The following is a 56220-nucleotide window of genomic DNA, read 5'->3' on the forward strand; positions in this document are numbered from 1 at the left end:
CCTTATGGGCGTCCGACGCCCATAAGGTGGCCTTGACGGCATTTCGGGACTAGTGGGCGGAGCCGCCGTTCGCCTCTTCCTTGGCGAGGCGGTCGCGCTCGCGGCCGAGGGAGCGCTCGATCTCGGCTTCGGCCTCGGAACGGCCGACCCAGGACGAGCCCTCGACACTCTTGCCGGGCTCCAGGTCCTTGTACACCTCGAAGAAGTGCTGGATCTCCAGCTTGTGGAACTCGTTGAGGTGGTGGATGTCGCGCAGGTGCTCCAGGCGCGGGTCGTTGGTCGGGACCGCGAGGACCTTGTCGTCCGGGCCCTTCTCGTCGGTCATCCGGAACATGCCGATCGCGCGGCAGCGGATCAGGCAGCCGGGGAAGGTCGGCTCCTGCACCAGGACGAGCACGTCCAGCGGGTCACCGTCCTGGCCGAGCGTGTCGTCGATGAAGCCGTAGTCGGCCGGGTACTGGGTCGCCGTGAACAGGGTCCGGTCCAGCTTGATGCGGCCGGTCTTGTGGTCGACCTCGTACTTGTTGCGCTCCCCCTTGGGGATCTCGATCGTGACGTCGAACTCCACGCCGGTCCTCGCTGTTTCCGCTCTCGGCCACCCACGCGTCGGGCGGCCACCGTGCTGACACTTTTGACCTCACTAGTGTGGACTACGCCCGCCAGGGGCGGCCGCACGGATGTCGGCCGCGCGGTCCGGGGTGCTCGACCCGGCCGGGGCAGTCGCGTGAGGAGTGTGTGCGTGCCGCAAAACGACGAGCCGAAGTGGCCTTCCGCTGATGAGGACGGGTCTTCCGGCGACGGTGGCGCGACCGCTCGGTTGCCGCTCCCGAAACCCGATTCCGCCGTCACGGACGCACTTCCCGTGCCCAACGTCACACCGCGGCAGACGAATGTCACACCGGACGACGGGCCCGGTTCGTGGTTCCGGCCCGTGGTGCCGCCGGAACCGCTGGACGTGCCTGCCGCGCAACCGCCGGCCGCGCCTCGCCGTCCGCAGGGGCTCGCCGATCGGCTGGGTCCCGCGTCCGAAGCCGAGCCGCAGTCAAGGCAGGAGTCCGGGCAGCGGAAGCCGGAGGAGAGCACGCAGCAGCTTCCGGTGCGGCCCGCCGCGGCGCCATGGGTCCCGATCGAGCGTGCGGAGCAGCAGCGCGCCGAAAAGCCTGAGCAGCCACAGCAACCGTCGTCGCCGCGAGAGGTGGCGGCGTCCGAGGCGGACACGGTCTGGGCGCAGCGCATCGACGTGCGGAAGCCGCCCGCCGACAACGAGGCCACCGAGTACTTCCGTGGCCTGCCGCCGGAACCGCCCCGTGGTGCCGCGCCACCGCCCGCGTCGTCCGGTGCGCTGGCGCGTCCGATGCGGATCGAGCCCGGCAGGGACCAGTACCCGGCGGAGGCGACGTCCAGGGCCGAGGCACCGCAGGAGCAGCCCGCTCCGACGCCGCCGGAACCGCCTCGCGAGGAGCCTCCGGCCGAGCCCGAGCCGCCGCGTAAACGCCGCCGTGGGCTGCTGATCGGCGCGCTGGTGGTGGTCGTGCTGCTGGTGGCGGCCGGGGTCACGGCGACCCGGCCGAGCATCGCGAACAAGCTCGGCCTGCCGTGGGCGCCGAACGCGCCGAAGGGACAGATGCCCGACCCGGCGGTCGCGAAGGCCGCGTTGCGCGGGCCGGACACCTCGGGCGCGGCGCCGACACCGGAAGGCGTCAAGTCCGCGCTCGCCGGTCCGTCGGGCAACGCGGCGCTGGGCAAGCTGACCGGCAGCGTGATCGACCCGGTGACCGGCACTGTCCTGTGGGACCGCAACTCGGATCAGCTGCTGACCCCGGCCTCGACGACGAAGGTGCTCACCGTGTCGGCGGCGCTGCTGGCGCTGGACCACGAGAAGCAGCTGAGCACGAAGATCGTGCAGGGCGCCGATCCGGGGACGGTGATCCTGGTCGCGGGTGGGGACGTGACACTGACGACGTTGCCGCTCGGCACCGACTCGCCGTTGTACCCCGGCGCGGCGCATGTGGACGATCTCGTCGCGCAGGTCAAGAAGGTCGCGGGCAACAACGTCAAGAAGGTGCAGGTCGACCTGAACGCGTACAAGGGTCCGGCGACCGCGCCCGGCTGGGACCCGTCGGACGCGCCGTCCACCTTCGCCGCTCAGGTCGCGCCGGTGATGGCCGACGGCGGGCGCACGGACCCCAAGAGCGACTCCGCGATGCGCGCGGCGAATCCGGCCACCGCGCTGACCCAGCTCATCGCCCAGAAGCTGAGCGCGAACGCCGGCGGGCCCGCGACCGCGCCCGCCGGGGCGAAGGTGCTCGGCGAGGTCAAGTCGGCGCCGCTGACCGACCTCACCTACGACCTGCTCCAGCTGTCCGACAACGTCCTCGCGGACGCTGTCGCGCGTCAGGTGGCCATCGCGAAGGGGGCCGAGCCATCCTTCGCGGGTGCGGCGGAGGCGACGCTGAAGGTGTTGCAGGAGCACGGTTTCGACACCACGGGCGTGCAACTTTCGGACAACAGCGGGCTTTCCGTGCAGAACAAGATCCCGGCCAGGCTGCTCGCCCAGATCCTCACCCGCGCGGCCGAGCCGGACGGGAAGAACCCGGACACCGCGAAACTGCGGCCCCTGCTGGCCGGCCTGCCCGTCGCCGGCGGCTCCGGCACGCTGGCCGAGCGGTACGGGAAGCCGGATTCGTCGGCGGGCAAGGGCTGGATCCGGGCGAAGACCGGCACGCTCTCCGGGGTCAACACGCTCGCGGGTTACGTCCTCGACGCCGACGGCCGGGTGCTGGTTTTCGCGTTGATGTCCCAGGGCTCGGACGAAAAGCCCGGCCGCGCCGCCCTCGACGTCCTCGCCGCCACCCTCCGCAACTGCGGCTGCCGCTGACCCCGGCCTTACCGGCGAAGAGCATCCCCCACCCTGTACCGCAAAGAGCATCCCCCACCCTCCCGGGGGCACCCCTGCAACCAGCGTATCGCCTCTGGGGGCTCGGAAACGGGTGCTCGGCGAATCTGTGGATGGGCGGCGCCATTGTGGACAACTCGGGTGCCGGGGCGCGAACGGAGCGCCCGGTGTCGCCCGGATGCGGTAGGAGGTTAAGTGGGGGGCGGGGATGTCGCGAACGCGTCGTTCGCGACGTTGAACGTCCCGAACGACGCGTACGAGACGTTCAGCGTCCGCAACGCGTCGTTCGCGACGCCGCGAGCATCCCGGCTTCGCGCCGCATGCCCTGGTCGCCCCGGAAGCGATAGCAAAGGTCCCTTGCTCCATCCCGCCCGGAACGCCCACCCCGACCGCACCACCCACACAAGCACCACCCACACGAGCACCACCCACACGAGCACCGGCACCGGCGCCGGAGGTGACCGGATCGGCAGGAGATCGGTACGGAAGTCGTGGCGGAAAAGCCGCCGCGGACGGGTAGCGTCGAAAGGGTGAGTCAGGAAACCGAGACCCGCCGTCGCCCGATCGTCGACTGGTCCCTCGCCGCCTCGACCGCCGCGTTCCTGGTGCGTGGCGGCCCGCAGGTGCCGCGCGAGGAGGCCGAGGCGGCCGTCACCGACCTTCGCGAGCTGACCGCGGAAGCCGAGGGGCACGTCCGCGAGCTGACCGGGCTCGGGCTCGACCTGCCGCTGCTGCCCGGCGAGGTCGTCGACCGGCCGGGCTGGGTCCGCTCCGCCGCGTCCGGGCTCGACGCGCTCACCGGCCGCGCGCTGCCCGCGGCGCAGGGTGGTCCGCTCGGCCCGATCCTGGCGTCCGGCGCCGGAGTGCAGACCGGGGTGGTGCTCGCTTTCCTCGCCTCCAGGGTCCTCGGCCAGTACGACCCCTTCGGCGGTCCCGAAAAAACGGGGCAGCTCCTGCTCGTCGCCCCCAACGTCGTCGCCGCGCAGCGCGCCATGGACGTGGCCGCGCACGACTTCCGGCTCTGGGTCTGCCTGCACGAGTGCACCCACCGCCTGCAGTTCACCGCCGTTCCCTGGCTGCGCGACTACTTCGCCGACGAGGTCGAGCGGCTCGTCGCGGGCCTGGCGGGCCGGGACGCCGACGGTCTGTCCGATCTGGTCGGCAAGCTGCCCGACGTGATCAAGCAGGCCGGGCGCGGCCGGTTCGGTGGCGGGCTCGTCGATCTCCTGCAGTCCCCGGCCGAACGCGCCGTGCTCGACCGGCTGCTCGCGTTGTCGACGTTGCTCGAAGGCCACGCGGACTACGTGATGGACGCCGTCGGGCCGCGGGTCGTGCCGTCCGTCGACACGATCCGCTCGCGGTTCAGCGCGCGGCGCAAGGGCGGCGGCCCGTTCGACCGGCTGCTGCGCGCACTGCTGGGCATCGACGCGAAGATCCGCCAGTACGAGGAGGGCGCGAAGTTCACCCGGTACGTCGTCGACGAGGTCGGGATGGCCGGGTTCAACGCCGTCTGGACGTCCCCCAACACGCTGCCCACCCGCGCCGAGATCACCGACCCCGCGGCCTGGGTCCGGCGCCTGCACGGGTGAACGGCCCCGGGCAGGCGGTGGCGGAGGTCCGGCTGGCCGTCCGCGATTTCCTCGCCGCCACGCCACTTCCGGCACGGGTCGACGTCGCGGTGTCCGGCGGTGCCGACTCGCTCGCGCTGCTCGAAGCGACCACGCACGCCGCGCATCGGACGGGACAGCGGGTCCGCGCCCTCGTGGTCGATCACGGTCTGCAGGAGAACTCGGCGAAGATCGCCGAGGACGCCGTCACGGTCGCCCGCGAACTGGGCGCCGACGAGGCCGAGATCCTCACCGCGACCGTCAGCGGCCCCGGTGGTCCGGAGGCGGCCGCGCGCCGGGCCCGGTACGACGCGCTGCGGCGCGCGATTCCCGCCGACGCGCTCGTCCTGCTCGGCCACACCCTCGACGACCAGGCGGAGACGGTGCTGCTGGGCCTCGGCCGCGGTTCGGGGCCGAGGTCCGTCGCCGGGATGCGCCCGCACGATCCGCCGTGGGGACGGCCGCTGCTCGGCGTCACCCGGGCGACCACGGCGCGGGCCTGTGCCGAGCTCGGCGTCGAACCCTGGCACGACCCGCACAACGCCGACCCGCGGTTCACCCGCGTCCGGCTGCGCACCGAAGCCCTGCCGTTGCTGGAGGACGTCCTCAACGGCGGGGTCGCCGCCGCGCTCGCCCGCACCGCGGCGCAACTGCGCGAAGACACCGAGGCGTTGGACACACTCGCCGACGCGCTGCTGTCCCGTTCGGACACCGGTGACGGCCTCGACGTCACCGTTCTCGCCCCGGAGCCGCCCGCGCTCCGGCGGCGGGTCCTGCGCAGGTGGCTGCTGATCGGCGGGGTCCGCGAACTCACCGACGCGCATCTGCGGGCCGTCGACGCGCTGATCGGCCGCTGGCGCGGACAGGGCGGCGTTTGGCTACCCGGCGACTTGGAGGCACGCCGGGCACATGGCAGGCTCTGCCTGAAACCTCAATCCACCACACGAGGGGAATGACCCGTGTACGAAGGCGAGATCGCCTCCGTGCTCGTCACCGAGCAGCAGATCAAGGACAAGATCGCGGAACTGTCGGCCAAGATCGCCGCCGACTACCCGGCCAACGGAAGCGGGGAACTCCTGCTGGTCGGGGTGCTCAAGGGCGCCGTGATGTTCATGACCGACTTCGCGCGGGCGCTGCCGCTGCCGACGCAGCTGGAGTTCATGGCCGTCTCGTCGTACGGCTCGTCGACCTCCTCCTCGGGGGTGGTTCGCATCCTCAAGGACCTCGACCGCGACATCGCGGGCCGCGACGTCCTGATCGTCGAGGACATCGTCGACTCGGGCCTGACACTGTCGTGGCTGCTGAAGAACCTGGCGAGCCGCAACCCGGCGTCGCTCGAGGTCGTCTCGCTGCTGCGCAAGCCGGAGGCGGTCAAGGTCGACGTCCCGGTCAAGTACATCGGCTTCGACATCCCGAACGAGTTCGTCGTCGGCTACGGCCTCGACTATGCGGAGCGTTACCGCGACCTTCCTTACATCGGGACGCTGGATCCACACGTCTACACGTCCTGACCTCGTCGTGTGAACGAGGACTTGCCCCTTCTTCGCGGAACTGCTTGCGGTCACGGGCGGTGATGCGGAACCCTGAGCATCGCCATTGCGTCATAGGTGCCGATCTGGTCGGTTAACCTAAGCAAAGAGTCCAGGCCACAGGGCCGACGGTGTCGATGGCGGCCTGCCAGGGGGAACGGAGAGAGGGCAGATGGGCAACAGCAGCTTGGCTGACGCGAACGCGTTCAAGGCAGCGGCGGTGGCTGGTCAGGTGGGGATCGATCCCGACGCGGCCCAGACGGTGCTGAAGAAGATCCGCACCGGCAAGGACGCGGTCGAGGCACTGCTCGCGGGCGCCGGCAGGCTCGCCGAAAAGCCGAAGCTCGGCGCCAACCCGGTCGGCCAGGCGATGGCGGCCAAGTTCGAGCAGCGCGCCGAGGGCGGCAACGACTCCTACGCTGCCGCCCTGCGGAATCTGCTGAGCCAGTACGAGGCCGCCGAGCAGGGCATCGTGCTGGCGATGGCCAAGTACCACGAGATCGACCAGGCCGCCGCCGATCCGTTCCGTCACGCCTGACACCTGAGGGGGAATCCGTAGTCATGGCACCCAAGCACAGCAGTGAAGGCCTGGGCGGCGACTCGTCCTCGCCCGTTCCCACTTCGTCGTCCACCGGGTCTTCCACGTCGAAGGTCCCGCTCGGCGACAACTCGGCGTCGCAGGACATCGTCAACGCCGCCCGCGGCCGTTCGGACGGCTTCGAGATCGGCGGTGACCGCGCGATCGGGAGTCCGCCGAACTGGGCGAGCCAGGACAGCGAGAAGCTCCACAGCATGGCGGTCGACGACAACGAGCCCGGTACGGCCGTGGCGATCGGGCACGCCTGGAGCCATCACGGTCGTGAGCTGAGCCAGGCGTCGAACGATCTGTACGCCGCGATCTCCGAACTGGGCGCGGTGTGGGTCGGCGAGGGCGCCGCGTCCGCACAGGGCGCGCTGGTCGCCATCGCGAACTCGGGCTCGCAGGCGTCGGAAGCCGCGCACACGATGGCGGACAGGCTGGCCAAGCAGGCCTCCGCGGCCGAAAAAGTGAAGAACATGCCCAAGGGCCAGAAGCACGACCCGGCGCAGGGTGTGGCCGGTGCGCTCGCCGGTGGCCCCGCCGCGCTGGTCGTCGACCAGAAGGGCCCCGCGGACGCCGCCGGCGACGTCAAGGCCGTCCAGGTCCGGTTCTTCAACGAGTACACCAAGGCGATGAGCGAGGTGGACAGCTCGACCCCGAGCTTCGGCCCCGAATCGCTCGGCATGAAGCCGACCGCGACGCACAACTCGGTCGGCGGCTTCGGCAACGTCGGCGGGATCAACGCCACCACGGTCGGGCACGGCATCAGCGGTAGCGGCACGTCCTTCGGCAGCCACGCCGCCGGCGGTTCCGGCGGGCAGGGCGGGCCTGCTGGGCACGTGCCGGACTCCGGGACGTTCGCGACTTCCGGCTACACCGGCGGCAACGCGCTGGCCAGTGGCGCCGGGGTCGGGGTGGGTGGTGCTCCGGCAGCGCCCGCGACGCCCGCGGTGCCGACAGGCGGCAGCACGGGCAGCGGCGTCGGCCAGGCTCTGGGACTCGGCGCGCTCGGCGGCGGTCTCGGCCTCGCCGGTGGCCGGGCGCTGAGCCAGGGCAGCAAGTCCGGCGCGAAGTCCGAATCGGACACTTCCGCCGCGGCGGCCGAAAACCAGGGTGCCGGGCAGAGCGCGGCCTCGGCCGGCGCTCCGCAGCAGGGCGTCGTCTCGTCGGCGGGCACCATCGGCGGGCAGGCCACGCCGCCGGGGATGAACCCGATGGGCGGTATGGGGGGCATGGGCGGCGCGCACGGTGCGCACGCCGAGCAGGACGAGGAGCACACGCACGCCTCGTTCCTCATCGAGCCCGACCCCGACGACACCTTCGGTGCCAACGAAGCGACCCCGCCGCCGGTCATCGGCGCGTGGTCGGACGAAGACGACCGCTGAGGCCGAGCGGGCGCGCGGGAAACCGCGCGCCCGCCCCGAATCCTGGGAGGGGCTGGTCGATGCCGGCCGCGGAGCTGCTCACGCCGCTCGAACTGGACTTCCTGTGGGAGTCCGCCGCCGTGGGCGAGCTGCCCTACCCGTTGCGCGCGCGTTCCCACGGGGCGACCCTCGACGAACGTGCCGCGCTGCGGCGTCAGACGCTGGACGCACTCGCCCGGCGTGGGCTCGCCGATCACCGCGGTCGCCCGGAGCCCCACCTCGAGGACTACTTCGGCGTACTCGCCTCGCCGGACCTGAGCCTCGACATCGTCCAGCTGCTCGACCCGAACGGCGAACCACTGCTCGCGGTCGCCGGCATGCTCGGCGGACAGGGCCTGCTCGCCGTGCAGGACGGCCGCGGCCTGCACCTGCAGCCGATCCCGGCAGACGGCCTGGCCAGCGCGATCATCTCGTTGCTGCCGGGCGCGCAGCGCGGCAGCGAGAAGTCGATCACCGTGCCGCTGGAGCAGCTCATCGGCAACTCCGGGGCGGATTTCCTGCAGCGGCGCGGAAACCACGTCGACGCCGACGGCCGCGCGAGCGTCGACGAGGATCGCAAGGCGCTCGCCAGGCTGCACGCCCAGCCCCGGCTGCGCGGCGGCCAGATCGGCGCCAACGCGCGCGGCCGCCTCGGCGGCCGGACCAGGACTCCGGTGCTGAGCTGGTTCGACACCGAGACCGGCCGGTACTTCACGCAGGCTTCTCGCGGTCGTGACGGCCGCGACTGGATCACCATCGCCCCCGCCGACCCCGCGACGCTGCGGCGCCGGCTCGGCGAGATGCTGAGTTCGGCCGCGAACGCCACCGCCGCCTCGCTCTGACGCCCGGCGGCCACCGGGTGGAAGGCGTTTCTGGCTGTGCGGTGGCGGCGCTACGCTGTGCGTGAGATCGATAGTGGAGAGTGACGTTGGGGTTCCAGGAGTTCTTTTCGGCGCTGACCTTCGACTTCCTGTGGGAGTCGGCCGAGCTCGGTGAGCTGCCGTATCCGCTGCGCGTCCCGTCCCACGGCACGACCGAAGACGAGCGTGTCTCGCTGCGTCACCGCGTCGACAACGAGCTGAAGGCCCGCGGTCTCCGTGATTCGCGAGGCAGGCTCGACCCGGACGTCGAGGACGCGCTGCACCTGCTCGCCCGCGCACCGATGACGATCGATGCCCTGCACATCCCGCGGTTCCAGGCGCCGACCGTCGGGCTGCTCGCCGCGGGCGACGGCCGCAAGGGCGTCGTGGCCATCCAGGACGCCGACGGCATCTGGCTGCGGGACGCCCCGGCCGACGGGCTCGTGTCGACCATCGTCGAGCTGCTGCCCGCGGGCAGGCGCGGCTCCGAAGCCTCGATCACGCTGCCGCTGGACGAGGCGCTGCGCACCGCGCCGATGCGGGTCCCGGTCAGCGCCGCCCCGGCGGAAGAGGCGGAAAAGGGCAAGCGGAGGGAACGCGCGCAGGCACCGAGACGGACATCACTGAGCGAGCGCGTCACAGCCGATCCACGCGAGGCCTACGCCAAGCTGGCGGGCCAGCCCCGGCTGTGCGGCGGTCAGCTCGCAGCGAACAGCCGCTCGCACGTCGGCGCGCGCCAGCGGTCGAGGGTGCTGGCCTGGTTCGACACCGCTACCGGGCGTTATCTGAGCCTGTCACGGGCCGGTACCGACGGGCGGGAGTGGGTGACCGTCGCTCCGGCGGACCCGAAAACACTGCGGACTCGCCTCGGTGAGATGGTCTCCAGCGTGGCGGTCGACACACGCTAGCCTGCCCGCCAGGGAACCCGGGTGCGGCGTGGACCGTTGACCTGGAGGCTCACAGGGGTCGTTCGCCCGGGCGGACGGTACCCTGATGGGACGGGTGTCCAGGCACCACGGCTGTCAAGATCGCATGGCGGGTATCACAGGAGCCGCCCAACCAGGGAGGGTCGAGGCCAGCAGGGCCGAGTCGTATGAACCGGAAGAGCGTGCTCAGGAACCCATTGCTGTGGATCGTCGCAGGGTTGCTGGCGTTGTTCGCATACAACACGATCTTCGACAGCGATCGTGGGTACACCCAGGTGCCCATCTCGGTGGCGAACCAGCAGATCACCCAGAACCACATCAAGGAAGCGAATCTCGAGGACAAGGAGCAGCAGGTCAAGCTGCTGCTGACGCAGAAGATCGACTACGACGGTCAGCAGACCGACCAGATCATCGCGCAGTACCCCTCGGACGCGACCTACGACATCTACAGCAAACTGCTCGCCGCGAAGAACGGTGACGCGCCGATCAAGTTCACCACCAAGGTGACCCAGCAGGGCTTCCTGACCCAGCTGCTGATCTTCGCCATCCCGCTCGCGCTCGTGCTCGGGCTGCTGATGTGGATGATGAACAACGCCCAGGGCGGCGGGAACCGCGTCCTCAACTTCGGCAAGTCGAAGGCCAAGCAGCTCAACAAGGACATGCCGAAGACCACCTTCGGCGACGTCGCGGGCGCGGACGAGGCCGTCGAAGAGCTGTACGAGATCAAGGACTTCCTGCAGAACCCGGCGCGTTACCAGGCACTCGGCGCGAAGATCCCGAAGGGCGTGCTGCTCTACGGGCCGCCCGGTACCGGTAAGACGCTGCTCGCGCGCGCCGTCGCCGGCGAGGCGGGTGTGCCGTTCTACACGATCTCCGGTTCGGACTTCGTCGAGATGTTCGTCGGTGTCGGTGCCTCGCGTGTCCGCGACCTGTTCGAGCAGGCCAAGCAGAACGCGCCGTGCATCATCTTCGTCGACGAGATCGACGCCGTCGGCCGCCAGCGTGGCGCCGGCCTCGGCGGTGGGCACGACGAGCGCGAGCAGACCCTGAACCAGCTGCTCGTCGAGATGGACGGCTTCGACGCCCGCGGCGGCATCATCCTGATCGCGGCCACCAACCGGCCCGACATCCTCGACCCGGCGCTGCTGCGTCCCGGCCGGTTCGACCGGCAGATCCCGGTGTCCGCGCCGGACCTGCGCGGCCGCCGCGCGATCCTCTCCGTGCACTCGAAGGGCAAGCCGATCGCCCAGGGCACCGACCTCGACGCGCTGGCCAAGCGCACGGTCGGCATGTCCGGCGCCGACCTGGCCAACGTGATCAACGAGGCCGCGCTGCTCACCGCCCGGCAGAACGGGCACGTGATCACCGACGCCGCGCTGGAGGAGTCGGTCGACCGCGTCGTCGGCGGCCCCGCGCGCAAGAGCCGGATCATCTCCGAGAAGGAGAAGAAGATCACCGCCTACCACGAGGGCGGGCACGCGCTCGCCGCGTGGGCGATGCCGGACATCGAACCGGTGTACAAGCTGACGATCCTGCCGCGCGGCCGCACCGGCGGGCACGCCCTGCTCGTCCCCGAGGACGACAAGGAGCTGATGACCCGCTCCGAGATGATCGGACGGCTGGTCTTCGCGATGGGTGGCCGCACCGCCGAGGAGCTCGTGTTCCACGAGCCCACCACCGGCGCCTCGTCCGACATCGAGCAGGCGACCAAGATCGCCCGCGCGATGGTCACCGAGTACGGCATGAGCGCCCGCCTCGGCGCGGTCAAGTACGGCCAGGAGCAGGGCGACCCGTTCCTCGGCCGGTCGGCGGGGCGGCAGGCGGACTACTCGCTCGAGGTCGCGCACGAGATCGACGAGGAGGTGCGCAAGCTCATCGAGACCGCGCACACCGAGGCGTGGCACGTGCTCAACACCTACCGCGACGTGCTCGACGACCTCGTCATCGAGCTGCTCGAGAAGGAAACCTTGCAGCGCAAGGATCTCGAGCGGATCTTCGCCACCGTCGAGAAGCGCCCGCACATCACCGTGTTCAACGAGTTCGGTGAGCGGACCCCGTCGGACAAGCCGCCGATCAAGACCCCCGGCGAGCTGGCGATGGAGCGCGGCGAGCCGTGGCCGCCGCCGGAGAAGGAGCCCAAGCCCGCGCCGCAGCCGGAGCCGACCCCGGTCGGCGGTGGTTCCGGTGCCGTCGGCGAGCTGCCCGCGCCGCCGCCGTACCCGGTCACGCCGGACCCGAACGCGAACCCGTACGCCCCGCCGCCGCCCGGTGGCTACGCGAACGGCGGTCGCCCGAATGCCGGACCGAACGGCACCGGTTCCTGGCCCCAGGCATATGGTGGTCAGCAGCCGGGCGGTCCGGCGGGAGGCGGTTACCACCCCGGTGGCCAGGCCGGTGCGCCGGGCGGCCCACCGAACTACGGGGCTCCTCCGGGCTGGACACCGGCGACCTCGCCGGGCGGCCAGCCCGCCCAGCCCTGGCGCCCTGCCGCCGACGACCGCGCGCGCGAGCACGGCTGGTTCGCCGACCCGGCCGGTGGTCAGCAGCAGGACGAGGGGCAGCACCGTCGTGACGCGGATGGACGAGACGACAAGAAGCAGTGACGCCGGCCGCCCGGTCTTCGATCAGGACCGGGCGGAGAAGGCGGTTCGCGAGCTGCTGCTCGCCTGCGGTGAGGACCCGGACCGGGACGGTCTGCTCGACACGCCCGCCCGGGTCGCCCGCGCCTATCACGAGATGTTCGCCGGTCTCTACGCCGATCCCGACTCGGTCCTCGACCGGACCTTCGACGAGGCGCACGAGGAACTCGTCCTCGTCACCGACATCCCGATGTTTTCGACCTGTGAACATCATCTTCTGTCATTCCATGGTGTAGCGCATATCGGTTATATTCCGAATGCTCATGGGAAAGTGACCGGACTGTCCAAATTGGCCAGGCTGGTCGATCTCTACGCCAAACGCCCGCAGGTGCAGGAGCGGCTGACCTCGCAGGTCGCCGACGCGCTGGTGCGCAAGCTGGAGCCGCGCGGGGTGATCGTGGTGATGGAGGCCGAGCACCTGTGCATGGCGATGCGCGGGATCCGCAAGCCCGGTGCCCGCACGACGACGTCGGCGGTGCGAGGGTTGCTGCAGACGTCGGCGACCTCGCGGGCCGAGGCACTCGAACTGATCAAGGGCCGCCGGTGAACACGCTGCCTTCGCCCGGCCGTTGTGCCGTGATGGGCGTTCTCAATGTCACGCCGGATTCGTTCTCCGACGGTGGTCGTTATCTCGACGTCGGGCAGGCGCTCGACCATGCGCGCGAGATGTGGGCGCGCGGGGCCGATCTGATCGACGTCGGCGGCGAGTCGACCCGGCCGGGTGCGTCCCGTGTGGACGCCGAAACCGAGCTTTCCCGGATTCTCCCGGTGATCCGCACGCTCGCGGGTGAAGGCCTCGTGCTGTCCGTGGACACCACGCGTGCGGCGGTGGCCGCGGCGGCGCTCGAAGCGGGGGCGCGGGTGATCAACGACGTGTCGGGCGGGCTCGCCGATCCGGACATGGCGCGGGTCGCGGCCGAGACCGGGGTGCCGTGGGTGCTGATGCACTGGCGCGGGCACAGCAAGGACATGCAGCAGCTCGCGTCCTATCAGGACGTGGTGGCCGAGGTGCGTGCCGAGTTATTGTCCAGAGTGGACGAAGCACTCGCGTCCGGAGTGGACGAAAGCGCGCTCGTGCTCGACCCCGGGCTCGGGTTCGCGAAGGACGCGGAGCACGACTGGGCTTTGTTGCACGGGCTGGACTCGTTGCTGTCACTGGGATTCCCGGTGCTCGTCGGCGCTTCGCGAAAACGTTTTCTCGGACGGCTGCTGTCCGACAAGGACGGTAAGCCGCGCCCGCCGGACGGCCGTGAGGACGCCACCGCGGCGGTGACGGTACTGGCCGCGGCGGCCGGGGCGTGGGGGGTGCGGGTGCACGAGGTCGGCGCGTCACTGGACGCGGTCGCCGTCGCGGCGGCTTGGCAGAGGGGAACGGCGAATGCCTGACCGGATCACGTTGACCGGGTTGCGGGTGTTCGGGCACCACGGGGTGTTCGAGCACGAGAAGCGCGACGGCCAGGAGTTCGTCGTCGACGTCACGGTGTGGCTGGACCTCGGCCCGGCGGCGTCGTCCGACGATCTCACCAAGACGCTGCACTACGGGGAGTTGGCCGAGCTCGCCGCGGGGATCGTCGCGGGCGAGCCGTACGACCTGATCGAGAGCGTCGCGGGCCGGATCGCCGACGAGGTGATCCGCGACGAGCGGCTGGACGCGGTCGAGGTCACCGTGCACAAGCCGTCCGCGCCGATTCCGCTGACGTTCGACGACGTCGCCGTCACCGTCCGGCGGGACCGATGAGCCGCGCGGTCCTCTCGCTCGGTTCGAACCTCGGCGACCGGCTCGGCTTCCTGCGGATGGCGCTCGACGCCGTGCGCCCGGCTCTCGTCGCGGTGTCGGGTGTGTACGAGACGAAACCCTGGGGTGTGGAGGATCAGCCGGACTTCCTCAACGCCGTCTGCCTCGTCGACGACCCCGCGCGGGACCACTGGGACTGGCTGCGCGCCGGGCAGGCGGCCGAACGGGCCGCGGAGCGGGTGCGGGAGCAGCGGTGGGGGCCGCGGACGCTCGATGTCGACATAGTGACCGTCGACGACGTGCGCTCGGAGGATCCCGAACTGCTGCTGCCGCACCCCGGTACGCCGGACCGCGCGAGTGTGCTCATCCCGTGGCTGGAGATCGAGCCGGAGGCGGAACTTCCCGGCCGCGGCCCGGTCGCGGAGCTGCTCGCGGCGCTGCCCGAGGCCGACCGCGCCGGTGTCCGGCTCCGCCCCGACCTCGCCCTGGCCTGACAACCTGCTGAAGGACGCTTTCAGTGCGTTGGCCGTGCTGAAGGACGCCTTCAGCACATCGAGTGCACCGAAGGCGTCCTTCAGCACATCGCCGCTGCTGCCATGGGGAACCTCAGGGCATTCCCCCACCCTCCCGGGGGCACCCCTGCAACCAGCGTATCGCGGTTGACCTGGGAAAACCGGGTCCTCGGTGAATCTGTGGACAACGAGGGTGGTTGTGGACAACCTGGTGGGACGCTCAAAGGAGACAGCGGTCAGGCGTGGGCGTTGAGCGCCGCGACCAGCCATTGCGCCGGAGCCGCCTGGCTCGGGAACGGCGGCCAGCCGTTGATGATCCCGAGTAGCGTCCAGTAGCGCTCGGCTCGCGGGTCGGCGCCCCCGGCGATCGTTTCGGCGAGCTTGAGCCGGTACGCCGGATCGGCCGTGTCGCGGCCTGCGGGCGCCGACGCCGCGAAGATTTCCTCCGCCAGCTCACGACCCTCCGCGGACTCCGGCGCGATCCCACCGTCCAAGCACTCCTGGGCCCGTGTGCTCCAGGAAAACCAGTGCTCCTGCTGGGCTTCGCCGATCGCTGGCTGCTCGCCGGTCTCCCGTTGTTCGGCGTGCCGGGTGCTCAAGCCGCGGATCAGCGCCCGGAACTCGGGGTCCTGGATCAGCTCGGCGAACTCGATCCAGGCTTCCAGCTGTTCGGGGCTCGGATCGTCCGGCAGATCGGGCTTGGCGGAACTCATCCGCTCGTAGAACTCCGGATCGACGTCGAGGCCCTCGGAGACCTCCGCCCAGAACTCGTCGACCAGGCGCTTGCGCTCTTCGTCGGACATCGACGCGAGGCGGTTCATCAGTTTCACTTCCTCCAGTTCGGAATCACGCTTCACCACCGCGCGCAGGACCGACCGGCGCAGCCGTAGCCGCCGGATCTGCTCGTCGAGCGCCTCGACGTGCCGGATCGCCAGATCCCGCACTGTCGCCTGCATGCTCAGCGCCTGTTCGACGTCGGCGAGCCCGAGACCGAGTTCGCGCAGCGTCCGGACCAGCTCCAGCCGGGCCAGTGCCTTGGTGTCGTAGAGGCGGTAACCGGCGTCCGTCCGCTCGGTCGGGGGCAACAGGCCTTCGTCCGAGTAGAACCGGATGGTCTTGACCGGCAGGCCGGTACGCCTGGCCAGTTCGCCGATGGTGAAAGTACCCACGGGTCGCATCATGAAGTCTCCAGTCGGTGGAGAGTCAAGCCTCTCATCGTCGACTCGGTACCGTGGAGTCATGCACTTCACCCGGCCACGGGACCTGGTGGTGGCCGGGCTGCTCGGCCTGGTCCTCGTCTACCTCTTGTTCCTGGTTGCCTACGGATCGCTGCCGCAGCTGCCCGCGCTCGCCGGGATCACGTTCGCCGTGCTGGCCGTGATCGAGACCGTGCTGGCGTTCGTCGTCCGGTCCCGTATCCGCAACCGCCGGATACGCTCCGCGATCGGCATCGCACGTTCGGTGGCACTCGCCAAGGCGAGTTCGCTCGCGGGCGCATTCATGGCGGGAGCGTGGCTGGCGGCGTTCGCCTACGTCTTCCCCAGACGTGACGAACTCGTTGCCGCGGTCGCCGACACCCCGGCCGCGGTGATCGGCGTGGCCTCCTCGGCAGTGCTAGTAGCTGCGGCTTTGTGGTTGGAGCACTGCTGCCGGACGCCGTCGGACAGTGATCGGGAGCACCCCGGACGAACGACCGGTTAACGCCTGAATCGGACCGCTCGAAGTACCGACTAGGTCTCGTTCGGATTACTAGAAGGTACGGTGTCAGGCATGACCGGCGTGGGTGACGACTCGCGCGGCCGCCTACTGGGCAGGCCGTGGCTAGTTGTCGGCTTAGTCCTCGCCATCGGCGCCACCCTCGCGCTCGTGCTCAGCGATGACCTTCGCTACCTCCGGCTCGGCATCGTCGCTGCCCTGTGGGCCGCCCTGATCGGCGGCTTCCTGGCGGTGCGTTACCGCAAGCACGCGGCACACAGCGAGGACGCGGTCGCCGAGGCGCAGGCTGTGTACGAGCTCGAACTCGAGCGGGAGATCGCGGCTCGCCGCGAATACGAGCTGGAGATGGAGGCGGAGGCCAGGGCCACGGCCGACTCGAGGTCCCAGGAGGAACTCGAGGCGCTGCGTTCCGAGGTCCTCGCCCTGCGGGAGAGCCTGCAGGCCCTCTTCGGCGGCGAAGTGCTGCTGGAGCGGGTCGCGCTCACCGCGCAGGCGACCAGGATGCGCTCGCTGCACGACGAGAACCGCCTCGTCACCGGGGGTGACGGCAACGGGAAGCCCGCCCCGGCCCAGCTGCTCGCCGGGACCGGTGGCAACGGCAATCTCAGCGCGACCCTCGACGGCACCGCGAACGGCACTGGCAACGGCAATGGGAACGGCGGCCGCAACGGCGCCGGGAAGGGCCGCGGCAAGAAGGCCAAGAAGGCCACCGAGACCGAGCGGCCGACCGAGCTGATCGACCGCGTCAAGGTCCCGATGTCGGAACGTCGTCGCAAGCCCGCCGCCGGAAACGGCGGCGGAAACGGCGACGGAAACGGCGACGACGTCCTGCGCACGCAGCAGATTTCCCGCCCCAAGCCCGCCCGCGCCGAGGCGAAGCCCCCGGCCCGTCCGGCACCGCCGGATCCGCTGGCCGACACCGCCGCCGCGCGTGCGGTGAAGGACGCCGAGCTGCGGGCCGAGGCCGCGCGGCGGCAGGCCGCCGCGGCCGGGCGCACGGACACCACACGCATCGAGCAGCAGCGTCCGCCGGAGCCGCAGAAGTCCCGGCCGGCGCCCGCCCGTGCCGAGGCCACGCGCCGTGACGTCCCCCGCGCGGAAGCCTCGCTGCCCGCGGCCGATGTCGTCCGGCCCGCCGAGGTCTCGCAGCCGGGGATGCGTGCGGTGGAAGCCTCCCGGCCGCAGCTGCGGCCGGCGGAGGCGTCGCGGCCGCAGATGCCGCGCGCGGGCGCGCCGCAGGGCCGGTTCGGTCCTCGGCCGAACGCCGAGCAGAGCAATCCAGGCATGCCCCCGGCCGAGCAGCGGCCCGCCCAGGCGGACCTGACCCGGCCCGCGATGTCGCCGTCCGACCGCGGCCGTCCGGCCTCGAGCGTCGCGCCCCCTGCGCGTCCGCGTACCGAGCCCGAGACGCCCAAGGAGAACACCGCCGAATGGCAGCCGGGCTGGGCCGCTTCCCGGACGCCGGATCGTGCGGTGTCCGATCTGAGTGCCGCCTTCACGAGCCGCGACGACTTCGCCGAGCGGGTCCGGCCGAACCGGCCGCAGCCACCGGTCGAACCGGCGACGGAGCCGACCCCGGAGCAGCCCCGCGCGGCCCGGCAGCCTTCGCGCACGGATCTGCCGCCGGTCCGTCCCGAGCCGCAGCCACCCGCCGAGCCCGAACAGCGCAAGCCGTCCAAGCTGGAGCAGTTCTCCCGGTCGGATCTTTCGCCGATCCTCGAGACCCCGGCAGCCCGGCGCGGTGCGCACCGCACCCCCGCCGAGGAGACGCCCGAGGAGCCGACGACGCCGACCCCGGCTCCGTTGTCCACCACACCGGCCCCGCCGCCTTCGGAACGCGGCCTCGGCCGCACCGGGGGACGCCGCCGTCGTGCGGAAGACGACCAGCCGGCACCGTCCGCCGCCCCCGCTTCGGGTGGGGGCCGTCGCCGACGTCCCGAGGGCGAGCCGCCCGCGTGGGAGGGGCTGGTCGCCGAACGCGCGTCCACCAGCCGCCGCGGGATGCAGCCGGTGAATGGCAGCGCGGCCAACGGCTCCGGCAGTCACCAGGCCGAGCACGACGCCGAGGCCAACGGTTCCGGGTCGCGGGGCCGCCGCTCCGCCGACCACGAAGAGACCGGTACCGGTGGTTCGCACGCGGCGGGCCGCTCGGTCAACGAGCTGCTCGCGGCACACGGTGCCGGCGGTTCGACGCCCCGGCGGCGCCGTCGTGCCGAGGACTGACCTCGTGCGTGGCGTTCGGGTGTGCGGACCCGCCCCGGCACGATGTGCGTAGGGTGACCCGCTGTGAGCGGACCACCCTCCACGGCGACGACTCTCGACCGCGGGCGCAGGCCACGACGGATCACCGTCCTGCTGCCCGTGCTCGGGCTCATCGCCGTCGCCCTGTGCGGCCTGTTCCTGTTCGGCCTCGCCACGGCCCGTGTCGGCGTGCTCGCGGTGGGGATCGGCACCCTCGCGGCGCTCGTGCCGGTCGCGGTGGTCGTGGCCACGTTCCTGTGGGTCGACCGCTGGGAGCCCGAACCAGCGAAGCTGCTGCTGCTCGCCTTCGCCTGGGGCGCCTGTGTGGCGGCGATCGCCGCGCTGCTCATCAACAGCACCGCGGAGGCCGTCGGTGACCTGCTGCTGGGCAGCGGTCAGGGCAGCACGTTCAGCGCGGTGGTCTCCGCGCCGATCGTCGAGGAGGCGTTGAAGGGCGCCTTCGTCCTGCTCATCCTGTGGCGGCGCACCAGCGAGTTCGACGGCGTTGTCGACGGTGTCGTCTACGCCGGGTTCAGCGCGGCCGGCTTCGCCTTCATGGAGAACATCTACTACTTCGGCCGCGCGTTCGCCGACCACGGTTTCGGGAACGGCCAGAACGCCGGGGTGCTCGCCGCCTTCTTCCTGCGTGGTGTCCTGTCGCCGTTCACGCATCCGCTGTTCGCGGTGCTCACCGGCATCGGTATCGGGGTGGCGGCGATCACCGCGAGCAAAGTGATGCGGATCGTGGCGCCACTGGGTGGTTACGTGGCGGCCGTGTGCCTGCACGCGCTGTGGAACGGCGCCGCGCTGATCGGCGGGTCGAAGACGTTCCTCACCGTGTACTTCCTGATCATGGTCCCGCTGTTCATCGGGGTCTTCTACCTCGTGGTGCTGCAGCGACGCCGGGAGCAGCGGATCGTCGCCGCCGCGCTGCCCAAGATGGTCGCGAACCGCTGGATCGCGCCCTCGGAGGTCGACCTGCTCGCGAGCCTCCCTGGACGCCGGGACTGGCGGCGCCAGGCACGGCGCGAGTCCGGCAAACGGGCCGCCAAGGCGGTCGGGCTCTACCAGGCCAGTGTGACCGAATTGGCCTTTCTGTACCGTCGTGGGCTGCGCACGGAGGACGACCGGGAGCGCCAGGCCGAGCTGCTGGCGACGTTGAAAGCGGCCCGCGCCGAGGCCGTCCGCCTCGCGGAGACCGCCCGCTCAGGGTGACCCGGTCCGGGTGAAGCTTGTCACCTGAGACCCGTGCTCCGGGCGGATCGGGGCTACTCTCGCCGCGTCGTCTGGTACCCGTGCGAAGAAAACGGGACTGGAACGAGCAAAGGGAGACAGCCATGAGCGTCCACGGGTGTACGCCATGATGAGGCCCGCCCGACTCGCGGTGGGCGTCGTGTCCGCCGGCCGGGTGGGCAGTGTGCTCGGTGCCGCGCTGGCCAGGGCAGGACACACCGTGGTCGCGGCGTCGGGACTGTCCGCCGCTTCGCTGGCCCGGGCCGAACGCCTGCTGCCGGACGTGCCGCTGCTGCCCCCGGACGAGGTCGTGCGGCGCGCGGATCTCGTGGTGCTCGCGCTGCCCGACGACGCGCTGGCAGGCATGGTGCGCGGACTGGTCGCCACCGGATCGCTCCGGCAGGGCCAGATCGTGGTGCACACCTCGGGAGCGCACGGTGTCGAGGTGCTCGGACCCGCCGCCGAAGCGGGCGTGCTGCCACTGGCCCTGCATCCGGTGATGACGTTCACCGGCCGGTCAGAGGATCTCGAGCGGCTGGCCGCGTGCAGCGTCGGGATCACCGCGATGGGGGCGGACGAGGCCGCGTGGAACGTCGGCGAGGCGCTCGCCGTCGAGATGGGCGCGGAGCCGGTGCGGGTGCCGGAATCCGCGCGTGCGCTGTATCACGCCGCGCTCGCGCACGGTGCGAACCACCTGATGACGCTGGTTGCCGACTGCGCGGAACTGTTGCGTGCGGCCGGAATCGGCCAGTCCGAGCGACTCGTCGCACCGTTGTTGTCGGCGGCATTGGATAATGTGCTGCGGCACGGGGATCGCGCACTGACCGGTCCGGTCGCCCGTGGTGACCTCGGTACCGTCCGCAGGCATCTGGCCGTGCTCACCGAGCAGGCACCCGAGGTCGCTCCGGCCTACCGCGCGCTCGCCAGGCGCACGGTCGCGCGCTCGGAAACCGCCGGGCTGCTGGACGGCGCCGCGGCCGCCGAGCTCACCGACCTTCTCGACGATCCCGCCGAAGGGCAGCAGATCCAGTGACCACACCGAAATTCACCCGCGGCAGGCTGAACACGTTCCAGCCGCCCGAGCACGTCAGTCAGGTCACCGGCGCGTTGCGCGCGGTGGGCCGCAAGGTCTCCTTCGTGCCGACGATGGGGGCGCTGCACGCCGGGCACCGCGAGTTGCTGCGCCGCGCCAAGCGGATCCCGAACGCCGTCGTGGCGGCGTCGATCTTCGTGAACCCGCTGCAGTTCGGCGAGGGCGAGGACTTCGACGCCTACCCCCGTCCGCTCGAGGACGATCTGAGCACGCTCGAAGAGGCGGGCGCCGAAATCGCGTTCGTACCGAAGGCGTCGGATCTCTATCCTGAGGGCGCGACGGTGACCGTCCATCCCGGACAGCTCGGCGACGAGCTGGAGGGCGCGTCCCGGCCGGGGCATTTCGCCGGCGTGCTCACGGTCGTGGCGAAGTTGTTCAACCTGGTACGTCCGGATTACGCGTTCTTCGGGGAGAAGGACTACCAGCAGCTGGTGCTGATCAAGCGCATGGTGGCGGATCTGAACATCCCCACGCGCGTGATCGGGGTCCCGACCGTGCGTGAACGGGACGGACTCGCGTTGTCCTCGCGCAACGTGTATCTCACGCCGGAACAGCGTGCGGACGCGATGGCGCTGTCGGCCGCCCTCACCGCGGGGGCGTTCGTCGGGCGCGAGGGCGCCGAAGCGGTGCTCGACGCCGCGAACGGGACACTGGCCGCGCGACCCGCGGTCGATGTCGACTATCTGGAGTTGAGGGGAACCGACCTCGGGCCCGCGCCCGTCGACGGAGAAGCACGGTTGCTGGTCGCCGCCCGGGTAGGGAGCACCCGGCTGATCGACAACGTTCCGGTGCTGCTCGGCAAGGCCGCCGAGCATCCGGAGGCAGCCGAGTTGGACGCAGGGGAATAGGGAGAGTCCACGATGTACCGGACGATGCTGAAATCGAAGATCCATCGGGTCACGGTGACCCAGGCCGACCTGCACTACGTGGGTTCGGTGACCGTCGACGAGGACCTGATGGAGGCCGCCGATCTGCTGCCGGGCGAGCAGGTGTCCATTGTGGACATCACGAACGGCGCGCGGCTGGAGACCTACGTCATCAAGGGGGAACGCGGCAGCGGCGTGCTGGGGATCAACGGTGCCGCCGCGCATCTGGTGCACCCCGGTGACCTGGTCATCCTGATCTCCTACGGGCAGATGGAGAACGCGGAGGCCGCCGCGTACCAGCCGAGGATCGTGTTCGTCGACGCGGACAACCGGATCGTCGAACGCGGTACGGACGCCGGTCACGCGCCGGAGGGTTCCGGCCTGCTCAGCGGCACCGTGACGTTGCCGGAGGAGGACACCATCGCGTTCCCGGTGGCCGAGACCGCCGACGCGCGCCGCCTCGACGCGTTGCTGCACGCGGAGAGCTGAACCACCTCCAGGGACGGCGGCGTCGCCGAGTAAAGGAACAACTTCGTGCTGCTCGTGGTCGACGTCGGCAACACCAACATCGTGCTGGGCCTGTACTCGGGCGAGGAACTCGTCGGCGACTGGCGGATGCGGACCGACGCGCACATCACCGCCGACGAGCTCGCGCTGACCATGCGGGGTCTGCTCGGCTCGTACGCCGACGCGATCACCGGGATCAGCGCGCTGTCGACGGTGCCCGCCGTGTTGCGTGAGCTGCGGGTGATGCTGGCGCGCTACTACCCGCGGCTGCCGAAGATCGTCGTCGAGCCCGGTGTCCGCACCGGTGTCGCGCTGCTGGTGGACAACCCGAAGGAGGTGGGCGCGGACCGGCTGGTCAACACGCTGGCCGCGCACCATCTGCACAACACCGCGTGCGTGGTGGTCGACTTCGGTACTTCGACCAATGTGGACGCGATCTCGGCGAAGGGCGAGTTCCTCGGCGGCGCGTTCGCGCCCGGCATCGAGATCTCGGTCGACGCACTGGCCGCCCGCGCCGCCGCGCTGCGCAAGGTCGAACTCGTGCCACCGCGGTCGGTGATCGGCAAGAACACCGTGGAATGCCTGCAGTCCGGCATTCTCTACGGTTTCGCGGGCCAGGTCGACGGCCTCGTCCGGCGGATCGTGCGCGAGCTGTCGCCGGACGGGGCGGCGCCGGTCGCCGTGCTCGGGACCGGCGGGCTCGCCCCGTTGGTGCTCAGCGAATCGGAGACGATCACCGAGCACGTCCCCGATCTCACCCTGCTCGGCCTCCGCCTCGTCTACGAACGCAACGCACGCAAGTCCTAGCTCGATCCGGTTCCGGCTGCGGGGTGGACGAGCGCCCCAATGAGGTTTTCTCGGTAGGTGCGGGGGTGCGGCTTTGCTGGTGGGCGCTTTCCCGGGGGCTTGGTGGTGCGGTGAAGGGGTCCTTCGCGGCGTTGAGCGCGGTGAAGGCGGCCTTCACGGCGTGCGGCGGGGTTCGGGGATGTGTCGCGAACGCTCCGTTCGGGACGTTCATCGTCGGCATCGGAGCGTTCGCGACATCGGGCGAATGGTGTCGGCGTGCGCAGGGAAGTCCGAGGGACGCCCTTGTCACATCCCAGACCAGCGCACCGAAGGCGTCCTCCAGCACCTTCGGCAGCACACACGGCCCCAGAATCCTTAGCGAGAAAACCCCAATGTGGCATTGGGTGCGTCACGCACCCAATGCCACATTGGGGCGTTTGTGTCAGGGGTGATGGTGGGCGCGAGTCAATGGGCGTCGCGGCCGCCGCCGTGCCGGGCCAGCCTGCGGCGTTCGAGCAGGTAGCCGAGTCCGGTGAGGGCCAGCGCGGGAAAGGCGATCTTCGCCTGCGGGAAGCGAGCGGTGCCCGGCGGATCGACGGCCTTGCTGCCCGGGTACGCGAGCGCCGAAATCTGTGTCAGCCAGTACAGCGACGCCAGCGTCGCACCGGTGTCCAGGCTCGTGCGGGCCGAGCCCGGCGCGCGCCACAGCTGGTACAGGCTGCCAAGGCCCAGTGCGAGTCCCAGGCTCATCGTCTGTCCGTTGTGGAATTTGGCGTGGGGCGGCCAGGCCGGGTTGTGCACATGGGTGTCGTTCCAGTCGGCCTTGTAGGGGCCGACGGCGGTCGCCAGTGAGGTGGCCGAGATCAGCACCCTGCCGAGGCCACGGCCGCGCAGACGCGGTACTCGCATGAGGTTTCCCCTTCGTCGATGGGTTTCCCTCAGTCTCGACGGTCGAGTTAACTGGAGGTCAAGGTCTCTGGTGCAGGAGTTTCAGTGCAGGAGTTTCAGCCCGACGACGCCCGCCACGATCAGCACGAGACACGAGATACGGGCGACGCCGACCGGGTCGCCGAGCGCCACCATGCCGTAGATCGCGGTGCCGATCGCGCCGATGCCGACCCAGACGGCGTACCCGGTGCCGAGCGGGATCTCGCGGAGCGCGTAGGCGAGCCCGCACATGCTGAGTACGAGCGCGACCCCGAACGTGATGCTGGGGGCGAGTTTCGAGAAGCCCTTCGAGGCGCCGAGCGCGGCGGCCCAGACGGTCTCGAGGAAACCGGACAGGACAAGGACAAGCCAGGACATGGTCGGAACCCTTCGCAGTGATGGTCACTGCGTCGTCTTGTCCTGACCGGGTACGACGCTCTCGTCCGGGGCCGTCCCCGAGCGGGGGGCCACTTCCGACGGTAGCACCGGCCGCGCCCGCCGCCTGGTGATTTCGGTCGCCATCCCGCGGCAATGCCGAATACGTTTCGCATTGCGTCGGCTGCAATCAGCGACGTTCGGCGACGATCAGCACTCGGCGGGTCATCAGATCCAGCGTGATCCGCTGTTGCATCAGGTTCGCGACGATCTTGTCGGGCTCTCCTCCGCTTTCCCCTGCCAGTGCGTCGACCGCCTCGAGCATCAATTCGTTGATCCGGATCTGCCGTTCTCGCCATGCATCGGTCTCGTCGTAGGCGCGGACGTCGAAACCCGCGGCTTCGAGCAGCGGCCGGTGATCCGGTACCTGTGGCGGCATATTCACGGGCTGACCATGAAAATCCCAGGTCGTGGCCACCAACCGGCCGCCGGGAACGAGGATCCGGGCCAGTTCGGCGAGCGCGACCGCTTTGTCGGGAGCGAACAACAACGAGTCCGCGCTCATCACGGCGTTCACGGATGTGGACGGCAAGCCCGTTTCGGCGAAGCTGCCGAACCGGAATTCCGCCCGATCGGACCTGCCCAGCGTCTCGGCTCGCCGTCGCGCCGAGTCCAGTGCGGTCTCCGCTATGTCGATTCCGATCAGCGACGTATTCCGCTGCGCGGAAACCCACAGGCCGGGACCGCCGCGTCCGCAGCCGATGTCGGCGATTGTGTCACCCGCCGATACCTGTGTATCCGCTGTGAATCTCCGCAGATCCGTTTTGGTGACGAAGCTGTACACATCCAGGTCCGCCGGATATTCGTCGCCCAGCACCTCGGTGTGGACCCGTGCCATGACCGCCGACGACGGCGCGCCGTACACCGCGGTGAACACTGCCGCCCAGTCGATCCGATCCATCGAGGTCATCGCCGCCTCGCGCGGAAAACGGACGTGATGATCGGCAGGTCGAACTCGCCGTGGCCGGTCTCCGGATTCGACTCCAGGAAAGCTCGAGCCGCGCTCAACATGGTGTTCGCCTCCTCGGGGGACGCGACGAGCATATGCGAATGCGTGGCCACGGTTTCCACGAGACTTTCTGCGGTGCGCCGCTGGGAGTGCCGGAAAATCTCCCGTTCGAACGGGTCGAAGGCTCGATGCGTGGGCACCTCGCCGGGGTTGTCGAGCCATACCCGGCTGACCCCGGTCCTGGTCAGTTCACGGAACTTGGCGACCCATGGCACGGATTCGTCGTCGTGGTTCCACAGGGCCACGACTACTCCACCCGGCCGAATCACCCGCGCCATTTCGGCGAGCGCCGCGTCGGCGTCGAACCAATGAAAGGCCTGCCCGATGACGACCGCGTCGGCGGAACCATCGGGCAGCGGGATGTTTTCCGCGGTCCCGGTCATCGCGGTGACCTCGGGCAACAACCGGGAGAACTCGGCCAGCATGTCCGGATCCGGTTCGACCGCGGTGACCAGCGACCCGAGTTCGAGCAGACCGATACTCACCTTGCCGGTGCCCGCGGCGAGATCCACGATCCGCAGGGGTGCCGGGGTGGCCCCGGAAAGGCCCCAGGACAATGCTTTCCGCGGGTAGCCGGGGCGATGCCGGGCGTATGCGGCCGCGCGAGAGCCGAACCACGCGGCCCGCCTGGCCCGCAGTTCCTGATCGGGATCAGCTGCCGGTTCGTTCACCAGCCCAGGTTAAACGACGGAAAACCTTCATGTTCGCTCCGCGAACGGTAATCCGGTTGGCGTAGCCGAGCGGTGAGTTCGTACGCTATGGGGCATGAACACCAATCCCCCTTCCGGCGCCACGCCACCCGAAGACGATCTGCCCGAACAGCTGCGGGTCCGCCGGGACAAGCGTGAGCGCATCCTCGCGGAAGGGATCGACCCTTACCCGGTCGAGGTGCCGCGAACGCACTCGCTGGCAGAGGTGCGTGCCGCGCATTCCGGATTGCCCGCCGACACCGCCACCGGTGAGCTGGTCGGCGTGACCGGCCGGGTCATGTTCATCCGCAATACCGGCAAGCTGTGTTTCGCCAGCCTCCGTGAGGGCGACGGGACCGAATTGCAGGCGATGATCAGCCTCGCGAAGGTCGGTGAGGACGCGCTCGCGGCGTGGAAGTCGGACGTCGATCTCGGCGACCACGTATTCGTGCACGGTGAGGTGATCACTTCCAAGCGTGGCGAGCTTTCCGTGCTCGCCGACGGCTGGCGGCTGACCTCGAAGGCACTGCGCCCGCTGCCGGTCGCGCACAAGGAGCTCGCCGAGGAAACCCGGATCCGGCAGCGTTATGTCGACTTGATCCTGCGGCCGAAGGCGCGTGATGTCGTGCGAACCCGCGCCGGCGTACTGCGTTCGCTGCGCGACTCGTTCCACCGTCGCGGTTTCACCGAGGTCGAGACGCCGATGCTGCAGACGCTGCACGGTGGGGCGGCGGCACGCCCGTTCGTCACGCATTCGAACGCCTTCGACCTCGATCTGTATCTGCGGATCGCGCCGGAGCTGTACCTCAAGCGCTGCGTCGTGGGCGGTATCGAGAAGGTTTTCGAGATCAACCGAAACTTCCGGAACGAGGGCAGTGACTCCTCGCACTCCCCGGAGTTCGCGATGCTCGAGTACTACGAGGCCTATGCGACATACGACACCAATGCGGTCATGACGCGCCAGTTGATCCAGGAAGCGGCCGAGACGGTACTGGGTACCCAGGTGGTCACTCTCACGGACGGTTCGGAGTACGACCTTTCCGGTGAGTGGACGACGCTCGGAATGTACGAGTCACTGTCGGACGCGCTGGGCGAAGAGGTCACCCCGGAGACGCCGGCAGGCAAGTTGCTGGCGTTCGCCGAGGCCAGGGGCCTGGAGGTCGATCCGAAGCTCGGCCACGGCAAACTGGTGGAGGAACTGTGGGAGCACCTCGTCGGTGACCATCTCCACGCCCCCACATTTGTCCGTGATTTTCCGCTGGAGACCTCCCCGCTGACCAGGCAGCATCGGAGCAGGCCGGGAGTCGCGGAGAAGTGGGACCTCTACATCCGCGGATTCGAACTGGCCACGGGTTACTCCGAGCTGGTCGATCCGGTCGTGGAACGGCAACGCCTCACCGAACAGTCGCAGCTCGCCGCACAGGGTGATAGCGAAGCCATGCGGCTCGACGAGGATTTCCTGCGCGCCCTGGAGTACGGAATGCCGCCGAGCGGCGGCGTCGGAATGGGGATCGACCGGTTGCTGATGGCGCTGACCGGCCTCGGTATCCGGGAGACGATCCTCTTCCCCCTCGTGCGGCCCGAATAACCCGCCCGTGTGACGGATAGCTGACGGTTATCTCAAACGAGATTTGCGTTAGCCCGGATCAGCGGGTATTAATGTGCTAGACAAAGTCTTCTGTTCCGGGGCTCGCCCCGTAACCAGATCGTTTCGAGTAGCAAGCCCAGGAGGAAACAGATGGCACAGAAGGTGCTCGTCTCGCTGGTCGATGACATCGACGGTACCGAGGCGGAGGAGACCGTTGAGTTCGGTTTGGACGGTGTCGCCTACCAGATCGACCTCTCCGCGGAAAACGCCGAGGAGTTGCGCGACGTCCTGGCGCAGTATGTAGAGCACGCCCGTCGTGCCGGTGGTCGTAAGCGCGCCCCGATTCGCCCGGCCGTCGGCGCCAAGGCTTCGGCTCGCCCGGCGACCGTCGACCGCGAGCAGAACCAGGCCATTCGCGCTTGGGCCCGCAAGAACGGGTACGCGGTTTCCGACCGCGGCCGCATCCCGTCCGAGGTGGTCGAGGCCTACCACAAGAAGAACTGACGGCGTAGTTCGCCGCCAAGCCGCCGGGGAATTCCCCCGGCGGCTTTCTTCATGTCCGGGGATGTTCACGATCTTCGCGGGCGGCCCTGGCGTACTCACCGGGCGACAGGCCGGTTACTGTGCGGAAATCGCGGGTGAAGTGGGACTGGTCGCTATAGCCCAGTTGTGCCGCCAGACCGGCGTAATCCGGCCGGGTCGTCCCCGAGATCCGTCGCGCCCCGTCGTTCAGCCGATATACCCGGATGGCCCACTTGGGGGTGCAGCCGATGTGTTCGGCGAACAGCCGTTGCAGGGAACGGAGCCCGAGACCGGTGGCCGCGCACAGCTGGGCGACCCGGGTAATTCCCGGGTCGGCGTCGATTGTTTCGACCGCCTCGGCGGCATGGGCCGCCGCCGGGGGAAGAACGGGCGGATTTGCCATCAGCAGGTTGTCGGCCACTTCGGCCATTTCGTGATCTCCGTTCACGTTCCGGATCGATTCCGTCGCCGCATCGGCCGCCGGGCCGAAGACTTCGGCCAGCGGGATCGAGCGGTCCGTGATATTGCGGACCGGCTGACGAAGGAAAGGCCGGAAACATCCCGGCCGGAACCGGACACCGAGACCGTGCACCCTGCCCTCGAGGCGATAGGAGAACACGTCGTGCATCGGTCCGTACACGCCATCGGCGCCGGGGAAGAACACGGCGTGGACCGAGAGATTCGGCAGGACGCGCTGTTCGAACGGCGGCTGCCCGCGAAGATCCCAGCGCAGTATCCAGTAGTACTGCACGAATGGCGTCAGAGCGGACGCGGGCGGATGCCGGGTCAGCGTGAACTTCGTTCGGGCAACGCGCTCGTTGATGATGCCCCGGGGGATCCGGCGATCGGGCACCGGATCACGATAGCTGTCGCGTTCCTTCTATACCTTTCGCTCTCCGCGGTGGCTGGATGGAGTCATGGCTGATCACTCCGCATTCGTCCCTTCGGCAGCGGCCGAATTCCAGCGTGTCGCCGCATCGCTCACTCCGGATGACCTCACCGTTCGCACGCCGTGCGAGGCCTTCGACGTGCGAGGTCTGCTCAATCACCTGCTCTACTGGGGCCCGTGGCTGCTGGCCGCTGGGCGCCAGGAGGAACCGCCGGCCGTCACGGGTGGCGAGACCGATGTGGACCTGGTCACCGGCGATTGGGCTGCGGCGCTGGAGAACCAGACGAAGACGCTGGTGCACGTTTTCTCGGCGTCGGCGGCCTGGACGGGGATGACGTCCCTGGGACGCACTGAAATGCCGTCGAGCGTCGTCGGTGAGATGGTGCTCGGCGAGTTCGTGCTGCACGGCTGGGATCTCGCGCGTGCCGTCGGCCGGGATTTCGCCTGTGCGGCGGAAATCGCCGCCGCGGTGCACGCCGGTGCCGTCGCGATGGGCGCGCAGGCGCGGGAAATGGGCGTGTACGGCCCCGAGGTCGCCGTTCCCGAGTCCGCGCCGATGCTCGACCGCGCGCTGGGAGCGACGGGCCGGGACCCGCTGTGGAAGCCCTGAGTGCGTGGGTCCGCGGGCTCGTCGTGGCGGCTGCGGTTTCGCGCCGCGGCCCGGGATGTCGTGAACGCTCCGTTTGGGACGCTCATCGTCGGCAACGGAGCGTTCGCGGCATCGGGCGAGGCTGTCGGTTTGGGCAGGGGAAGTCCGAGGGACGCCCTGGTCGCATTCAGCGCACCCAGGGCCCCCTTTGTCGCATCCCCAGGGCAGCGCACCGTAGGCGTCCTGCGGCACATCCGGCGGGACCCACGGCCCCGGACCCCTTGGTGAGAAACCTGAGTGTGTCCGGATGGGCATCTCGCGTGCCTGAACGCGCGACTCGCGTGATTGGGCGCGTATCTCGCGTGTCTGGGTGGAGAACTCAGCGGGAACAGGTGCGGGGGCACTCCGCGCATTCGGTTTCGTCGGGCAGGAGATAGGAGAAGCAGCAGCTTTCGCGGCGGCGGGTCCACTCGCGGTGTCCGTCGGGGCCGGTGTCCAGCCGCAGGGTCGAGGGCGAGGTCAGCGGCGGGAACCGGGCGTCGAGCACGAGGGCCGCGTCGGCGACGCCCGCGCCTTCGGCCTCGGCCGTGCCGCCCTGCTTGCCCGCCCACCAGAGGGAGTTGTCCAGCGCGTCGGTCGCGGCGGCCCACAGCATCCGGCGGCCGAGCCTGCTGCCCGGCGCGTACGCGCGGACGAACTTCGCGGCGTGGGCGATGTAGTGCGCCCGCAGCACCGCGGCGAGGGCGCGCTCGTCGGGCACCACCGTCGCTTCCGGCAGCGCGGAACCGGGGTCGGTCGGCAGGCAGTAGAAGTCGTCGCCCAGCACGGCCATCCCGACCGGATGCGGCCGGTCGTCGCCCAGCTCGAAGGCCAGTTCCGCCGGCTTCAGCGACGGGACTCTGCGCTCGTGGTGCAGCAACAGCGCGCCGACGTAGGCGGGGACGTGCAGGTACCACGACATGACGTAGCTCGCGGTAGTGCGCTCCGGGGCTTCGCCGTACTCGGTGAACAGCCAGTCGCCGAGCAGCTTCCGCCAGTCCTTGAACCGCTCTGGATCGGCCAGCAGATCCGAACAGCGCAGCCAGCCCGCGGGGACGTCCCGGCGGATCTCGCCCCGCTCCTGCAGCCCCCCGACTCGCAGGAGCGAAGCCGCGAGGCCGTCGCCGACCTCGCGTGCGTCGCGGAAGGACCGCTGATGGTTCACCCGCGGCCCTCCTTACCGGCGCTGCGACACACGTGTTGATTAGGCGTGCCTAACCTTACATACTTTTCGGCGTTGCGCCAATCGGGTAACCAGGAAGTGGGAACTTCCAGGTTGCGCATCTGTTCGCGGTGAGCGGACACGGCCCGTCCGGAGGAATCCGGATGGCCGGACACACGTTGTGCTTGACGTAAAGGTGCAGGGCAACCGGATGATGAGAGATGTCCGTGCGGATAGCCGTACGGGTGCGATCGGGCCGCCAACAGCCGTAGTGGTACGCCAGCGCGACGACTTGGCTACTAGAGTGGTCTCACGGTGCTGAATCCATCGCGGTGCAAGCACGCGATGGAAACGGGCCGCCGGCGCAGCAGTCGAGGGAGTGCACATGTTTGAGAGGTTCACCGACCGCGCGAGGCGGGTGGTTGTCCTGGCCCAGGAAGAGGCCCGGATGCTCAACCACAACTACATCGGCACCGAGCACATCCTCCTGGGTCTGATCCACGAGGGTGAAGGTGTCGCCGCCAAGGCGCTGGAGTCGCTGGGTATCGCCCTCGAGGGCGTGCGCCAGCAGGTCGAGGAGATCATCGGCCAGGGCCAGCAGGCGCCGAGCGGGCACATCCCGTTCACGCCGCGGGCGAAGAAGGTGCTGGAGCTGTCGCTGCGTGAGGCGCTGCAGCTCGGCCACAACTACATCGGCACCGAGCACATCCTGCTCGGCCTGATCCGCGAGGGCGAAGGCGTCGCCGCGCAGGTACTGGTCAAGCTGGGTGCGGACCTGAACAGGGTGCGCCAGCAGGTGCTGCAGCTGCTTTCGGGCTACCAGGGTGGCAAGGAGTCCGCCGAGACCGGCTCCGGCCGTGGTGAGGGCACGCCGTCCTCGTCGCTGGTGCTGGACCAGTTCGGCCGCAACCTGACCGTCTCCGCCCGCGAGGGCAAGCTGGACCCGGTGATCGGGCGCGGCAAGGAGATCGAGCGGGTCATGCAGGTCCTCTCGCGGCGGACGAAGAACAACCCCGTGCTGATCGGCGAGCCCGGCGTCGGCAAGACCGCCGTCGTCGAGGGGCTGGCGCAGAACATCGTCAAGGGCGAGGTCCCGGAGACGCTCAAGGACAAGCAGCTCTACACCCTCGACCTGGGTTCGCTGGTCGCGGGCTCGCGCTACCGCGGTGACTTCGAGGAGCGGCTGAAGAAGGTCCTCAAGGAGATCAAGACCCGCGGCGACATCATCCTGTTCATCGACGAGCTGCACACGCTGGTCGGGGCGGGCGCCGCGGAGGGCGCGATCGACGCCGCGTCGATCCTCAAGCCGATGCTGGCGCGTGGTGAGCTGCAGACCATCGGCGCGACCACGCTCGAGGAATACCGCAAGTACATCGAGAAGGACGCCGCGCTGGAGCGCCGGTTCCAGCCGATCCAGGTCGGCGAGCCGTCGCTGGAGCACACCATCGAGATCCTCAAGGGCCTGCGCGACCGGTACGAGGCGCACCACCGCGTCTCGATCACCGACTCGGCGCTGGTGGCCGCGGCGACGCTGGCCGACCGGTACATCAACGACCGGTTCCTGCCGGACAAGGCGATCGACCTGATCGACGAGGCGGGCGCGCGGATGCGCATCCGCCGGATGACCGCGCCGCCGGACCTGCGCGAGTTCGACGAGAAGATCGCCGACGTGCGCCGGGACAAGGAGTCCGCGATCGACGCGCAGGACTTCGAGCGCGCCGCCCGGCTGCGGGACGAGGAGAAGACGCTGCTCGGCCAGAAGGGCGAGCGGGAGAAGCAGTGGAAGGACGGTGACCTGGACGTCGTCGCGGAGGTCGACGACGAGCAGATCGCCGAGGTCCTGGCCAACTGGACCGGTATCCCGGTGTTCAAGCTCACCGAGGAGGAGACCACGCGTCTGCTCCGCATGGAGGACGAGCTGCACAAGCGGATCATCGGCCAGGAGGACGCGGTCAAGGCCGTGTCCCAGGCGATCCGCCGTACCCGCGCCGGCCTGAAGGACCCGAAGCGCCCGTCCGGCTCGTTCATCTTCGCCGGTCCGTCCGGTGTCGGTAAGACCGAGCTGTCCAAGGCGCTGGCGTCGTTCCTGTTCGGCGAGGACGACGCGCTCATCCAGATCGACATGGGTGAGTTCCACGACCGCTACACCGCTTCGCGGCTCTTCGGTGCCCCTCCGGGCTACGTCGGCTACGAAGAGGGTGGCCAGCTGACCGAGAAGGTGCGGCGCAAGCCGTTCTCGGTGGTGCTGTTCGACGAGATCGAGAAGGCGCACCAGGAGATCTACAACACGCTCCTGCAGGTGCTGGAGGACGGCCGCCTGACCGATGGCCAGGGCCGCACGGTCGACTTCAAGAACACGGTGCTGATCTTCACCTCGAACCTGGGTACCTCGGACATCTCGAAGTCCGTGTCGCTCGGCTTCGGTTCCGGTTCGGACTCGACGAACCGGTACGAGAAGATGAAGCAAAAGGTCAACGAGGAAATGAAGAAGCATTTCCGCCCGGAGTTCCTGAACCGGATCGACGACATCATCGTGTTCCACCAGCTGACGCAGGAACAGATCATCGAGATGGTCGACCTGATGATCGGCCGGGTCGAGACCCAGCTCAAGGTCAAGGGCATGGAGCTGGAGCTGACCTCGAAGGCGAAGGCGCTGCTGGCCAAGCGTGGCTTCGACCCCGTGCTCGGTGCCCGGCCGCTGCGCCGGACCATCCAGCGCGAGATCGAGGACCAGCTGTCGGAGAAGATTCTCTTCGGCGAGGTCGAGGCGGGCCAGATCATCCTGGTCGACGTCGAAGGCTGGAACGGCGACCCGGAGGAGAAGGACGACAAGGCCCACTTCACCTTCCGCGGTGAGAAGAAGCCGACGTCCGTCCCCGACGCCCCGCCGGTCAGCATCGGCGCGAGCAGCGGTGACGACGCCAACGAGGCCGAGAACGACTGATCTCGGTTAGAGCCTGACGAGAGGGCGGTTCCCCGGTGGGGAGCCGCCCTCTTGCCGTATTCAGCTCGTTGTGGCCCTGGTGCCCTGACAGCGGGCGTCATAAGGTGTACATTATAGTTGCCCGATGGAGTGGGACATCGAGCTCCACGAGGAGGTGGACCGTTGGTTCACGTCGTTGTGCGAGAACGACCCGATCACGGCGGACCGGGTGGAAGAGGCCATCGACGTTCTGGCGCGGGAGGGGCCGCGGCTAGGGCGGCCGTTGGCTGATCGGGTCAAGGGCTCACGACAGCACAACTTGAAGGAGCTGCGTCCGGCCTCCGCGGGTAGCACCGAGATCCGGATCCTGTTCGCGTTCGATCCGGTGCGGAAGGCGGTGCTCCTGGTCGCCGGTGACAAAGCCGGTAACTGGAAGCGGTGGTACGACATCAACATCCCGATCGCCGAGAAGCGATACGAACGACATCTGAGGGCGCTGAAGGAGGGCTGAAGCATGGGCCGGTCGTGGAAGGACGTAAAAGCGGAGAAGCTCGCTCGTGACCGGGAAGCCGGTCGCGACATCGAAGCGGCCCGTACCGCTGCTCGTGAGGCCACTGAGGCGTACGTGCTCGGTTTCCGGCTGGCGCAGCTCCGCGAGGATGTCGGGATGAGCCAGACCGAACTCGCAAAGCGCATGGGTGTGAGCCAGCCTCGGATCAGTCAGCTGGAGCAGGGCGACCCCGGTCAGATGGAGCTGGACACCATTCGCCGGTACATCGTGGCGCTCGGCGGTCGCATGCGGGTCGTCGCGGACTTCGAGGACCACGACGTCACGGTGTCGGCCAGCCAGCACGATCACAGCGACGCCTGCGCCTGACTCCGGCACGTTCCGCCTCATCCGGCGTGAGACGATGCGCTGGCCGGTCCGGGGAGGGGGAGGCGTGGACGTTCTGTCGATCGATTTCGGCACTTCGAGCACCGTGGGCGTGTTGTCCGCGTTCGGTCGTGGACCTCGTGCCATCGAGATCGACGGGTCGGTCACGATGTCGTCGGCGGTGTACGCGGGTGAGGACGGGCTGCTCGTCGTGGGGCAGGACGCGGAACGCCGGGCTCGGCTCGAGCCGAGCCGGTTCGAACCCAATCCGAAGCGCCGTATCGACGAGGGCACGCTGCTGCTCGGTGACGCGGTCGTCGAGGTGACCGACGCGTTCGCGGCGGTGTTGCGGCGGATCGGCGAGGAGGCCGAGCGGCAGCTGAACCGGCCGCCGGACCAGGTGCGTATCTCCCACCCCGCCGGCTGGGGCGCCACGCGGCAGGAGGTGTTGCGGCGCAGCGCGGCCAAGGCCCGGTTGGTCGACGTCCGGCTGATTCCCGAGCCGGTGGCGGCCGCGGCGCACTACGCGGCGCTGGGCGATCAGCCGTCGCGCCGCCTTGGCCCGATCGCGGTGTACGACCTCGGGGCGGGCACCTTCGACTGTTCGGTCGTCGGGATCACCGAACACGGTTTCGCGGTGCTCGCCGAGGACGGGCTGCCCGATCTCGGCAGCCTCGACATCGACCAGGCGCTGCTTGTCCACATCGGACGGTCGGTGTCGCACGCCGATCCCGCGCAGTGGCAGCGGCTGCTGCGCCCGCACACGACCGCCGACCGCAGGCTGCGCCGTTCGCTGCTGCAGGATGTCCGTGACGCCAAGGAAAGCCTGTCGCGGCACCCGCGGACCGAGGTGCCGATGCCGGAGCCGTTCGGGGACGTCCTGGTGACCAGGGACGAGCTTGAGGCGCTGGTCCGGCCGAGCCTGTTGCGCAGCGCCGAACTGCTCGCCGCGACCGTCCGGCGGGCCGGGCTGACGCCCGCCCGGCTCGGCGGGATCTACCTCGTCGGCGGGCCGAGCCGGATGCCGTTGCTCGCCGGACTGCTCGCCCAGCAGCTCGGCGTCGTGCCGACGACGCAGGACCAGCCGGAGACGGCGGTCGCGTTCGGGCTGCACCACGTGCCGCTCGGCGGCGCCGACCCGAATCTCACCGTGCCCGCCTTCGCGCCGGTTCGGCCGCCAGTGGCACCGCCACCGGCACGACAACCCTGGCCCGGCCCACCGCCCATGTCGCAGCGTCCCGGACCGCCGCCACAGCCAGGAACGATGGGGCAGGCGTGGCGGGCGCCGCAGCCGGAACTCCGGCGTTCGGCGAAGAAGCCGTTGCTCATCGGCGCCGCTGTGCTGGTGGTGATCGCCGTCGTCGTGACCGCCGTGCTCCTGGTGAGCAAGAGCGACACACCCGCGGCGGCCCCGGCGGAAAACTGCACCGCCGCGTCCACCTTCGACCAGTCCGGGTTCACGCCGTGCCTGCGCTCGCTGGCCGGCACCGTGCCCGACCGTACCCAGTGCTCCGGCAACCCGGCGGCGGCCAAGACGCTGAACGCCGTCGCGGCGGTCGACTGCACCGTGCGGGCCGACCTCTCGGGCAAGGTCGACCGGGTCACGACGATCAGCTACTACCAGGGGATCGACACCGCCGCGGTCGCCGCGCGGGCGAACCTGGACCTGAACTCGGCCAAGAACGTCAACGGGACCTGGACCGGCGGCGGCCAGCGCGGCAGCTACGTGGCGGGCGCGACCGGCGGCGACGCGGGGTTCGTGCTCTTCCAGGTCGACGGGAAACCGGCGGTCGGCGTCGTCGTGCTGCTCGATCGGGCCGGCAAACCGACCGCCGCGAGTATGGCCGGATACTTCACCGAACAGGTCAAACCGGCCTGAGCGTCAGTGCAGGGCGCCCGCGGGGACGGCGAGATCCTCGGTCACCGCCAGGGCGGTGTCGACGAGTGCCGCTAGCGCCTCGGCCGTGCGCGACACGTCGAGACTCGGCGCGGCCGTCCCCGCGGCGGCGACCTGCTCCGGGCTGTAGGGCACGTGCACGAAACCGCCGCGCGCCCCGGGAAACTCCGTGGCCAGCAGGTGCATGAGGCCGTAGAAGACCTGATTGCACACGTATGTTCCGGCCGTGTGCGACACCGAGGCGGGCACGCCCGCCTCCCGGATCGCCGCGACGCAGGCCTTGACGGGCAGCGTGCTGAAGTACGCCGCCGGGCCGTCGGCGATCACGGGGACGTCCACCGGCTGGGCGCCCGCGTTGTCCGGGATCCGCGCGTCGACGAGGTTGATGGCGACCCGCTCCGGCGTGACGTCCGGACGGCCGCCCGCCTGGCCGACGCACACCACGAGGGCCGGGCCGTGCTGCTCGATTGCCTTGCGCAGTGCGGGAAGCGAGGCGTCGAACTCACACGGCAGCTCGACCGCGACGACGTCGTCACGGCCTGTCGCGAGTGCGGACACCGCCTGCCACGACGGGTTCACCGCCTCGCCGCCGAACGGCGCGAACCCCGTCACCAGCACCTTCACCACGTTCCTGCCTCCTCATGCCGTCAAGGCCACCTTACGGGCGTTGAATCCAGTCCAGTCGCGCAGCGCGTCCGTTGAGGGCGGCGGCGGGGGCATGGATGGAGCTCGTAAGGTGGCCTTGACGGCATTGCGGACCGCGATCAGGCGGCGGGTTTCAGGTCGCCCGGGTAGAGGTACTGATCCGCGGGCTTGCCGTTCCCGTAGATCCACGCGTCGAAGAAGCCCTGCAGGTTCTGGTGCGCGAACCGCTCGGTGAAGCGCTGGAACTCCTGCATGCTCGCGTTCCCGTCGCGGTGTGCCGAGGGCCAGCTCTTCAGCACCCGGTCGAAGGCCTGCTGGCCGATGGTGTTCCGCAGCGCGTGCAGCATGAGCGGGCCCTTCGAGTACACGTACGTGAACTCGTTGCCCGGCCCCATGTCGTACAGCTTGCCCGCCCAGAACGCCGGCGTCGCGCCCTTCACCGTGTTCAGGTAACGCGCCTTGAGGTCCTGGCCGTCCTTGGCCTCGGACCACAGCCACTGCGCGTACGAGGCGAAGCATTCGTTGAGGCAGACGTCCTTCCAGTGCTTCACCGCGACCGAGTCGCCGTACCACTGGTGGGCGTTCTCGTGCACGATCGTCTGGACGTTGCCCGCCCGGCCCGAGTAGATCGGCCTGCTCAGCGTCTCCAGCGAGAACCCGATCGGTTCGGCGAGGAAGATCCCGCCCGCTGCGTCCACCGGGTACGGCCCGAACTTCGACTCCAGGAAGTCGAGGATCTCCGGGAGCTTGGCCTCGGCCTGCTTGGTGGAATCCGGCGTGCCCGGCGCGTACGAGCTGACGATCGGCGTTCCGTCGGCACGCTTCGAGCGTTCGAAGGTCCACTTGTCGATCGCGACCGTCGTCATGTACGGCACGACGGGGGTTTCTTCCGCCCAGACGTGCGTGGTGCCCTGCGGCGTCTTGTGGGTTCCGCGCTCGCGTCCGTTGGAGATCACGCCCCATTCGTCGGGCACGGTGATCGCCAGGTGGAAGGTGGCCTTGTCCAGCGGGGTGTCGTTGACCGGGTACCAGGTCGACGCCGACTTCGGCTCACCGGCGGCGAACGCGCCGCCCGATTTGCCGAACTGCCAGCCGTTGGGCCCCAGTTTCGGATCGTTGATCGCGGCCGGAACGCCGTGGTAGGCGATCTTGACGCCGAACGGCTGGCCGCGGTGAAGCGCTTTCGCCGGGGTGATCACGAGCTCGTGCTCCCCGGTGCGCGCGAACTTCGCCGCGCGGCCGTTGACCTCGACCGAGTCGACGGTGAGGCCCTGCAGGTCCAGGTTGAACGAGCTGAGCGACTGCGTCGCCCGCGCCGAGATGTCCTGGACGCCGGTGAGCTGACGCGTCGGCGGGTCGTAGCTGACCTTGAGGTTGTAGTCGGCGACGTCGTAGCCGCCGTTGCCGTCCTGTGGGTAGTAACTGTCCCCCGCTCCGTCGCTGCCCGGCGTCGGCTGCCCCCAGCCGTCCTCGCCCGCGGCCGCGACCCCGCTGCTCAGGGTGATTCCGGCTAGCACGGCCGCTACGGCCACAACCGGTTTACGCCAGTGGTGCTGACCCCTCATCGAAGCTCCCGTCGGTCTACTTGGACACGAACTCGCTGCAACGTATCTGCCGACCCGCATGATTCACTGGTGGCGGCCCGTTTTGTCCGGAAAATTCACACCTACGTCGGGCCATTCGGACACCCTTCCGGGACGTCCGGGCATGGTGGCCCGCACGGTTCTGGAAAGCTGGAGTCATGCGCGTGGCGCTGCTGGGCCCATTGCGGGCGGTGCAGGACGACGGTACCCCGATCGAGATCGGCGGCGCCCGGCTCCGCACGCTCTTGGCGCGGCTGGCCCTCGACCCCGGGCGCCCGGTCTCCGCCGAGGCGCTGATCGACGGTCTGTGGGGTGACACGCCGCCCGCCGACGCGGCCAACGCGCTCCAGTCGCTGGTGTCCCGGCTGCGCAAGGCGCTGGGCGCCGGGAGCGTCGAATCCGGCGCCGCCGGATACCGGCTGGCGCTCCAGCCGGACGACGTCGACGTGTCCCGTTTCGAGCGGCTCGCCGCCGACGGCCGTCGTGAACTCACCGCGGGCCGGGAAACGCGGGCGGCGGAGCTGCTGGCCGACGCGATGGAGTCGTGGCGGGGCACCGCGCTTGCCGATGTGCTGGACGCGCCCTTCGCGGGTGCGCCCGCGGCGCGGCTCGAAGAACTGCGGATCGAGGCGGCCGAGGATCTCTACGACGCGCGGATCCGCGTGGGACAGCACGCCGAGGTACTCGCCGACCTCACCGCGCTCGCCGGCGAACATCCGCTGCGGGAGCGACTGGCCGGTCTGCGCGTCCGGGCGCTGTGCGCGGCGGGCAGGCAGTCCGACGCGCTGGCCGTGTACGCGGCCATCCGGGAAACGCTCGCCGATCAGCTCGGCGTCGATCCGTCCGCCGAACTGCAGGAGATCCACCTCGCCGCGTTACGGGGCGAGTTCGCTCCGCTCGCGCCGGTCACCGATCGGCTCCCGACCCGGCTGAACAGCTTCGTCGGCAGGGACGACGAACTGAAACTGCTCGCCGAACTGCTCGACGGGGCCCGGCTGGTGACCCTGGCCGGCCCGGGTGGCGCCGGAAAGACCCGGCTCGCCATCGAAGCCGCGTCGCGGCACCCCGCCCAGCCCCGGGGCCGGGTGTGGTTCGTGCCGCTGGCCGGCGTCCGCGATCCGCAGGACGTCCTCGGCGCGCTGGTGAACGCGTTGGAAGTCCGCGATCTGCGCAGTCACGAGGCCGACATCCGGCGCAGAACGGTCGAGACGTCGATGGAGCACGTCGTCGACATCCTCGGCGGTGCGGAATCGCTGCTGGTGCTCGACAACTGCGAGCACGTCATCGACGCCGCCGCGCGGCTGGTGGACGCGCTGCTCACCAGGGTGCCGTCGGTACGGGTGATCGCGACCAGCCGGGAGCCGCTCGCGATCACCGGCGAGGTGCTGTGCCCGCTCGGTCCGCTGCCGGTACCAGGAGAACAGGCCTCCGTCGAGGAAGCGGGCGAGCTGGGCGCGATGCGGTTGTTCCTGGACCGGGCCGTCGCGGTGCGGCCGGACTTCGTGCTCAACGCGTCCACTGTGGACGATGTCGCGCGGATCTGCCGCAGTCTCGACGGGATGCCGCTCGCGCTCGAACTGGCCGCGGCGCGGTTGCGGTCGATGACCGTCGCGCAGATCGCCCGCCGGCTCGACGATCGCTTCCGGCTGCTCACCTCGGGAAGCCGCACGGCGCTGCCACGTCAGCGGACCCTGCGCGCGGTGGTCGAGTGGAGCTGGGATCTGCTCACCGACGCCGAGCTGATGCTGGCCAGACGCCTGTCGGTGTTCGCCACCGGTGCCTGCGTCGAGGCGATCGAGGCCGTCTGCGCCGACGACGCGCTCGCCGAGGCGGACATCTTCTACGTCCTCGGCTCGCTCGTCGAGAAGTCCATTGTGGATGCCGTGGAGGACAGCAGGGGCGAGCAGCGGTACCGGATGCTCGAAACGATCCGGGTGTACGCCCGTGAGCGACTGTCCGAAGCGGACGAAGAAGGCATGGTGCGGGCCAGGATGTTCGGCTACTACGTCGAACTCGTGGAACGGCTGGAGCCGAAGCTGCGTTCCCGGGAACAGCTCGACACCATCGCTCGCTACGAGGACGAGAACGCCAACATGCTCGCCGCGCTGCGCTCGGCGATTGAATTGTCCGAAGTGGACACAGCGTCGCGGCTGCTCGGCGGGATATTCTGGTACATGTCAACCCTCGGCCAGGGGGAGCTGGCGAAAAGCCTGGTCGGGCAGGTGCTCGAGTTCGGTGACCGGTTGCGTCCCGACTTCCGCGCGGCCATGCGCATGATCGGTGCGATGATGCAGATGCCGTCGGAGATGCCCTCGGCCGAGCGGGTGCGGGAGCTGGTGGAGGACTGCCTGGACTCGCACGCGATCGAGCGGTTCCCCGCCTTCGCCCTGGCGATGCCGATGCTGGCCTTTCTCAATGGCGACAAGGTAGTGGCGCAACGGGAGATCGAACGGGCCAAGGGCTTGCCCGACCCGTGGGCGCGCGCGGCGGCGTGCTGGGCCGAGAGTTTCGTGCTGATCGACTCCGGGGAGCTGGACGCCGCCGACGCCGCCCTCGAACGCGCCCTCACCGGGTTCAAGGAGGTCGGGGACCGCTGGGGAACGGCGATGGCTCGCAGTTTCCAGGCGCTCAACCTTTCCCAGCGGGGGAACAGCGCGGAGGCGATAGCGTCCTATCAGGAAGGTCTTCGCCTCGCGCTCGAACTGAAGTCGCCGGACGACGTCGCGCAGCAGTGGTGGCGGCTGATCCTCGAACACGTAAGGGCGTGTGACCTCGTCGCGGCGGAACGGGAAATCGAAGCCGCGCGGCGGTACGCGGCGGGGGCGGGGAACCGCCAGCTGGACGTCATCACCATGCTCGGTGAACTGGAAATACTGGTGCAGCGAGGCGAATACGCGACCGCGCGGGAGGAGATCCCCGCGATCAGGGAGCGGTCGGAAGTGCTCGCGATCCCGCGCGAGATCCTGCAGGAATGGACCGGGACCATCACGGCCCGCCTCGACATCGCGGACGGACGGCTCGACGAGGCGGAAAGCTGGGCCTTGGCCGCGATGCGGAAGAGCGGTGGCCGCCCGGACTTCCCGGATCTGGCGGCGTCGGCCGATCTGCTGGCCGTGATCCGCCTGCGGCAGGGACAGCCGGAGGAAGCGGCGACCGTGCTCGGCCTCGCCGCGCGGCTCCGTGGCACTTTCGACCACGGCGATCCGGAAACACGCCGGCTCGTCGGTTTGCTTCGCGAGGAGCTTTCCGAATCGCGCTACGAAGAACTCATCGAAGAGGCGCGGAGTGTGTCCAAAAAGGACGCCTTCGAGCGACTGCTGGCGCCGGCGGAGCGCCGCGAGTAGGACATCGTCCCACTCGCGGCGCCACCCCCTTTTCTTCCCCTTATTCAGACCCGCTTGCGATAGGCCCACGTCGCGAGCGGGAAGAACACCAGCACGGCTCCGGCCATCCAGGCCAGTGAACCGGCGAGTGAACTGCCCATCGGTGCGCCGGTCAACAGCCCGCGCAGGACGTTCGTCAGCTGGCTCACCGGGCTGATGTCCGCCCAGGCCTGGAGCCAGCCCGGCATCGTCGAGGTGTTGGCGACGAACACGTTGCTGCCGAAGGTCAGCGGCATGATGAAGATGAACATCACACCGGTCACCGCGCCGCTGCTGCGCATCGCCATCCCGACGAACACCGAGAGCCAGCAGAAGCACAGCCCGAACGCGAGCACCAGCAGGATGCCCAGCACGAACTCCGCCGGACCGGTGGTGACCCGGAAGCCCATGACCGTGGCCACGACCATCAGCACCGCGAGGCACACGAGGTACCGCACGATGTCCGCGAGTACCGCGCCGATCAGCGGCGCCGAACGGGCGATCGGCATACTGCGGAACCGGTCGAACACACCCTTGGTGATGTCGGTGTTCATCTGCGTGCCGATGGTCATGCTGGCCTGCAGGATGTTCATCACCATGACGCCCGGCACGAGCGTCTGGAGGTAGTTTTCGGGGTTGCCGCCCAGTGCACCGCCGAACAGGTAGGTGAACATCACCAGGAAGACGATCGGCATCAGCGTCACGTCGAGCAGCTGTTCCGGGTTCTTCCGGATCTTCAGGATTCCGCGCCAGGCAAGGGAAAGCGCGTGTTGCAGCCCCCTGCCGACGCTGACGTGTGCCGGCGGGATCCCGGCGCTCGCGGTGAGCGTGGTCATGCCAGGCTCCCTTCCAGTTTCTTGTCCTCAGTGGACTCATCGGCCGCGTGCCCGGTCAGTGCCAGGAACACCTCGTCAAGGCTGGGTAACCGCAGCGCCAGCTCGTCCGCGGTGATCCCGGCCTCGTCCAGCTTGCGGACCAAAGTGGACAGCAGGACCGGGTCGGACACCGGCGCGGTGAGCAGCCCGGTGTCGTCGTTCCGATGCGGACGGACGCCGGTCAGCTCGCCAAGGATGCGCTGCACCGAGTCCAGATCGGTGAGCGAGGTGGGGCGCACCTGGAGCGTCTGCCCGCCGACGCGGCGCTTGAGCTCGTCCGCGCGGCCGTTGGCGACGACGTGCCCGTGGTCGAACACGGTGATCGTGTCGGCCAGCTGATCGGCCTCCTCCAGGTACTGCGTGGTGAGCAGCACCGTCGCGCCCTCACCGACGAGCTGGCGGACGACCTGCCACACCTCGTTGCGGACGTGCGGGTCCAGTCCGGTGGTCGGTTCGTCGAGGTAGATCACCTCGGGCCCGCCGACGAGGCTCGCCGCCAGGTCCAGCCGCCGCCGCATTCCGCCGGAGTAGGTCTTGATCGGCCGCTTCGCCGCGTCGGTCAGCTCGAACCGCTCCAGCAGTTCCTCGGCACGGGTTCGGGCGTTCGCGCGGGACAGGTTGAGCAGCCTGCCGATGAGCATCAGGTTCTCGGTGCCGCTCAGGTCCTCGTCGACCGAGGCGTACTGCCCGGTCAGCCCGATCATCGAGCGGACCCGCACCGGATCCTTCACCACGTCGTAGCCCGCGACGGTCGCGTGGCCCGCGTCCGGCTTGAGCAGTGTCGCCAGGATGCGGACCGCCGTCGTCTTCCCCGCGCCGTTCGGCCCGAGCACCCCGACCACCTTGCCGAACGGAACCTCGAGGTCCACCCCGTCCAGCGCCTTCGTCTCCCCGAAGTGTTTGACCAGGCCTTCGGCCCGGATCGCGTGCGACATCACGTCTCCCTTCGCTGTCGCTTGCGACCAGAGTGGACCGACGCGCTGGCAGGCCGCGCACAGCGCGCTGTCAGGCGGGGGCCGTCCCTGCCAGGGCGTGTGCGGAGGTGTCAGCGGTGCGTGTCGTGTGGAGGTCTTGTGGAGGTCCGTCCTGCGTCCGCCGGTGCCGGACCGGGGATCGGCATACTCGGCCGCATGGTGGTTGAAGGGGAAGTCAGGGCGCGGCGCGGGTGGGTGACCTTTCTGCTGGCGCTCGTGGTGCTGGCGCTGGTCTGCGTCGCCGCCCTGCGGCTCTTGGGCTTCGACGGCAACTGGTACACGCTCGCCCCGCTGTCGCTCACGCCGTACGTCGCGCCGCTCGCGGTGCTGGTGGCGGTGCTCGCGCTCGTGCTCCGCCGCTGGACGCTCGGGGTGCTCGCGCTGGTGGTGGCCGGTGCGGTGGCGGTGCTGGTGGTGCCGCGGTTCTCCGTCGTCGATCAGCGCGCCGTGCAGGGCCGGACACTGCGCGTGCTCGCCTCGAATCTGTACGTCGGCTCGGCCGATCCACGGGAGATCGTCGACCTGGTCCGGTCGAACCAGGTCGACGTGCTCAACCTCGTCGAGCTGACCCCGGACGCGCTCCGGCGGCTGGACCAGGCCGGGCTGTTCACCCTGCTGCCGTATCGCGTGGTGCACACGGACCCCGGTGTCGAGGGCTCGGGGATCGTGTCGCGCTTTCCGTTGACCGAGACGCAGCTGACCGGGGAATCGGCCGCCAAACAGCCGGGCGCGCGTGCCGATCTCGGCGACGGTGTCGTGATCGAGCTGGTCGCGGTCCACCCGATCTCCCCGGACGTCGACTCGCGGCGCTGGGAACAGGAGATAAAGGATCTGTCGGCGGCCGAGGGGGAGCACGGCATCCGGATCCTTGCCGGGGACTTCAACGCGACGCTGGATCACGCCGCCTTCCGGACGGTGCTGGCCAGGGGCTACCTCGACGCGGCACAGCAGTGCGGCAAGTCGCTCACGCCGACCTGGCACACCGCGGCGCCGCTCGTCGCGCTCGACCACGTCGTGGTGGATCGGCGGGCCGCGGTGCGGGACTTCCGGGTGTTCAAGGTGCCGGGCAGCGATCACCGCGCCGTCTACGCCGAAATCCAGCTCCCGTGACAGGCGAGCTGAAGGGGACTTTCGTCTCGTGACATGAGCTGAAGGGGACTTTCGTCGCATGCGATGCGAGGAAAGTCCCCTTCAGCTCAGCAGGTCGTCGAGGGCGGTGAGGGTTTCCAGCGCGCCGGCGGCGATCGACACGCCCCGGTCGTGCCGGATCTCGGGCTCGCGGGGATTGATCCGGATCAGCGCGCCGCTCGCCGCGCTCGCCAGCTCGGCGTAGCGGCGCACGGTCGGCACGGCCTGCCCGGCGCCCAGCTCGACGACCGCGACGTCGCGGTGGGCGCGTCGCCACGCGGTCAGTTCCGCCAGCTGGGCCTCGCTGCGGGCGGGCTGCCACGAGAAGTCGCCGAACATCAGGATGTTGGGCCGGGCGAGCCCACCGCAGCGCAGGCAGCGCGGCAGCGGCGGGCGGGCACGCATGGTGCCGGCGTCGACGTCGACCTCGGCGGTGTCGGCCGCCCAGATCTCGTCGGTGCAGCCGTCCAGGCACTGCAGATGGTGGATCGACCCGTGTGCCTCCGCCACCATGCCGAACCCCGCGCGCTGAAACTGTCCGTCCACATTGGACGTGAACACCCGGACGCCGCCGGGGAGCCGGGAACCCCAGGCCCGCAGCAGCCGGAAGCCCGGGTGCGGTGCCGTCCGCCGGTACAGATCGAGCCGGTGGCCGTAGAAACCCCAGGCCAGCTCGGGATCGTCGGCGAAGTGGCGCGGGTCGGCCAGCTCCTCGAACCGCAGCCCCAGCCGGGAGTAGGGCGGATAGGCGCGCCAGAATCCTTCGCCGCCGCGGAAGTCCGGCAGGCCGGAGTCCACGCCCATCCCGGCACCGGCGCAGACGAGCAGCGCACCGGCACCGGCGATCAGTTCGGCGGCTCTGCCGAGGTCACTCACCCGGCTTACTGGCCGTGACGACCTCGAATTCCAGCAGGCTCGCCCCGGAGGCGACCGGCTTGGCGCGCTCGCCGGCGTGCGCCTCGCGCGCGGGCCCGGCGGCCCAGGCCTGGTAGTGCTCCTCGGTCTCCCACTTCGTGTAGACGAAGTAGCGGCTTTCCCCGTTGACCGGGCGGAGCAGCTCGAACCCGAGGAAGCCGGGCTGGTCGTCGACCGAGTGCAGCCGCGCGGCGAAGCGTTTCTCCAGTTCAGGGCCCGCGCCCTCGGGGACCTCGATGGCGTTGATCTTCACGACAGTCATGTCCCCAGCGTACTGATCTCCGGCCCGAAAACGGTTTGGCGGCCGTCACAGCCGATGGGGCCGGAGCCCGCTTTGGTGGTGCCGTGAAGGCCTCCTTGCCGGCGCTCAGGGCAGTGAAGGAGGCCTTCACGGTATTCGGTGGGCCGGTGGGGGTTTGTGCGGTTCGCGAACGCTCCGTTCGAGACGTTGATCGTCGGCAACGACGCGTTCGCGACGTCGGGGGAGGCTGTCGGCGTGGCGGATAGAGTCCGAGGGACGTCCTTGTCGCATCCCTGGCCAGCGCACTGAAAGCGCCTCCGGCACATCTCCCCGCCCCGGAACCCTTAGTGAGAAAACCTCATCAGGGGCGTTGCTCGCCGACGAAGCGGCTTGATCACCCTTTTCGTGCCATGCTGGGGTAATGGGGAGTGCTGACGGATACGGGGACAGTGCCGCCTTGGCGGCGGATCTGCACCGGATCATCCGCGCGACCGCCGATTCGGTGGGCGCGAGCGGGGAGGGCAACGAACTCGTCGACAAGGTGGCCGGGCATCTCGGTGTGACGCTGCCGAAGGTCACCGTGGTCGGGCAGGCGTGGGAAGCCTGGGAGCACGCGAACGTCCAGCGCGGTGTCGACGCGTACCTCGCCGAGCGCGGGACGACGCCGGACTGGTTCGGGATCGCCGGCACCCACCGCGGGCACGAGGAACTCGTCGGCATGCTGGTGGCCGCCGGGAAACAGGGCCTCTACGAACTCGGCGCCGTCGACTTCACCACCGTCGCGATCGGGCCGGACGAGGTCACCGAGGTCGTCCAGCTCGGTCTCGCTGCGACCACCGCGCCCGGCGGCGAACCGGTCGTCCTCGGCGTCCGCGGCGCGAACCTGCAGTACGGCCAGCAGCAGTGCCGGCTGGAGGTGCTCGCGGCCGACCGCGCCATCGCCACCGCCGTCCGCGACCGGATCGAACAGCTGATGGCCGAGCACGACGTGCTGCGCGGCCAGGTGCTCGCGTTCGGGATCAGCGAAAACCGCGGCAACGAACTGCTCACGTTCCTGCCGCGGCCGGAGCTGGCAGGGGAGGACGTCGTGCTGCCCGACGGCGTGCTCGACTCGATCGAGCGGCACATCGTCGGCATCGCCGAGCACGGCGACCGGCTGCTCGCGGCGGGCCAGCACCTCAAGCGCGGTCTCCTGCTGCACGGCCCGCCGGGCACCGGTAAGACGCACACCGTGCGCTACCTGATGGGCAGGCTCCCGGGGAACACGGTGGTGGTGCTGACCGGCGTCGCGATGCGGTTCATCGCGAGCGCGGCGAGCCTGGCGCGGCGCCTGCAGCCGAGCATCGTGGTGCTGGAGGACGTCGACCTCATCGCGCAGGACCGCGGCCACACGCCGATGGGGAACCCGCTGCTGTTCAGCCTGCTCGACGCGATGGACGGCATCGGCCGCGACGCCGACGTCACCTTCCTGCTCACCACGAACCGCGCCGGCGAGTTGGAGCGCGCGCTGGCCGACCGGCCGGGCCGGGTCGACCTGGCCGTCGAGATCCCGCTTCCCGACGCGGCGGGGCGGGAGGCACTGCTGCGGCTCTACGGCCGCGGGCTGAAACTGACCGCGGACCTGGCACCGATCGTCGAGGGCACCGAAGGTGTCACGGCCTCGTTCGTCAAGGAACTGCTGCGCCGGGCGTCCCTGCGGGCGATCACCGAACGCCCGGCGGACGGCGAGATCGTGGTCGGCGACGCCGAGCTGACCGGGGCGCTGGCCGAGATGAACGACGCGCGCGGCGCGCTGACGCGTTCCCTGCTGGGCAGCCGGGACTCGTAGCCCGGACCGCAGCTCATGTCCACAGAGGACATTCGTGCTGGCGAGGCCGCCTGTTACGTCGCGTTCGCCCGGATTGCTCGTTCGCCGACCTGCTGCCGCGCGTCGTCACGTCACACACCACAAAGGTTCCCCTCGCGGTCTCTGGCGCCCCCACCCTGCTGAAGGGCGCTTTCAGTGCGTTAGCCGTGCTGAAGGGCGCCTTCAGTGCATCCGATGCACTGAAGGGTGCTTTCAGCACACCCGCCCCTCGTTCGAAGCGCCTCACCTGCTCAGCCCTTCAGGGAGCCGGGGTAGAGGTTCTCGTCGGCGGGTTTCTTCGTGCCGCGGAACCAGTCGTCGAAGAAGGCGCGTAGATCCTGCCCGGATGCCTTGCCGACCAGCGCCTCGAACTCCGCCCACGACGCGTTGGCGTGCCGATGCGCGTCCGGCCATTCGCGCAGCACGCGGTTGAAGGCGTCGTCGCCGATCTTGCGGCGCAGCGCGTGGACGGCCAGGATCCCCTTGCCGTAGACGCCCTGGAACTCGTGCCCGCTGCCCATGTCGACCAGTTTCGACGTCCAGAAATCCGTGCTGTTCCCGAAGATCTCCACCGCCGTGCGGTAGCGCTCGTCGAGGTTCTGGTTGTCCTTGGCCTCGGCCCACAGCCACTGCGCGTACGACGCGACGCATTCGTTGAGGCAGATGTCCGACCACGAGTTCAGGGACACCGAATCGCCGAACCACTGGTGGGCGGTCTCGTGCACGACGGTCAGCAGCTCGGCCCATTTCGCGTAGGTCGGCCTGCCCTGGGTTTCCAGCGAGAAGTGGATGTCCTCGTTGAGGAAGATGCCGCCCGCGGCGCTCTGCGGGTAGGGCCCGAACTTGCCTGCCAGGAACGCGATGATCTCCGGCAGCCGGATCGACGGTTCGCCGTGGCCGCCCGATTCGGGCGCGTAGGCGTTGACGATCGGCGTGCCGTCGGGCAGCGCCATCCGGTCGACGGTGAACTTCCCGATCGCGATCGTGGTCAGGTAGCTCGCGATCGGGTTCGGCTCCGCCCAGGACGTCGTCGTCTTCCCGTCCGCCGAGCTGCTGCCCTGTTCGCGGCCGTTCGAGATCACCGTCCAGCCGTCCGGAACGTGTGCGGTGACCGAAAAGGTCGCCTTGTCGCGCGGGGTTTCGTTGACGGGGTACCAGAACGCGGCCGAGTGCGGCTCGCCCACCATGTACGCGCCGCCGTCCTTCGAGCGCTGCCAGCCGTTCTCGCTCCCGCCGCCGTGCGGCGTCGCGGACGGATCGCCGCCGTAGCGCACCCGCACGCGGAACGTGCTGCCCGAGCGCAGCGGCTCGGCGGGCGTGACGACCAGCTTGACGCCCTTTTCCCTGGTGAACGTCGCCGGTTTGCCCTCGACGTCCACGCCTCGGACGTCCAAGCCGCGCAGGTCGAGCGAGAAGCGGTTCAGGTCCTGGGTCGCCTTCGCGGTGACCGTGGTGTCGCCGTCGAGCTTGCCGTTCGCCGGGTCGTAGCCGACGTCGACGTGGTAGTCGAGCGCGTCGTAGCCGCCGTTGCCGTCGTCGGGGTAGTACGGATCGCCCGCGGTGGCCGCACCCGGAACCGGGTGCAGCGGCGGTGGCGGCGTGGGATGGCTGTCCGCGGCGGTACAGCCCGCGGCCAGCATCACCACACAGCCGGCGAGAAGGGCGATTCCGCGGCGGCGCATAGGAGCCACCTTAGGGTGGTGGTTCCCGGTCGGCCGGTCACGTTCGGCCGACCGGGTACCGTCGGTGGCGATGATCAGGACGGGAGGCGGGATGCTCGTCGACTTCGGCGGAGCGGGCGACGTGCCCGTTGTCCTGCTGCACGGCCTGATGGGCCGGGCGCGGACGTGGTGGCGTGTCGCGCAATGGCTCAAGCCATACGGGCGGGTGTACGGACTTGACGCGCGCGGGCACGGCCGCGCGGCACGCACCGGGCCGTGGACCACCGAGCGGTTCGCCGAGGACATCGCCGGCGCGGTGCGCTCGCTCGGTGGCGAGCAGGCCGTGCTGATCGGACACTCCATGGGCGGGCTGCACGCCTGGGCCACCGCGGCGAAATATCCGGAGCTGGTGCGCGCGGTGGTGTCCGAGGACTTCGCGCCGGATCAGCGCGGCCGCACCGTCGAGACCTGGCGCGGGTACTTCGAAACCTGGCCGACGCCGTTCGAATCACTCGCCCACGTGCGGGACTTCTTCGGCGAGGTCGGGGACTACTTCGTCGAATGCGTCGAGGAACGCGAAGACGGCTACCGCCTCATCGCCGACATGGAGACCCTGTACGAGATCGCCGCCGAATGGGGCCGCCGCGACTACTGGTCCATTGTGGACGCCGTCCGCTGCCCGCTGCTGGTGCTCGAAGGCGAGCGCACGGCGATGCCCGCCGGGCAGCAGGCCGAGGTCGCCGCGCGCGTTCCCGGCGCTCGTCACCTGGTCGTCCCGGACTCCGGCCACATCGTCCACGACGAGGCCCCGGAGACCTACCGGGGCGCCGTCGAAGCCTTCCTCACCGGAGTCCTCAGCCGCTGAGTTCGGCGCGCAGCACGCTCGCCGACTGGCCGGACGGGACCAGCAGCGGCCAGACGTCGGAGCCGAGGAAGCCGGTCTCGTCGGTCGCCGCCGTCGCGGTGCAGGTGTCGCACGAAAGCCCGTGTCGCGCCGCGAACGCCGCGACACCGTCCTTAGTGGACGCGCCGAACACCCCATCGGCGGGGACGTCGACGCCCTTGGCTCGCAGCAACCGCTGGGCGCGAAGGACGTTTCGCCCGGAATCACCCGGTTTGAGCAGCGGCCACGCCGATTCCTCACGATCGACCGTCACGCCGAGGATCTTGCCGACGGCGTCCCGCAGTTCCGGCAGCCGGTTGTAGAGCACCGTGCCGGGGCACTCGGTCGAGTTGAAATCCCGGTGGCCCTTGATCATGGCCGGGGCGATGCCGTACTGGTGCGCGATGTAGGCGACCAGGTTCACCAGCGAGTTCCACAGCGCGGGCGGGACGTCCTCCTTGCTGTAGATCCCCTCGTTCTCGATGCCGAGACACTCGCTGTTGTGGTCGGCGACGTTCGCGCCCTGGACGTGTTGCCTGCCGCCACGCAGGATTTCGAGGCTTCTGTGCCTGCCCTCGGTGACGAATCCGCCTCGGCTGTTCGTGAACTGCTGCCCGGTGTCGATCCAGCCCCGGGTGTCCATGTGGAAGTTCTGGATGTCGCGTGAGATCTGGAGGGCGTGCTCCAGCGACGTGTCCGTGTTGTTGCCAGGATCGACCGTGTGGTGCACGACGATGTACGTCGGCTTGTGGTTCTCCACGGTGATCGCGCCGGACGCGGGCCGCGCGTGCCAGTCCGATGTGCTGTAGATCCGCGGTGTCGGCACGGCCGCCGAGGCTCGCCCCGCCCCGGCCAGTCCGAGCGCCCCCACGGCGGTGACCGTCAGGCTCCCTTTGAAGAAGGAACGACGGCCCATACCCGACTCGGTCATGGATAGACCTCCCTCGCCGAAACGCGTTCAGCAGAAGCTAGCCCGCCCATGCGTCAGGGGCAATTGTTCACCGACTTTCGTCGTAGTGCGTCAGTGTTCGCCAGGGAGTGCGAAAAGCCCGTCCCGCGTCTGCTCCATCAGCCCGTCCACGAGCAGCGAATCGAGGCAGCGGTCGCGCTGGCCCGCGTCGTGCCAGACGATGTCCAGCCTGGCCTTTTCGACCGGCCCCTCGGTGCCGCGCAGGACGTCGAGCAGCAGGCCGCGCACCTGCCGGTCGGTGCCGGCGAACTTCTGCACCGGCTTGGCGGGCCCGGCGTAGGCGGGCTTTCCCGCGTGCTGCCACGCGCATTCGGCGTGCACCGGGCAGTCCGCGCAGCGCGGGGAACGCGCGGTGCAGATCAACGCGCCGAGCTCCATCAACGCCGCCGAGAACTTCGCCGCGGGCGCGTCCTCGTCGGGCAGCAACGCCTCGACGTCGGCCATGTCGCGGGTGTTCGAGGCCGGGCCGGCGTCCCCGGCGCCGTGCACCGCCCGCGCCACCACGCGCCGGACGTTCGTGTCGACGACCGGGGCGCGTTTGCCGTAAGCGAACGCCGCCACCGCGCGTGCGGTGTAGGCCCCGATGCCCGGCAGCGCGAGCAGGGTGTCCACATCGGACGGTACGACGTCGCCGTGCTCGGCCGCGATGACCCCGGCGGCCTCGTGCAGCCGCAGCGCGCGGCGCGGATACCCGAGCTTGCCCCAGGCCCGCACGACCTCGCCCTGCGACTCCGCGGCCAGCGCCGAGGGCACCGGCCAGCGTGTCATCCACTCCAGCCAGATCGGCTGGACGCGGGAAACCGGCGTCTGCTGCAGCATGATTTCGCTGACCAGCACGCCCCAAGCGGAACAGTCCGGCTCGCGCCAGGGCAGTTCGCGACCGTGTGCGGAGAACCAGTCGAGCAGGATTTCGGCGTCTACGGGCACCTGCAGGAGCTTAGTTACTGCTGCGCGACCTCGGTCAGGTTCCCGGTCTTGACGTCGTAGACGAAGCCGCGCACGTTGTCGCGGTGCGGCAGGAAGTCGCTGCGCCGGACGCGCTCCACCGAACGCCGGACGCTGTCCTCGACCACCCGGAACGCCTCGACCGACCAGGTCGGCCGCAGCCCCGTCGCGTCCTCGAGCTCGTCTTTGAAGTCGTCCTCGGTAACCATCGAGAGCCCGCAGTCGGTGTGCTGCACGATCAGCACCTCGCGGGTGCCCAGCTTGCGCTGGCTCAGCGCGAGCGAGCGGATCATGTCGTCGGTGACGACGCCGCCGGCGTTGCGCAGCACGTGGGATTCGCCCTGGATCAGGCCGAAGATCTCGAACACCCGGACTCGGGCGTCCATGCAGGTCAGGATGGCCACCTGCAGCGACGGCCGGGGCGAGGAACGGTCACCGGGGACGACATTGCCCAGCTCTTCGTTCCGCTTGAGCAGAATGTCGATGGAGGTCATCGAGGCCTCCTTCGGCCTTTGAAGGGTCCCCGCAGCGCGGGCGGTCCCTCACATTGGAACCGCCCGGCACCCCTCACGGCAATGTTTTCGGTCGCACGTCACGAGGTCGAAACGTGCTCAGCCGCCGAACCAGGGCTCCTCGACCGTGCGTGGCGGCGCCGACGTCCGGCCGACCCGCAGCTCGGTGGGCAGCGTGATGACCTTCGGCCCGACCCGCTCGGCCGACCCGAGCAGCAGCCGTCCTGCCACCTTGCCCTTCTCCAGCACCGGCTGGTGGACCGTGGTCAGCCCGGCGCGTTCCGCCTCGGCGATCCCGTCGAAGCCGGTCACCGTCAGGTCCTGCGGTACCCGCAGGCCCCGGCGTTCGGCCTCGGCCAGCGCGCCGAGCGCGAGGATGTCCGAGGTGCAGATCACCGCGGTGATCTGCGGGTACGCGTCGAGCAGCTGCCGCGCGGCCGACGCGCCGTCGTCCACGGTGTGGTCGAACCGCTCGACCACCGGCACGCCCGCCCAGTCGACACCCGCCGCGGAGAACGCTGTTGCGAGCGCTTCCAGCCGGGTGCGCTGGACGTGGAAGTGCGCGCTGCTCTGCCGTTCCGCGTTGACGAAGTCGTCGTTGCGCTCGCGGGCCAGCCGCATGCACACGACCCCGACCTGGCGGTGCCCGAGCGAGACGAGGTGCTCGGCGATCGCGGTCACCGCTGCCGCGTCGTCCGGGCCGACCCTGTCGACGCCCTCGACCCGCGGCTGGTCGATGATCACCGTCGGCACCGGGCGCTCCAGCACCGCGCCGAGGTGCGGATCGTCGTCGGGTACCGAGTAGACGACGAACCCGTCGACGCCCGCGCGATGCACGGCGGCGACGTCCTCACGGCCGGGGCTCGCGGGGACGAGATGCAGCCCGACCCCGGCGTCCTCGCACGCGAGCGCGAGCCCTTCGAGAACGCCGACGGCGGCGGGGTCACGGAAGGCGTAGGAGAGGTTCTCGGTCAGCAGGAGACCGACCGCGCCCGCCTTGCGGGTACGCAGCGAGCGGGCCACCGGGTCGGGACCCGGGTAGCCGAGCCGCCGGGCGGTCTCGAGCACACGGCGGCGGAGTTCCGGGGACAGTTGATCCGGTCGATTGTATGCATTCGACACGGTAGTCCTGGACACACCGAGTTCCGCCGCGAGCGACGCCAGCGTCGCCTGCCTCCTGGTGCGAATAGGACGGCCCATCAGCAAACCGTAACGGTTCAGATCGTTTTGCAGAAGCGACACCCCATGTGAGTCCTGTCGGCTGTTTTCCGCTACTCCGTGTGCTGGGCCACTCCGGACGAAGGACCCATGATCATTCGGATGGGGTAAAGTGAATCTGACAACGGTTTCCATTAGCTGTACGGCTCACCCCCGCAGGAGTTTTCGATGAGTTCCCGCCGCACCACGAGAGTGCTCGCCGCCGCCTCGGCGCTGACCGTGTTCGCCCTGGGCGCGGCAGCGTGCTCCAGCGGTGACAAGCCGGCGAGCCCGTCCGCCGCGTCCTCGGCCTCGGACAAGGTGAAGGTCGTCGCCTCGACCGACGTCTGGGGCAGCGTCGTCAGCGCCATCGGCGGCGACAAGGTCCAGGTCACCTCGATCATCCACGACCCGTCGGCCGACCCGCACTCCTACGAGACCACTGCCGACGACGCGCTCGCCGCGAAGAACGCGAAACTGACGCTGGCCAACGGCGGTGGGTACGACAAGTTCTTCGACAAGCTCGCCGGCCAGGCCGCCGGCGCCAAGAAGCTGGTCGCCTACGACATCGCCGCGACCGGCAACGAGAACGAGCACGTCTGGTACGACCTGCCGGGCGTCGGGAAGATCGCCGACCAGGTCGCGGCCGGCCTCGGCGAGATCCAGCCCGCCTCGAAGCAGACCTTCGACGACAACGCGAAGGCGTTCAAGGGCAAGATCGACGAGCTGGTCAAGAAGGCCGCGGAGATCGGCACCGCGCACCCGGACACCAAGGTCGTCGCGACCGAGCCGGTCGCGCGCTATCTGCTGCAGACCGCGAAGGTCACCGACGCGACCCCGGAGGAGTTCTCCAAGGCCGTCGAGAACGAGTCCGACGTGCCCGCCGCGGCGCTCGACCAGTTCCGCAAGCTGATCACCGGCAAGCAGGTGAAGGCGCTGGTCAACAACGTGCAGACGGAGACGCCGGTGACCAAGCAGGTGGTGGCCGACGCGAAGGGCGCCGGCGTCGCGGTGGTCGATGTGGCCGAGACGCTTCCCGCCGGTGTGACCGACTACATTGGTTGGATGTCCAAGACTGTCGACACGCTGGCGGGAGCCGTGAAGTAACTGTGTCCGCGGTAGCCGGCAGTGTTCGTTCGGCGGTCCGTCGCGCGGTGAGCATCCGCGGGGCGGGGCTCGCCTTCGGGAACCGGACCCTCTGGTCCGGTCTCGACCTCGACGTCGAACCGGGCGAGTTCCTCGCCGTGCTGGGGCCCAACGGTTCCGGTAAGAGCAGCCTGCTCAAGGCGCTGCTCGGCGTGCAGGGCCTGTCCTCGGGCTCGGTCGAGATCGCGGGCGGCCGCCCCGGCGGGGCGAACCGGCACGTCGGCTACATCCCGCAGCAGCGGGCGATCGACGATTCGCTGACCCTGCGCGGCGTCGACCTCGTCGGCCTCGGTCTCGACGGACATCGCTGGGGCACCGGCCTGTTCGGCATCCGCGCCCGGCACGCGCGCGTGGCCGAGGCGGTCGAGGCCGTCGGCGCGCAGCGGTACGCCCGGCAGCCGGTCGGCAAGCTGTCCGGCGGCGAGCAGCAGCGGCTCCGGGTCGCGCAGGCGCTCGTCGGCGATCCCGAGGTCCTGCTCTGCGACGAGCCGCTGCTCTCGCTCGACCTGGCGCATCAGCGCGCGGTGAGCGAGCTGATCGACGCACGGCGTCGCACGGCGGGCACCGCGGTGCTGTTCGTGACGCACGAGATCAATCCCGTGCTGCGGTTCGTCGATCGCGTGCTGTACCTGGTCAACGGCCAGTTCCGGATCGGGAAGCCGGAC

General features: G+C 69.7%; 52 protein-coding genes and 1 riboswitch (1 of these 53 only partly in view). Of the genes, 33 read left to right on the top strand and 19 right to left on the bottom strand.

What is annotated here, in order from left to right:
- Positions 1-49 precede the first annotated feature (49 nt).
- Complete coding sequence (locus ACFW0G_RS31030) at positions 50-568, bottom strand: inorganic diphosphatase (RefSeq protein WP_378328984.1); 519 nt, start codon at positions 566-568, stop codon at positions 50-52.
- Positions 569-739: 171 nt separating this feature from the next.
- Between ACFW0G_RS31030 and dacB the strand changes: the two genes are divergently transcribed.
- The 13 genes from dacB to folK all read left to right on the top strand — a co-directional run bounded on the left by dacB (position 740) and on the right by folK (position 14669).
- Entirely contained in the window at positions 740-2878 is a 2139-nt protein-coding gene (dacB, locus tag ACFW0G_RS31035; RefSeq protein WP_378328985.1) for a D-alanyl-D-alanine carboxypeptidase/D-alanyl-D-alanine-endopeptidase, read from the top strand.
- 581 nt (positions 2879-3459) lie between these two features.
- Positions 3460-4485, top strand: coding sequence for a zinc-dependent metalloprotease (locus ACFW0G_RS31040; RefSeq protein WP_378329058.1), 1026 nt, complete (start codon positions 3460-3462; stop codon positions 4483-4485).
- Positions 4482-5459, top strand: coding sequence for a tRNA lysidine(34) synthetase TilS (tilS, locus tag ACFW0G_RS31045; protein WP_378328986.1), 978 nt, complete (start codon positions 4482-4484; stop codon positions 5457-5459). Before ACFW0G_RS31040 ends, tilS begins: the two co-directional genes overlap by 4 nt.
- A 3-nt stretch (positions 5460-5462) precedes the next feature.
- Entirely contained in the window at positions 5463-6014 is a 552-nt protein-coding gene (gene hpt, locus ACFW0G_RS31050; RefSeq protein ID WP_345406546.1) for a hypoxanthine phosphoribosyltransferase, read from the top strand.
- Positions 6015-6204: 190 nt separating this feature from the next.
- A complete protein-coding gene (locus ACFW0G_RS31055) occupies positions 6205-6570 on the top strand; it encodes a hypothetical protein (RefSeq protein ID WP_378328987.1) in 366 nt (121 codons plus the stop codon).
- Between the two features lie 23 nt (positions 6571-6593).
- Positions 6594-7997, top strand: coding sequence for a hypothetical protein (locus tag ACFW0G_RS31060; protein ID WP_378328988.1), 1404 nt, complete (start codon positions 6594-6596; stop codon positions 7995-7997).
- Positions 7998-8056: 59 nt separating this feature from the next.
- Complete coding sequence (locus tag ACFW0G_RS31065; RefSeq protein WP_378328989.1) at positions 8057-8857, top strand: ESX secretion-associated protein EspG; 801 nt, start codon at positions 8057-8059, stop codon at positions 8855-8857.
- A gap of 86 nt (positions 8858-8943) precedes the next feature.
- Positions 8944-9783 carry an ESX secretion-associated protein EspG gene (locus ACFW0G_RS31070; protein WP_378329059.1) on the top strand — a complete coding sequence of 280 codons (840 nt, stop codon included), beginning with the start codon at positions 8944-8946 and terminating at the stop codon, positions 9781-9783.
- 185 nt (positions 9784-9968) lie between these two features.
- The gene (gene ftsH / locus ACFW0G_RS31075) at positions 9969-12404 is read left to right on the top strand and encodes an ATP-dependent zinc metalloprotease FtsH (protein ID WP_378328990.1); all 2436 of its coding nucleotides are present in this window, start codon (positions 9969-9971) and stop codon (positions 12402-12404) included.
- On the top strand, positions 12379-12987 hold the full coding sequence (folE, locus tag ACFW0G_RS31080) for a GTP cyclohydrolase I FolE (protein ID WP_378328991.1): 609 nt from the start codon (positions 12379-12381) through the stop codon (positions 12985-12987). Before ftsH ends, folE begins: the two co-directional genes overlap by 26 nt.
- A 32-nt stretch (positions 12988-13019) precedes the next feature.
- A complete protein-coding gene (gene folP / locus ACFW0G_RS31085; RefSeq protein WP_378328992.1) occupies positions 13020-13826 on the top strand; it encodes a dihydropteroate synthase in 807 nt (268 codons plus the stop codon).
- A complete protein-coding gene (gene folB / locus ACFW0G_RS31090) occupies positions 13819-14178 on the top strand; it encodes a dihydroneopterin aldolase (RefSeq protein ID WP_378328993.1) in 360 nt (119 codons plus the stop codon). The genes folP and folB overlap by 8 nt, the downstream gene beginning before the upstream one ends.
- A complete protein-coding gene (folK, locus tag ACFW0G_RS31095) occupies positions 14175-14669 on the top strand; it encodes a 2-amino-4-hydroxy-6-hydroxymethyldihydropteridine diphosphokinase (protein WP_378328994.1) in 495 nt (164 codons plus the stop codon). The genes folB and folK overlap by 4 nt, the downstream gene beginning before the upstream one ends.
- Before the next feature lie 254 nt (positions 14670-14923).
- On the opposite strand, the gene ACFW0G_RS31100 is transcribed toward folK, so the two are convergent.
- On the bottom strand, positions 14924-15865 hold the full coding sequence (locus ACFW0G_RS31100) for a MerR family transcriptional regulator (protein ID WP_378329060.1): 942 nt from the start codon (positions 15863-15865) through the stop codon (positions 14924-14926).
- Between the two features lie 61 nt (positions 15866-15926).
- On the opposite strand from ACFW0G_RS31100, the gene ACFW0G_RS31105 reads away from it, so the two are divergent.
- From ACFW0G_RS31105 to ACFW0G_RS31135, 7 genes are all read left to right on the top strand, one after another.
- Positions 15927-16388 (top strand): DUF3180 domain-containing protein, encoded by a 462-nt coding sequence (locus tag ACFW0G_RS31105; RefSeq protein WP_378328995.1) that lies wholly within the window; start codon positions 15927-15929, stop codon positions 16386-16388.
- A gap of 69 nt (positions 16389-16457) precedes the next feature.
- The gene (locus tag ACFW0G_RS31110) at positions 16458-18626 is read left to right on the top strand and encodes a DUF6779 domain-containing protein (RefSeq protein ID WP_378328996.1); all 2169 of its coding nucleotides are present in this window, start codon (positions 16458-16460) and stop codon (positions 18624-18626) included.
- Positions 18627-18689: 63 nt separating this feature from the next.
- Positions 18690-19859 (top strand): PrsW family intramembrane metalloprotease, encoded by a 1170-nt coding sequence (locus ACFW0G_RS31115; protein ID WP_378328997.1) that lies wholly within the window; start codon positions 18690-18692, stop codon positions 19857-19859.
- Between the two features lie 136 nt (positions 19860-19995).
- Positions 19996-20910: a Rossmann-like and DUF2520 domain-containing protein gene (locus tag ACFW0G_RS31120; protein WP_378328998.1), complete on the top strand. Its 915-nt coding sequence runs from the start codon at positions 19996-19998 to the stop codon at positions 20908-20910.
- Entirely contained in the window at positions 20907-21818 is a 912-nt protein-coding gene (gene panC, locus ACFW0G_RS31125) for a pantoate--beta-alanine ligase (protein WP_378328999.1), read from the top strand. The genes ACFW0G_RS31120 and panC overlap by 4 nt, the downstream gene beginning before the upstream one ends.
- Positions 21819-21830: 12 nt before the next feature.
- Positions 21831-22325 carry an aspartate 1-decarboxylase gene (gene panD, locus ACFW0G_RS31130; RefSeq protein WP_378329000.1) on the top strand — a complete coding sequence of 165 codons (495 nt, stop codon included), beginning with the start codon at positions 21831-21833 and terminating at the stop codon, positions 22323-22325.
- A gap of 45 nt (positions 22326-22370) precedes the next feature.
- A complete protein-coding gene (locus ACFW0G_RS31135; RefSeq protein WP_378329001.1) occupies positions 22371-23150 on the top strand; it encodes a type III pantothenate kinase in 780 nt (259 codons plus the stop codon).
- 444 nt (positions 23151-23594) lie between these two features.
- Here ACFW0G_RS31135 and ACFW0G_RS31140 read toward each other — a convergent pair whose 3' ends face one another.
- The 4 genes from ACFW0G_RS31140 to ACFW0G_RS31155 all read right to left on the bottom strand — a co-directional run bounded on the left by ACFW0G_RS31140 (position 23595) and on the right by ACFW0G_RS31155 (position 26171).
- Positions 23595-24038 carry a DUF6640 family protein gene (locus ACFW0G_RS31140; protein WP_378329002.1) on the bottom strand — a complete coding sequence of 148 codons (444 nt, stop codon included), beginning with the start codon at positions 24036-24038 and terminating at the stop codon, positions 23595-23597.
- Positions 24039-24119: 81 nt separating this feature from the next.
- Positions 24120-24434 (bottom strand): DMT family transporter, encoded by a 315-nt coding sequence (locus tag ACFW0G_RS31145; RefSeq protein WP_378329003.1) that lies wholly within the window; start codon positions 24432-24434, stop codon positions 24120-24122.
- Between the two features lie 26 nt (positions 24435-24460).
- Positions 24461-24529, bottom strand: a riboswitch (guanidine-III (ykkC-III) riboswitch).
- A gap of 92 nt (positions 24530-24621) precedes the next feature.
- A complete protein-coding gene (locus ACFW0G_RS31150) occupies positions 24622-25401 on the bottom strand; it encodes a class I SAM-dependent methyltransferase (RefSeq protein ID WP_378329004.1) in 780 nt (259 codons plus the stop codon).
- Positions 25398-26171 (bottom strand): class I SAM-dependent methyltransferase, encoded by a 774-nt coding sequence (locus tag ACFW0G_RS31155; RefSeq protein ID WP_378329005.1) that lies wholly within the window; start codon positions 26169-26171, stop codon positions 25398-25400. Before ACFW0G_RS31155 ends, ACFW0G_RS31150 begins: the two co-directional genes overlap by 4 nt.
- 94 nt (positions 26172-26265) lie before the next feature.
- Between ACFW0G_RS31155 and lysS the strand changes: the two genes are divergently transcribed.
- Together lysS and ACFW0G_RS31165 are read left to right on the top strand one after the other, a co-directional pair.
- Positions 26266-27777: a lysine--tRNA ligase gene (lysS, locus tag ACFW0G_RS31160; RefSeq protein ID WP_378329006.1), complete on the top strand. Its 1512-nt coding sequence runs from the start codon at positions 26266-26268 to the stop codon at positions 27775-27777.
- A 150-nt stretch (positions 27778-27927) separates the two neighbouring features.
- Positions 27928-28281: an Lsr2 family protein gene (locus ACFW0G_RS31165; protein ID WP_345406481.1), complete on the top strand. Its 354-nt coding sequence runs from the start codon at positions 27928-27930 to the stop codon at positions 28279-28281.
- Positions 28282-28330: 49 nt separating this feature from the next.
- On the opposite strand, the gene ACFW0G_RS31170 is transcribed toward ACFW0G_RS31165, so the two are convergent.
- A complete protein-coding gene (locus ACFW0G_RS31170) occupies positions 28331-29152 on the bottom strand; it encodes a DUF6597 domain-containing transcriptional factor (protein WP_378329007.1) in 822 nt (273 codons plus the stop codon).
- Between the two features lie 64 nt (positions 29153-29216).
- On the opposite strand from ACFW0G_RS31170, the gene ACFW0G_RS31175 reads away from it, so the two are divergent.
- Positions 29217-29798 carry a TIGR03086 family metal-binding protein gene (locus ACFW0G_RS31175; RefSeq protein WP_378329008.1) on the top strand — a complete coding sequence of 194 codons (582 nt, stop codon included), beginning with the start codon at positions 29217-29219 and terminating at the stop codon, positions 29796-29798.
- Between the two features lie 358 nt (positions 29799-30156).
- Here ACFW0G_RS31175 and ACFW0G_RS31180 read toward each other — a convergent pair whose 3' ends face one another.
- A complete protein-coding gene (locus tag ACFW0G_RS31180; protein WP_378329009.1) occupies positions 30157-30981 on the bottom strand; it encodes a (2Fe-2S)-binding protein in 825 nt (274 codons plus the stop codon).
- A 382-nt stretch (positions 30982-31363) separates the two neighbouring features.
- Here ACFW0G_RS31180 and ACFW0G_RS31185 point away from each other — a divergent pair, with 382 nt between their 5' ends.
- The 4 genes from ACFW0G_RS31185 to ACFW0G_RS31200 all read left to right on the top strand — a co-directional run bounded on the left by ACFW0G_RS31185 (position 31364) and on the right by ACFW0G_RS31200 (position 36654).
- Positions 31364-33922 carry an ATP-dependent Clp protease ATP-binding subunit gene (locus tag ACFW0G_RS31185; RefSeq protein WP_378329010.1) on the top strand — a complete coding sequence of 853 codons (2559 nt, stop codon included), beginning with the start codon at positions 31364-31366 and terminating at the stop codon, positions 33920-33922.
- A gap of 124 nt (positions 33923-34046) precedes the next feature.
- On the top strand, positions 34047-34412 hold the full coding sequence (locus tag ACFW0G_RS31190) for a type II toxin-antitoxin system RelE/ParE family toxin (RefSeq protein WP_378329011.1): 366 nt from the start codon (positions 34047-34049) through the stop codon (positions 34410-34412).
- A 3-nt stretch (positions 34413-34415) separates the two neighbouring features.
- Entirely contained in the window at positions 34416-34778 is a 363-nt protein-coding gene (locus ACFW0G_RS31195; RefSeq protein WP_378329012.1) for a helix-turn-helix domain-containing protein, read from the top strand.
- 64 nt (positions 34779-34842) lie between these two features.
- Entirely contained in the window at positions 34843-36654 is a 1812-nt protein-coding gene (locus tag ACFW0G_RS31200) for an Hsp70 family protein (protein WP_378329013.1), read from the top strand.
- A 3-nt stretch (positions 36655-36657) separates the two neighbouring features.
- Here the strand turns inward: ACFW0G_RS31200 and pcp are convergent, their stop codons facing one another.
- The gene (gene pcp, locus ACFW0G_RS31205) at positions 36658-37299 is read right to left on the bottom strand and encodes a pyroglutamyl-peptidase I (RefSeq protein WP_378329014.1); all 642 of its coding nucleotides are present in this window, start codon (positions 37297-37299) and stop codon (positions 36658-36660) included.
- A gap of 137 nt (positions 37300-37436) precedes the next feature.
- Complete coding sequence (locus ACFW0G_RS31210) at positions 37437-38882, bottom strand: M1 family metallopeptidase (RefSeq protein ID WP_378329015.1); 1446 nt, start codon at positions 38880-38882, stop codon at positions 37437-37439.
- 176 nt (positions 38883-39058) lie between these two features.
- Between ACFW0G_RS31210 and ACFW0G_RS31215 the strand changes: the two genes are divergently transcribed.
- A complete protein-coding gene (locus ACFW0G_RS31215) occupies positions 39059-42244 on the top strand; it encodes a BTAD domain-containing putative transcriptional regulator (RefSeq protein WP_378329016.1) in 3186 nt (1061 codons plus the stop codon).
- A 44-nt stretch (positions 42245-42288) separates the two neighbouring features.
- On the opposite strand, the gene ACFW0G_RS31220 is transcribed toward ACFW0G_RS31215, so the two are convergent.
- Both ACFW0G_RS31220 and ACFW0G_RS31225 read right to left on the bottom strand, forming a co-directional pair.
- Positions 42289-43098 carry an ABC transporter permease gene (locus ACFW0G_RS31220; RefSeq protein WP_378329017.1) on the bottom strand — a complete coding sequence of 270 codons (810 nt, stop codon included), beginning with the start codon at positions 43096-43098 and terminating at the stop codon, positions 42289-42291.
- Positions 43095-44072, bottom strand: a complete 978-nt coding sequence (locus ACFW0G_RS31225; RefSeq protein WP_378329018.1) for an ATP-binding cassette domain-containing protein — start codon at positions 44070-44072, stop codon at positions 43095-43097. Before ACFW0G_RS31225 ends, ACFW0G_RS31220 begins: the two co-directional genes overlap by 4 nt.
- Positions 44073-44267: 195 nt before the next feature.
- Here ACFW0G_RS31225 and ACFW0G_RS31230 point away from each other — a divergent pair, with 195 nt between their 5' ends.
- Positions 44268-45221 carry an endonuclease/exonuclease/phosphatase family protein gene (locus ACFW0G_RS31230; protein ID WP_378329019.1) on the top strand — a complete coding sequence of 318 codons (954 nt, stop codon included), beginning with the start codon at positions 44268-44270 and terminating at the stop codon, positions 45219-45221.
- An 81-nt stretch (positions 45222-45302) separates the two neighbouring features.
- Here ACFW0G_RS31230 and ACFW0G_RS31235 read toward each other — a convergent pair whose 3' ends face one another.
- Positions 45303-46115 (bottom strand): NAD-dependent deacetylase, encoded by an 813-nt coding sequence (locus tag ACFW0G_RS31235; RefSeq protein WP_378329020.1) that lies wholly within the window; start codon positions 46113-46115, stop codon positions 45303-45305.
- Positions 46108-46416, bottom strand: a complete 309-nt coding sequence (locus tag ACFW0G_RS31240) for an antibiotic biosynthesis monooxygenase family protein (RefSeq protein WP_378329021.1) — start codon at positions 46414-46416, stop codon at positions 46108-46110. Before ACFW0G_RS31240 ends, ACFW0G_RS31235 begins: the two co-directional genes overlap by 8 nt.
- 400 nt (positions 46417-46816) lie before the next feature.
- Here ACFW0G_RS31240 and ACFW0G_RS31245 point away from each other — a divergent pair, with 400 nt between their 5' ends.
- A complete protein-coding gene (locus ACFW0G_RS31245) occupies positions 46817-48223 on the top strand; it encodes an AAA family ATPase (RefSeq protein ID WP_378329022.1) in 1407 nt (468 codons plus the stop codon).
- A gap of 269 nt (positions 48224-48492) precedes the next feature.
- On the opposite strand, the gene ACFW0G_RS31250 is transcribed toward ACFW0G_RS31245, so the two are convergent.
- Entirely contained in the window at positions 48493-49923 is a 1431-nt protein-coding gene (locus ACFW0G_RS31250) for a M1 family metallopeptidase (protein ID WP_378329023.1), read from the bottom strand.
- Between the two features lie 70 nt (positions 49924-49993).
- Between ACFW0G_RS31250 and ACFW0G_RS31255 the strand changes: the two genes are divergently transcribed.
- The gene (locus ACFW0G_RS31255) at positions 49994-50767 is read left to right on the top strand and encodes an alpha/beta fold hydrolase (RefSeq protein WP_378329024.1); all 774 of its coding nucleotides are present in this window, start codon (positions 49994-49996) and stop codon (positions 50765-50767) included.
- Here ACFW0G_RS31255 and ACFW0G_RS31260 read toward each other — a convergent pair.
- From ACFW0G_RS31260 to ACFW0G_RS31275, 4 genes are all read right to left on the bottom strand, one after another.
- Entirely contained in the window at positions 50757-51716 is a 960-nt protein-coding gene (locus tag ACFW0G_RS31260; RefSeq protein ID WP_378329025.1) for an N-acetylmuramoyl-L-alanine amidase, read from the bottom strand. The genes ACFW0G_RS31255 and ACFW0G_RS31260 overlap by 11 nt on opposite strands.
- Positions 51717-51806: 90 nt before the next feature.
- Complete coding sequence (locus tag ACFW0G_RS31265) at positions 51807-52682, bottom strand: A/G-specific adenine glycosylase (protein WP_378329026.1); 876 nt, start codon at positions 52680-52682, stop codon at positions 51807-51809.
- Between the two features lie 14 nt (positions 52683-52696).
- Positions 52697-53194, bottom strand: coding sequence for a beta-class carbonic anhydrase (locus tag ACFW0G_RS31270; RefSeq protein WP_378329027.1), 498 nt, complete (start codon positions 53192-53194; stop codon positions 52697-52699).
- A gap of 117 nt (positions 53195-53311) precedes the next feature.
- Entirely contained in the window at positions 53312-54412 is a 1101-nt protein-coding gene (locus ACFW0G_RS31275; RefSeq protein WP_378329028.1) for a LacI family DNA-binding transcriptional regulator, read from the bottom strand.
- A 186-nt stretch (positions 54413-54598) separates the two neighbouring features.
- Here ACFW0G_RS31275 and ACFW0G_RS31280 point away from each other — a divergent pair, with 186 nt between their 5' ends.
- Together ACFW0G_RS31280 and ACFW0G_RS31285 are read left to right on the top strand one after the other, a co-directional pair.
- Positions 54599-55516, top strand: coding sequence for a metal ABC transporter solute-binding protein, Zn/Mn family (locus tag ACFW0G_RS31280; RefSeq protein WP_378329029.1), 918 nt, complete (start codon positions 54599-54601; stop codon positions 55514-55516).
- Positions 55517-55563: 47 nt separating this feature from the next.
- Positions 55564-56220: the 5' portion of a metal ABC transporter ATP-binding protein gene (locus ACFW0G_RS31285; protein ID WP_378329030.1), read on the top strand. It continues 147 nt past the right edge of the window; only the first 657 of its 804 coding nucleotides appear in the window; the start codon lies at positions 55564-55566; the stop codon falls past the right edge of the window.

It is taken from the genome of Amycolatopsis sp. NPDC058986 (assembly GCF_042741125.1).
In the GTDB taxonomy this organism is placed as follows: Bacteria; Actinomycetota; Actinomycetes; order Mycobacteriales; family Pseudonocardiaceae; genus Amycolatopsis.

What these genes read in the sequence shown, in the direction of transcription:
- ACFW0G_RS31225 (WP_378329018.1), bottom strand. Translation starts at nt 44,072, where the DNA reads ATGTCGCACGCGATCCGGGCCGAAGGCCTGGTCAAACACTTCGGGGAG.
- ACFW0G_RS31110 (WP_378328996.1), top strand. Translation starts at nt 16,458, where the DNA reads ATGACCGGCGTGGGTGACGACTCGCGCGGCCGCCTACTGGGCAGGCCG.
- ACFW0G_RS31270 (WP_378329027.1), bottom strand. Translation starts at nt 53,194, where the DNA reads ATGACCTCCATCGACATTCTGCTCAAGCGGAACGAAGAGCTGGGCAAT.
- ACFW0G_RS31215 (WP_378329016.1), top strand. Translation starts at nt 39,059, where the DNA reads ATGCGCGTGGCGCTGCTGGGCCCATTGCGGGCGGTGCAGGACGACGGT.
- ACFW0G_RS31185 (WP_378329010.1), top strand. Translation starts at nt 31,364, where the DNA reads ATGTTTGAGAGGTTCACCGACCGCGCGAGGCGGGTGGTTGTCCTGGCC.
- ACFW0G_RS31145 (WP_378329003.1), bottom strand. Translation starts at nt 24,434, where the DNA reads ATGTCCTGGCTTGTCCTTGTCCTGTCCGGTTTCCTCGAGACCGTCTGG.
- panD (WP_378329000.1), top strand. Translation starts at nt 21,831, where the DNA reads ATGTACCGGACGATGCTGAAATCGAAGATCCATCGGGTCACGGTGACC.
- ACFW0G_RS31230 (WP_378329019.1), top strand. Translation starts at nt 44,268, where the DNA reads ATGGTGGTTGAAGGGGAAGTCAGGGCGCGGCGCGGGTGGGTGACCTTT.
- folE (WP_378328991.1), top strand. Translation starts at nt 12,379, where the DNA reads ATGGACGAGACGACAAGAAGCAGTGACGCCGGCCGCCCGGTCTTCGAT.
- ACFW0G_RS31060 (WP_378328988.1), top strand. Translation starts at nt 6,594, where the DNA reads ATGGCACCCAAGCACAGCAGTGAAGGCCTGGGCGGCGACTCGTCCTCG.
- folB (WP_378328993.1), top strand. Translation starts at nt 13,819, where the DNA reads ATGCCTGACCGGATCACGTTGACCGGGTTGCGGGTGTTCGGGCACCAC.
- folK (WP_378328994.1), top strand. Translation starts at nt 14,175, where the DNA reads ATGAGCCGCGCGGTCCTCTCGCTCGGTTCGAACCTCGGCGACCGGCTC.
- ACFW0G_RS31260 (WP_378329025.1), bottom strand. Translation starts at nt 51,716, where the DNA reads ATGACCGAGTCGGGTATGGGCCGTCGTTCCTTCTTCAAAGGGAGCCTG.
- ACFW0G_RS31250 (WP_378329023.1), bottom strand. Translation starts at nt 49,923, where the DNA reads ATGCGCCGCCGCGGAATCGCCCTTCTCGCCGGCTGTGTGGTGATGCTG.
- ACFW0G_RS31175 (WP_378329008.1), top strand. Translation starts at nt 29,217, where the DNA reads ATGGCTGATCACTCCGCATTCGTCCCTTCGGCAGCGGCCGAATTCCAG.
- ACFW0G_RS31195 (WP_378329012.1), top strand. Translation starts at nt 34,416, where the DNA reads ATGGGCCGGTCGTGGAAGGACGTAAAAGCGGAGAAGCTCGCTCGTGAC.
- ACFW0G_RS31140 (WP_378329002.1), bottom strand. Translation starts at nt 24,038, where the DNA reads ATGCGAGTACCGCGTCTGCGCGGCCGTGGCCTCGGCAGGGTGCTGATC.
- ACFW0G_RS31065 (WP_378328989.1), top strand. Translation starts at nt 8,057, where the DNA reads ATGCCGGCCGCGGAGCTGCTCACGCCGCTCGAACTGGACTTCCTGTGG.
- ACFW0G_RS31275 (WP_378329028.1), bottom strand. Translation starts at nt 54,412, where the DNA reads ATGGGCCGTCCTATTCGCACCAGGAGGCAGGCGACGCTGGCGTCGCTC.
- ACFW0G_RS31245 (WP_378329022.1), top strand. Translation starts at nt 46,817, where the DNA reads ATGGGGAGTGCTGACGGATACGGGGACAGTGCCGCCTTGGCGGCGGAT.
- lysS (WP_378329006.1), top strand. Translation starts at nt 26,266, where the DNA reads ATGAACACCAATCCCCCTTCCGGCGCCACGCCACCCGAAGACGATCTG.
- ACFW0G_RS31055 (WP_378328987.1), top strand. Translation starts at nt 6,205, where the DNA reads ATGGGCAACAGCAGCTTGGCTGACGCGAACGCGTTCAAGGCAGCGGCG.
- ACFW0G_RS31190 (WP_378329011.1), top strand. Translation starts at nt 34,047, where the DNA reads ATGGAGTGGGACATCGAGCTCCACGAGGAGGTGGACCGTTGGTTCACG.
- ACFW0G_RS31280 (WP_378329029.1), top strand. Translation starts at nt 54,599, where the DNA reads ATGAGTTCCCGCCGCACCACGAGAGTGCTCGCCGCCGCCTCGGCGCTG.
- ftsH (WP_378328990.1), top strand. Translation starts at nt 9,969, where the DNA reads ATGAACCGGAAGAGCGTGCTCAGGAACCCATTGCTGTGGATCGTCGCA.
- ACFW0G_RS31220 (WP_378329017.1), bottom strand. Translation starts at nt 43,098, where the DNA reads ATGACCACGCTCACCGCGAGCGCCGGGATCCCGCCGGCACACGTCAGC.
- ACFW0G_RS31150 (WP_378329004.1), bottom strand. Translation starts at nt 25,401, where the DNA reads ATGACCTCGATGGATCGGATCGACTGGGCGGCAGTGTTCACCGCGGTG.
- ACFW0G_RS31240 (WP_378329021.1), bottom strand. Translation starts at nt 46,416, where the DNA reads ATGACTGTCGTGAAGATCAACGCCATCGAGGTCCCCGAGGGCGCGGGC.
- ACFW0G_RS31100 (WP_378329060.1), bottom strand. Translation starts at nt 15,865, where the DNA reads ATGCGACCCGTGGGTACTTTCACCATCGGCGAACTGGCCAGGCGTACC.
- folP (WP_378328992.1), top strand. Translation starts at nt 13,020, where the DNA reads ATGGGCGTTCTCAATGTCACGCCGGATTCGTTCTCCGACGGTGGTCGT.
- ACFW0G_RS31210 (WP_378329015.1), bottom strand. Translation starts at nt 38,882, where the DNA reads ATGAGGGGTCAGCACCACTGGCGTAAACCGGTTGTGGCCGTAGCGGCC.
- ACFW0G_RS31255 (WP_378329024.1), top strand. Translation starts at nt 49,994, where the DNA reads ATGATCAGGACGGGAGGCGGGATGCTCGTCGACTTCGGCGGAGCGGGC.
- ACFW0G_RS31165 (WP_345406481.1), top strand. Translation starts at nt 27,928, where the DNA reads ATGGCACAGAAGGTGCTCGTCTCGCTGGTCGATGACATCGACGGTACC.
- ACFW0G_RS31105 (WP_378328995.1), top strand. Translation starts at nt 15,927, where the DNA reads ATGCACTTCACCCGGCCACGGGACCTGGTGGTGGCCGGGCTGCTCGGC.